We start from the raw sequence: 57671 nt of genomic DNA, 5'->3' as shown, positions 1-57671 counted from the left end.
GGTATGTGATTGGATTGTGTCATCTTAGGAATGATATCCGTAGTTTTAGAGTAGATCGAATTGAAAGTCTAACGCTGACTGAAAATAAGTTTAACCAGCCAGAAAATTTTTCAGCAAGTGACTTTTTTATAAAAAGTCTTCTTCCAACTATAGAAGATAAGGAAAGTATTATTTCTTTGGTTATTAATGGGGATAAAAGTGTATTAGCTGATATTTGCCAACATTGGTTTTTAGGACATTATTTACAAGAACGAACTTCAAATCAAGCAGTTTTTCTTCTTGAAAAAGATATGATACATAAATATGTACCTTATTTACTTTTACCGTACAATAAATCTATTAAAGTTATCGAGCCAATAAGTCTTAAAAATAGACTTATTGAAGTTCTGTCGGAATTAATAAAATTTCATCAAGTATGATAACTTCCCTGACGTTAACTGTCAGGGAAGTTATATTATAATAGCTATATAAATTGTGATTGGAGTGTTATTGGATGCAAACAAAAAAAGCTTTTCTATATGTATTTAATACAATGTCAGACTGGGAATATGGATATTTAATTGCTGAACTAAACTCAGGAAGATATTTTAAAAAAGATTTAGCACCTTTAAAAGTAATTACAGTAGGAGCTAATAAAGAAATGATTACTACTATGGGAGGACTGAGCATAAAACCAGATATTTCCCTTGATGAATGTACTTTTGAGAGTAAAGATCTTTTAATTTTACCAGGAGGGACTACTTGGAGTGAAGAAATTCATCAACCTATCTTGGAAAGAATCGACCAAGCTTTAAAGCTTGGCACTATTGTTGCTGCAATTTGTGGTGCAACTGATGCCCTCGCGAATATGGGATACTTGGATACTAGAAAACATACAAGTAATAACTTAGAATATACTAAAATGGTATGCCCTAACTATAAAGGAGAAAAGTTCTATGAGTTGGAATCTGCAGTATCTGATGAGAATTTAGTTACTGCGTCAGGAATAGCTCCTCTGGAATTTGCAATGGAGGTACTGAAAAAAATAGATGTATTTACACCAGATGCATTACATTCATGGTATAACCTAAATAAGACTCATAAACCTGAATACTTCTTCCAGTTAATGAATTCAATAAATAAATGAATGAAATAACTAAAAAGCTCAATTTCTCTATTTTGACTTGCAGAGAAGTTGGGCTTTTTAATGCGGAATTCCCTTATCGTTGTAAATCCGCATTTCTCTGACGCTCCCCCTATGTAAGCTTCTACGGTAATCCTACTCCAATTTCAATAAACCAATGCTATACTGTCCGTTTATAGGTACATTTCATTAAGTAGAAAGTAATAAATCTATTGAGGTTTAATAATTTTGATACTCATAATTTGACATGCACAAAACCAAAAATTGCATGTTACATTATTAGGCGCAACAATATAAATAATACCATTTGTTCATTTCATAAATAATGTTAATAAAAAAGGTGAAAGGATTTTTAAAGCTAAAAATAGAAATCTATATAAGAGAATATTTCGATGGTAGGGATATTATGAAAATCGGTAAGTTTGGAGAAGTAAATAACATAAGTATTGATACAATTAGACATTATATGGATCTCAGTCTCATTATTCCTGAAAAAAAGGGAGGGCACTATTTTTTTGATGAGTATTGTCAAACAGATTTAGAACTCATTTTACATTACAAAGATTTAGGATTTAGTTTGAATGAAATTAAAGAACTATTTTTTTATAAAAATTTAGCGAAATCTATGAATTACGAAAAAGATACCTTTTACCAATCTTTATTTAAACTGAAATTTGACAAGATGGAACAGGAAATAGAACTTTTGAAGAAGAAACGGGACAAATTAAAGGGAGTGTTACATGATTTATTATTAACAAACGAAACTTCTAATTCAATTATAGGGATAGATTTAAGTGTACTACATTTACTTACATGTTCTAAGTGTAGCGAAAAATTAATTCTTCAAGATGGAATTATTACTATCAATCAAATTACTGAGGGGAAGTTAATTTGTGATTGTGGTGAAGAATATATTATTACTTCAGGAATTATAACTGCGGGTAAATTATTTAAAGCAAATGAGCTGACGTCACTTGATGATACTATTTCGGATTATATTCATGAAACGGATACTGCTTTTTTAGAAAATATACAGAAGGGAGGAGAATGGGCGAAAAAGAAACTAATGCAGCTAGATTTAAATAATAAGATACTACTTGATTTAGGATCCGGCCTCGGATTCTTTTTACGGAATAGTTATGAAGAACTACCAGAAGATTGTTTATATATTGCTGTTGATCGAGATTTGAATAAACTTTTATTTTTAAAAGATGTAATTGAAAAAAGAAATCCTAAAAGAAACATTTTATTTATCTGTGCTGATTTTTTAAATATCCCTATTCAAAAAGATTCTGTTGATATTGTAATTGATCAGTCTGGTACAAGTAATTATAGTTTTGAACATGAGGCTTTTTTATTACACGAATTAAATTCGCTTTTTAAACACGATTGTTATTTATTAAGCTCATTTATTTTATTTAATAAATTCAGTATAAATAGCCAAATTACAACTAGATTTCGAGAGAATTTTAAACTTTCAAAAGTAATGAAAGAAATTCATAATCTAAGGTTTCAATCCATTGATGAACGAACGTCAAATTATTTGGAACGGGGCGGAAAATATGAGGATTTCTTTGTTCAAGGAGAAGAAATTTATACATATTCATTTTTCGGAAAAAGATGGGGTTAACCCCATCTTTTATTTATTTTCCCTTCAAACTTTTCAAATCGTACATATTGCGATTGGGTTGACCCGAGAACTTACAATGTACGTAACACAAAATTAGGCAGGGGGAAAAGTTATGGCCAGTTTACGATTACATATGGAAAATAAAAAAAGAAACCAAGAGCTAAGAAATATTTGTTTATATTCAATTGCAAAAACAGTATCACTATTCGGTAGCTCTATTTATAGTTTCGCATTAGGATTATATGTTTTGCAAATAACTGGATCTGCTTTAAATTTCGCGATTACGCTCATATTAGGGACAATTCCAATGATTGTTATGAATCCATTTGCCGGTGTAATTGCTGATAAGGTTGATAAAAAGAAACTCGTCGTTTGTATGGACGTACTAAGCGGATGCGTATTAATAACTGTTTATATATTAAGCAGCGATTATGGTTTAAACTTATTCATCGTTTATACTACTACCTTTCTTATGACAGTACTTACAACATTTTTTGGAATAGGGTTAGAGGCTGCAAAACCAAATATCGTCTCTAAAAAGAGACTAATGAGTCTTAACTCTATAAGTAAAATTATCGACTCTATATCTTTAATTCTAGGACCTATGTTAGGCGGCATTGTTTTTGCAGTCTTTGATATGAAAACTTTTATAATTATTAACGGTATTTCATTTATCCTTTCGGCTATATCCATATTGTTTATAAACTTTAAATTGTGTGAGCAATACATAAATGAGGAATGTTCAATTAGAGAAATTAAATTTATTAAAGATATAAAGGAGGGATACTCTTACTTAATGGAGCGGGAAAGCTTAAAAAATACGTTTTGTATTTTAATTTCACTTAATTTCTTCTTAGGGTTTGCTGTAACTGTTCCATTGCCATACATTATTAATACAGTTCTCAATCTTAGCTCTAAACAATTTGGTATGATTCAAGGGACTTTTCCAGTAGGGATGATAATTGGTGCAATGGTAGTAAAAAAGATAACTGATCGTTTTTCTTACTCCTATCTTTTGAAAAAGCTAAGTTCTATGTTGTCAGTTATTATGATTATTTCAGGGATTCCAGTTTTATTCAAAAGCTTCGAAGTGAATGATTTTGTATTCGTTATTACGTATTGCGTTATTATGTTCTTTTTAGGGCTAATGATAGCATTAATTGATATCCCTTTAATTTATTTTATGCAAAGAGAGATTCCAGATGAATATAGGGGCAGAGTGCTTAGTATTGGATTAAGCATAGGTAAAATGATGCAGCCGATAGCACTGGCATTATCAGGTCTATTATTAAATCATATTCCAGCCTACACGCTTCCAATTGGAGGAGGGATCGTATTTCTTATTTTGAATCAGGCTTACTCAAATAAATTGAATTTAGAAATTCATTCAAAAGGGTATAGTGTTGAACGTAATTAAATAATATCGAAAAAGCGCAGGATGATAATCCTGCGCTTGTCTATCGTAATTCAGCTGTTTTTCTAATAACAATCTTATCAATATCATCTTCTTCATCACCAATAAATAACCCGCGTTCTTTTAAATACGCTTCAAAATATAAATCTGCTTCTGCACGTTCATCATATGGTTTTACAGATAGAACGAAACCTAATTTGTTTTGTTCCTCTAGATGAGAAGTGGAAATGTATGCCGGTACATTGTGGCGTAAAAAGAGTTCTTTAACCGGAATAATCATATCTTTCATTAATTTCGTTAACATACCCATTTCAAACTCGAAATTAAAGCGATCTATACTACATAAATCGGCGAATACTACACCGATAAAACCTGTATTAAATACTTCTTGATATTCTACGTCTTCGTCATGATTACCGTAAAAATTCTTTTCGATTAAATAATTTACAAAATAAGCAACACCGTCACTTTGTTCAAATGGTTTCGTTGAAAGAACAAAGCCGATTTTCTTTTGTTTATGTATATATACACATGACATATATGCTGAAATATTATGTTCTTTAAATAAAGAACTTGTTGCTCCAGAGAGACCATCTAATACGTGATGAACAATTTGAAGTTTTTTACGAGCGAAATAATAGGATTTCTTTTGTAACTCCAATGTATCAATAAAGACAGAGCCGATAAAGCCTGTATTTGAAATAATAGGTGTTTGCTTTTTTCTTCCTCTGCGCTTTGCTTGAGCCATTGTAAAAATCATCCCTTCATGTACAAGTAAGTTTAAAAAAGAACGTTTGTTCGTATATTTATATTTTACTATTAAAACGCTCTAAAGTAAAGGGTTTTTGAAGAAAAAAACAACAAAAAAGACACCTGCAAAAGGTGCCTTAAACGCTGTAGGGAAGAGGGTTCATCCATACAATTTATATTATGACACAGAAACAATCTCTTCTGTATCTTCTACATCTAAATGACAGTCCATAGTACGAACATCTTGATCTTCATGACTTCCGAAATAAATAGTAATTTTCATATGTATCGCTCCTTTATTCTAGGAATACCTAAAATAATTACTAGTAATGTTAATATTTATTATATACCACTTTTTTCATTCCGACAACGTTATATCGTTTTTTATTCTTTTAGGGCGCAAAGAGTAATGTAAAGAGATATTTTTATAGAAATAGGTACATTTCTTATATGTTATATTTAATACTGAAGTATTCGATTACAAATATTATGAAAGGAGAAAAATGAATGAATTTTAAACAGTTACTAATAGATAATTTTACATATAAAACTTCATATATTGCACGGCAGGCACAGGGAATGAATGTAAAAGAAACGAAGGATTACATTGCTGTCGACTGTGGTTTACCTGCAGATACATTTAATATCATTACTTTACTAAACAATAATGTAACGGAAGATATCGAGAAATTATATAAGGAGGTAGCATACTATAATCAAAAGAAATATCCAATGAGTGTTTGGTTTTGGGACGAGAAGCTAGAGGATACTATAAAGAATGAATTAATAAAGCTTGGATTAAAAGAAACAGAACAAAATATCGCGATGGTAGCAAACTTACATACAATACATCCAACAACAAACTTGCCAGAAGGTTTTACGATACAAAAAGCATCTTCATCAGAACAAATTAAAAAGTTTGGAGAAGCGTTAGCTAGTCTATTTGGTACATCAGAGGAAGGTATATATGTACAAGCATTCTACAATCAAACTACTTCTTTCCATTTATGGAATAGTGAAAATATGAAACTGTACTTAGGGTTTTATAATGATGAAGTCGTATCGGTTGGTTCATTAGTGTGTACAAAAGATAGTATTGGTATTTATGATATAGCAACGAAAGAAGAAATGAGAGGAAAAAGATTTGGTTCTACTATGTTTCATTACTTGCTGAAAGAAGCAAAGGAATTAAACGTTGCTCAATGCGTATTACAAGCTTCACCTGATGGGATTAATATTTATAAAAAGGCTGGTTTTCAATCTGTTGGACAAATGACTGTATTTGAAAATCGACATTTATTTGAATAAATTATCCAAGCCAAATTGCTTTCATGTAGGAGTTAATACATCATTATGAAAAAGATATATATCGTTACAATACTTTGCATCTTTATAGTAATAGGTACTTTTGTTTTTCATAAAGTAAATGAACGTAAGTACACGAAAGCTATTAATCAATCAACTCATATAAAAAACATTGCACATAGAGGAGCTTCTGCGTATGCACCAGAACATACAATAGCAGCTTATACATTAGGACAACAATTAAAAGGAGATTATATAGAAATAGATCTCCAAATGACAAAAGACGGATATTTAGTAGCTATGCATGATGAAACATTAAATCGTACTACAAATGGTACAGGACTAGTCAAGGAACATACATTAGAAGAAATAAAGCAACTAAATGCAGGCTCTACTTACAATAAAAAGTATCCAAATTTAGCAAAGAAAGAATATGAAAATGCTAAAGTTCCAACACTCGAAGAAGTAATTGAAGTGTTTGGGCATGACGCGAACTATTATATTGAAACAAAATCACCTGATGAATATCCAGAAATGGAAGAAAAGTTATTAGAAATTATTAATCACTATGAAATACAGGATAAAGTTATTATTCAATCATTTAGTGAAGAAAGTCTGCAAAAAATTCATAATTTAAATGTTAATATACCCCTGGTGCAATTATTATCCTATAAGAAGGCAGTTCAATTAACTGAATTAGAGATAAAAAAGTATAAAACATATTGCATTGGTCTTGGAATGAACTATAAATATATTGATTCAGCTTACGTAAAGAAAATAAAGAAACAAGGATTAGAAGTTCATCCATTTACTGTAGATAATGAAGCAGACATGAAAAAGTTACTATTATGGGGAGTTGACGGGATGTTTACGAATTATCCGGATCGTTTACATTCATTATTAAAGTTTTAATTAAAAGAAACTGTTTTTAACGTAATAGTTTATATAGGTTTTCGAGTAATATATAATTAAATTAATCTAGTTAAACTAAAAAGGAGTGTAAGTAGGATGAATATATTAGCTGTTGTCCCACGCCTCTATGTTTCAGACTTACAAACTCATCTAGAATTTTACAAAATACTATTAAAGCAAGAAAAACCACACGAATTTCAAATGAACGGAACGCCTGTGATTAGATTTACAAATTTACTTTTAATTGAAGAATTAAAAGAAACAATTAAGAATCATGTTGCTGCAACGATTGTAATTGATGATCTCAACGAAGTAAAAGAACTAATCTTAAACTATAACGGCGTAATGATTACTGAACCAATACAAGTACCCACAGGTATGAAAATGATAATTCGTCATCCAGATGGTAATATCATTGAATACATAGAGCCGACATTGAAATGAAATATGAAAAAGACGTGAAGAAGAATCCAATAAGCATATTGGATTCTTTTTTTGCTAGTTTTACGAACCGAACGCGAAAGAATACGACATTGGGTATTATTTTTCATAAGTTTAGTCAGAAAGTAACGAAAATGTAATGAATTTTAACTACGCTTTTTATATTTTTTTGATACACTGGCTACGAGAGGAATACCGATCAATGTAGGTAAAAACCAAAACCATATAGGTGGTAGTAAATTAATTAAGGGGATATGAATACCGACGTTTACTAAAAGTGCGGTTACCGCACCTATATAAGAACCTAACATACCTCTAATATGGTGGTGGATCCAATTTTTCCAGCGTTTTTTTCGTGCAAGGTAGCCATAAATGGCAAAAGCATAAGAGAAAATTGCTACATAAAATAAATATGCGATTTTATCCCAGTTTATAATGGATAATATAATTGCAGTAAGGCTAATGACAACATAGGATGCATGATATATTTCGCCCCATTCCGTATGTTTCCCTTTCTTCTTTTGAGCAACCATCGCCACAATACCGGTAATTAAACATATTGTTCCAAATAAAATGTGGATGGTTAAAAGAACATTGAAAATGCTCATAATAATTCCTCCTTTTTTATTTTTATAGTATTGCAGTATAGGAGAAAAGTTGAAACATATCTTTTATTCGTCTTAATATATTGAAATAAAGGTACTCTTAGAACAAATTTTCTTGAATTTAGTGAGTCACGTATTACGTGAAATGAAGGAGAGACTTCCATGTTTACATCTATTACATATTTACAATCAGGGAATGACAAGCAACAAAAGGTTTATGATGTTTTGAATAAACTAAACATCATGGAGGATTTAGCTTTGTATAGTCCCGTTCTTTGCGGGACTATACCTATAAGAATTGATACGCTTCAATCTGACTTAGATATAGTAATGGAAGTACATAACTTTGATGTTTTTGAACAAGAAATGAGATCTTTATATGGTTCTTATGAAGGATTCAAAATAAAAAAGAAAAAAATTAAAAATATCGAATCAATAAAGATGAATTTTAAATTTGAAGGTTTTGATTTTGAATTATTTGCCCAACCTAAGCCAGTGCGTAATCAAAATGCGTATAGACATATGATAGTAGAACACATGTTATTAATGCAGCATCCACATATAAGAGAAGAAATTATTCGCTTAAAAGAGAACGGTTTAAAAACAGAACCTGCTTTTGCTCAAGTATTAAATATTGACGGAGATCCTTATGACGAACTTATTTTATTGGGACAGGAAATGAGATTGTGGTAATGTATAGTGATAATAAATTTATTGAATTTTGATTAAAAAAGATAAGAGCCTTACTACATTCTATATGCAGCAAGGCTCTTTAAAGTTGTTTCAAATTATATCCATCTGCTTATGTAATGCTTAAAAAATGAATAATAAAGTTGTTTACTTCTTATTAAACTAACGCCCCCGTTAGTTTAAGTGTAACTCTTCACAATTATTTGATATTATATAGATAAATAGAAATATAAATCAGAATTTAGTTTATAGTTATAAAAATAAGTTATTTATACCCTTATAATTCTTCAGAAAGGAGAGTGTATGAAAAAGACTCTTGTTTTTGTATTAACGATATTTATATTATTCTCAGGATTCGCAACACAAAGTTATGCGTTGTCAGATTCGAAATCTGTGGCAATACAAGCATTGCTAGATGATGCCTGTCGTACGTCAGGTGTGCCTGGAATGTCACTCTCAATACTTGCTGATGGTGAAGTGTTCTACTTTTCTTCTGGGTATGCAGATCTTGAAAAGGGACTGTCTGCAAGTGAAAATACACTCTATGAGTTGGCCTCGGTGAGTAAAGCTTTTACTGGTATGGGGATTTTGCTATTGGAAGAGCAAGGGCTGCTATCAATGACTGACCCTATCCAAAAATATTTACCTTGGTTTACGTTAAAGTATCAAGGTAAACCTGTTGATATGCAAAACCTTACACTAAATAACTTTCTTCACCATACCAGCGGCCTAACAAATATTAGACATACTCAAAATATTCCACAAGGTAATACGCCTGATATGTTGCAAAAGACTGTGGAAACACTGGTAGATGCAGAATTGGCGTTCTCTCCCGGTGAACAATATAACTATGGAACCGTTAATTATGACGTATTGGGTTTGGTTATTGAGATTGTATCACGACAAAGCTATGAAGACTTTATGAAGGAACAGGTATTTCTACCCTTAGGTCTTCACCAGACGTATGTTTATAAAGAAGATGCTCAAGCCACTGGACAGTTAGCACAGGGCTACCGTTCTTCCTTTTTTATAACAACTCCATTTAACGCTCCGGATTATGCTGGGAATAAACCTGCCGGCTATATCATTTCTAATACAAAAGATATGGCGCGTTGGATGGGCATACAGATGGGTATCGTGCAGGACATACCCGAAATATTTCACAGGGCCATCGAAAAATCCCATAGGGGTGATATGTCTGTTTCGGCTGTCAATGATATGTATTATGCGGCAGGTTGGTCGGTAAACGCCGAACAAACGTTTATAGAACACACTGGGGGTAATCCAAATTTTAGTACCGAAGTAGCCATACTGCCAAATGAAAGAACAGCCATCTGCTTACTGAGCAACGGCGCAAATACCAATATAAACCTGGTACTAAAAGTTAAAAATATATTAAACGGCAATCTAGCTCAGTCATATGAGATAAGCGGCACACAGCTTTTGGACATCATTTTGTCGTCTACCACAATTATTCTTTGTCTATTAGCCGTTTTGTTATTTTTCTTAGGATTAAGAAAAAGGAAAACGAATGAGCAGCAGCCGATGACAAAAAAGAGAACAATCGTAACAATTATTTTCCTAATCGCTACGATTGCCCAGTGTATAATGTTTTTTGCCTTCGATTGGTCAACGATACTTATTTGGCAAACATATAGTGTTCTTACAGCTTTAATTTCGTCAACATTATTAACAGCAAGCATTACTTGGTTTGTATATACTCACCGATTAGATGCCTCGGTCCGAAAATAAGTATAATATTAAGTAAATAAATCCTAATTTATCGATATTCTTAATTTAAAAAACAGAAGACACTTCTCCTAGTTAAAACCACTTGCTATTTCTTCCACTAACCTGCCTCGTTAGTAGAAGAAGGATTTTTAAACAACTATATTATTTTTTAAATGACTTTATTGTAAATTAAACAACTTTATTATCTCTGTACAGGTAAATAAGATATACAAAAACTCCTCCATAGAAAAAGAGGAGTTTTTGTTATGCCATTAGCTTACGAATTAATTCACTTAACAATTTAATCCCGTTAGTGATTTGTTCAGGGGAAGCATATCCATACGATAAACGTATGTACTGATCTGATTCTTCTTCATAAATACGTCCTGGGTTTAAAAGAACTCCTTTTGATAGTGCCTCTGAAAATAATTTCTTCATCGGAATGCTAGGTACTACCTTTAGCCATATAAAAAATCCACCACTAGGAATATCCCACGTTGCAACATCTGCACAATACTCATTTAAAGCCCGTATCATGATTTGTCTTCGTTCTTTTAGTTGAATTCTTACGTTTGCAACATGTTCCTCATAAAAACCTTTATTTATCCATTCAGCAGCAACTCTTTGAGATAATGAACTCGATCCATAGTCTGTTTGCATTTTTATATCTGACAATCTATCAATAACTGGTTGCGGTCCAATAATCCATCCAATTCTAAGTCCTGGGCTAAGTGTTTTAGATAGGCTACTAATATATAATACATGTCCATGTTTATCTATCGACTTTAAAGGGACTGGAGGTGGTTCATCAATCCATAACTCGCGGTAAATATCATCTTCAATAATAGGTAACTGTTCCTTTTCACATATTTTTATTATTTCTTTTCTTCGCTCTTTAGACATTAATATCCCTGTTGGGTTTTGAAAACTAGGGATAGAATATAAAATGTTTTTCTTTTTACTATATTTAATGTGTTTTGATAATTCGTTAGGTAAAACACCGTGATGATCCATAGCTATACCAGATAAATTTATATTTGCTGATTGAAATACATGAAGCGAATATAAGTAAGAAGGTTGTTCAAGTAAAACGATGGACTCTCTATGTAAAAGACCAATTGATATTAATTGCAATGCTTGTAATGCACCCGAGACGATTAATATGGAACTCGGTGACGTATGTATTCCGAATGATTTTACGTATTTACTTATTGCTTCACGTAACGGATAAAACCCTTTTTGTTCCTCATATCCAAAATAATCTAATTCCTCACTTACTTTTTTCATAATGGACTGCATCGTTTCTAACGGAAAAAGATGAGGAGCAAGTTCGCCTTTACTAAGATGGATAAGTTTGTTATTTGCTTCTGCCTCATTTATTTCTCGTACCATTAACTTGCTTGGTTTATGAATACCGGCCTTTACATATTCACTCCAATCAGGTGGTGGATTCGTTGCTAATAATGACCATGTATTATTCGTTACAATTGTTCCTGCTCCAATTTTCCCTTGAATCAATCCATCAGCCATAAGTTCATCTAGTGCAGTTATTACAGTGCTACGATTTACTTGAAATGATTTTGCTAACTGCCTTTGACTAGGGATCTTACTTCCAATTGGCCATTCTCCATTTTCAATTTTTTCTTTCATATAGTCTACTATCTGCCGATATTTAGGCAGTTTTTTATTAATTGTCATAAAAAAACTCCCTCGTTTACTTTAAAAATGCTAAGTGGTTGGTTTTTACGATAAGTAACTGGTTGAAGACATTGTATCAACTATTAAATATGATGAAAAGAAATAATTGGTAATTATAAAGTGGTTGGTTTTAAGGGGGAGAGAAACATGAATTATAAAAAATGGGATTTTCCGATTATTTGTGCTCATGCTTTTACGATTTTAATATGGGGGACTGCTTTTCCGGCAATTCGTATGGGGCTCGAATCTTATACACCTGAGCATCTTACTTTACTACGTTTATTAATTGCTTCATTTATACTTCTTTTGTTTTCCTTTATATATAAGTTACGGCTACCGGATTTAAAGGATATCCCAGCAATTTTTATATTTGGTGCTTTAGGATTTACTTTTTATCACATCGCATTAAACTACGGCGAAAAAACAGTAAATGCTGGGTCTGCAAGCTTAATTGTTTCCGTCACACCTATAGTAACGGCAATTCTTGCTTCTATTTTTTTGAACGAAAAAATGAAATTAAACGGTTGGATCGGTGGGGGAATTAGTTTTTTAGGAATTGCTCTCATATCATTTAGCCAAGGAGATGCTATTCAATTAAATAGTGGGGGGGGGTTTATACTATTAGCAGCGATTTCAGAAAGCTTATATTTTGTTTTCCAAACTTCTTACTTAAAAAAGTACGGCTTCTTACCATTTACGATATATACAATTCTATCTAGTACGGTATGTATGCTTATTTTCTTCCCGGGAATGTATATAGAAATACTAGCAGCTCCTCTTGAAGTGAATATGAGTGTTATATATTTAGGTTTATTTCCAACAGTACTCCCATATATCGCATTGGCTTATATCATATCTCATTCTGGTGCTTCTGAAGCAACAAGTTCTCTATATTTAACGCCAATAACTGCATGTTTCGTTGCTTGGATATGGTTAGGAGAAGTACCGACTTTTGTTTCAATAATTGGTGGGGGGATTACTATACTTGGAATTTTGATTGTTCATATACCAGTATTAAGAAAAGAAAAACATAGGAATTTAGCAAATGATCAATCCGTATAATGTAATTCAATCATAATTTTATGATACTTTTTTATATAGTTTCTTTCTTATGTTGATAAATATAATATTTTGTATTTCAGTTAAATATTGTATGTTACATTTTATGTAGTAAGCATTTTAAAAGGAGCTGACAACATAATGGATGGAAAAAGAAAAATTTTCACATGTATTTCTATTATAGGAATCGGACTAGCTAGTTTTTCTAATTCTAGTCTCGCAGCAATTGTAACGGACAATTCAGTACAAAATTCTATTCCCGTAGTTAGTCAACAAGTAGCTGCTGCAAAGGAAATGAAACCCTTTCCCCAGCAAGTTAATTATGCAGGTGTTATAAAACCGAATCATGTTACACAGGAAAGTTTAAATGCTTCTGTAAGAAGTTACTACGATAATTGGAAAAAGAAATATTTGAAAAATGATTTATCTTCTTTACCTGGTGGTTATTACGTAAACGGAGAGATTACGGGCGATGCGGATGGATTTAAGCCACTTGGAACTTCAGAAGGTCAAGGGTATGGGATGATAATTACAGTATTAATGGCTGGTTATGATTCGAATGCTCAAAAAATCTATGACGGTTTATTTAAAACAGCAAGAACTTTTAAAAGCTCTCAAAATCCTAATTTAATGGGATGGGTTGTCGCAGATAGTAAAAAAGCACAAGGTCATTTTGATTCTGCTACTGATGGGGATTTAGATATTGCCTATTCTCTTCTTCTTGCTCATAAGCAGTGGGGATCTAATGGAACAGTTAATTATTTGAAAGAAGCACAAGACATGATTACAAAAGGTATTAAAGCTAGTAATGTTACAAATAATAACCGACTAAATTTAGGAGATTGGGATTCTAAAAGTTCACTTGATACGAGACCATCTGATTGGATGATGTCACATCTTAGAGCATTTTATGAATTTACAGGTGATAAAACTTGGCTTACTGTTATTCATAATTTGTACGATGTTTATACGCAATTTAGTAATAAATACTCTCCCAATACAGGACTTATTTCAGATTTCGTTGTAAAAAACCCACCACAACCCGCACCTAAAGACTTCTTAGATGAGTCAGAATATACAAATGCATATTATTACAATGCTAGTCGAGTACCTTTAAGAATTGTAATGGACTATGCGATGTACGGTGAGAAGCGAAGTAAAGTCATTTCTGATAAAGTATCTTCATGGATTCAAAATAAGACGAATGGAACTCCTTCTAAAATTGTGGATGGTTATCAATTAAACGGATCCAATATTGGTAGTTATCCAACTGCTGTATTTGTGTCACCGTTTATTGCTGCAAGTATAACAGATAGTAATAATCAAAAGTGGGTAAATAGCGGTTGGGATTGGATGAAGAATAAGAGAGAAAGCTATTTTAGTGATAGTTATAATTTATTAACTATGTTATTTATTACAGGAAATTGGTGGAAACCTGTACCTGATAATAAAAAGACACAAAATCAAATAAATGATGCAATTTATGATGGATACGATAATTAATTAAATTTGAGAATGGTTAATTAAAAAGGAATTAGCATACGCTAGTTCCTTTTTACTATCTTGTAAAACATTATCCATTCTAAAATTCGCATAGATATACTTGTTTTTTTCATATACATAGTTATTGATGATTCTATGTTTTTGTGAAGGGAGGGTATTTCTTGGAAAAAGTATTATTTTTCGGAGACCCAGGTATTGATGACTCATTTGCTATTATGTATGGTTTACTGCATCCCGAAATTGAAATTGTCGGTATTGTAACCGGATACGGAAATGTTGAGCATATACATGCTGCACATAATGCAGCGTATATTTTACAGTTAGCAAATAGACAAGACATTCCTGTCATTAGTGGTGCAACAAAACCACTTACAGAAGAAATCACTACGTACTACCCTGAAATTCACGGAGCAGAAGGATTAGGTCCCATCCATGTTCCAGAAAAAGTATTATCTATTCCAATATACAATTTTGGCAGTATTGCTGCGATTCTTATAAAGTACGGAAAAGATTTAACGATTGTTGATGTAGGAAGATCTACCTCGTTAGCAATTGCTTTTAATTTATGGAATGATTTAATGCTAAATGTAAAAGGAATCTATTTCATGGGTGGTGTTTTTTTAGAAGTAGGAAACGTTACGCCATTAGCAGAGGCAAACGTGTATGGCGATCCTATAGCAAGTAAAATTGTTTTCCATCAAGCAAAGAATTTATTAATATTCCCTTTAAATGTAACAAACAAAGCTGTGTTAACACCAAATGTATTTAACTATATTCAAGCTAATACAAAGAATCCATTTCATATGATAATGAAACCAATGTATGATTACTATCTATCCGCATACAAAAAACTTAATCCATCTATCGAAGGACCTTTGCTACATGATGTGGTTGCAATAAGTGGATTAGTAAATCCAAGTTTTTTTGAATTTGTGCATCGTACAGTAAATGTAGATACATACGGAGATACGAAAGGACAAACATTTGCTGATTTTCGCCCTAGCTCTATATCTGAAGGAGCCCATATAGCATTAGAAATAGATGAACAAAAATTCATTCAAGATTTTATAAAAACCATGTTATAAGTTGGTGTCGACAAAGGGAATTGTTTCACTACGTTGAATATAAACATACATCCTCTATATAAGGGAGCTTACAATATTGAATGTCCAGTTAAAGGTTGTTACGAGAGAAAATTGGGAAGAAGCATTAAAGCTACAAGTTAAAGAAAATCAGTTGAAATTTGTTCCATCCGTAGCAGTTTCACTTGCTAAAGTATATATAAAACCAGATGGTGACAATGTAGAGTACATGCCATTTGTGATATATGATGGCGACCATATGGTTGGTTTTATTATGCATGCTGTTGTAAGAGAGACATCGGATATGTATTGGATTAACGGATTTATTATTGATCAATCACAGCAAGGTAACGGTTATGGAAAAGCGGCATTACAAGAAAGTATATACTTAATAAAAAATACGTTTAAGGCATGTAAAGAAATTAGATTAACAGTACATAAAGATAATATCTCTGCTAAGAAACTATATGAACGTTATGGTTTTCAATCATTGGGACATGATTATGATGGTGAGCAAGTATATCGCTTATTCGTTTAATTATTATGTAATAAAGGTTTGAAATGAATTATGCAATTTACTGAAGTGAAAATTGAAGTATTTATCCCTGAAGAATACATTGAAATGTTGAGGAATGAGTTAAATAAAATTGGTGCTTGTAAAACGGGAGCATATGATCATTGTTTGTCCTATAGTTCTGTGAAAGGATACTGGAGACCATTAAAAGACGCATCGCCTTTTAACGGGGAAATTGGTCAGATTTGTAAAGGGCAAGAATGTAAAATTGAAATAAAGTGCAAACGGGATCTTGTAAAGGATGCCCTTGAAGTCATTAACGAAATTCATCCGTATGAAACACCTATGATTTATATTATCCCAATATTAAATGACTATTTTAATCAAATATAAAGTAAATGAATGGGAGGAATAGCAATTGAAAAATAAATTTCATCATATTGTACGAGCTGTTATGATTAAGGATGAAAAATTGTTAGTAGCTGAATATATTGGCCATCATTATTTTTTACCAGGTGGTCATGTTGAAGTTGGCGAATCAGCTGAGAATGCATTAATAAGAGAACTACAAGAAGAACTCGGAGTAAATTGTAGTATAAAACAATTTTTAGGAGTCATAGAAAACCAATGGCAAGATAAAGAAGTTCTTCACCATGAAATCAATCATATTTTTGAGATAGATTCACAAGAGTTACATATTGATTTCATACCAAAATCTAAAGAATCTCATTTAGCGTTTCACTGGATTGATTATAATCAAGATGCTTTACATACTTATAAAATCATGCCAGTACCTTCAGTTAAAGAGTTACTAGAAAGAAAATTAAGTGATGAACTACTAAACTGTTGGATTAGCAATTTTTAAACGCCTCTATCAATAGTAAATCCGTCCGCCAAAAGGAAAATAAGAAAATAGGCTAAAAAACAAGGTACATCACCTAGTGTAAGTTCATATTTTGTTGATGTACGCATTTAGTCTATAGTCTTGTTTCTACTTTATTTACAAAAATTTATTAACTTTAATATTTGGACGGAATTTACATTAATAAATGGAGGGTTTCATAATGAATCAGTTTCAACAAGAACTACAATCATTAAACCTTAATGATTTTCAAACTGGTAATGTTGTTTATTGGGATCAACAACAAAATCAATATCCGTATTATTACATCCAAGGCGATGTACGTCGTTGCGGTGGATGCGGTGGTTGTGGCGGACGCTGCGGTGGTTGTGGCGGCAGATGTGGTGGATGCGTAGGTTGTGCAGGATGTTTCGGTTGCTTTAATTGCTGGAACTGGTGGATCATTTAGGTATAGAAGATCAAAACTATTTTACATGAAAGAAAGGTGTGAAAATTATTTTGCACTTTTCTTTCATGCTGTAATTTTGTATTAGTGTTAAGGGGGATTCATTTGTATACATATGATAAGTTGATTTCTTGGGTAGAGAATATAAAAGAAAAAAATCATAGTTCTGCAGCAGCACTTTGTATTATAAAAGATAATAAAATCGTACTAGAGCATTATAGTGGTTATCACACAAATACATCTACAAACAAGAGAGTAACAGCATCTTCACAATTTAACGTTGCTTCTGCTAGAAAAAGTTATTTAGGATTAATGATAGCGTATGCGCTTTACGAGGGGAAAATAAATTCTATTGATGATGAAGCGATAAAATATTTTAAAGACTTTGATCCTGTATTGCTTGGTAAAACGACGATAAGACATTTAGTAACACATTCGCACGGATTAGAAGAAACGAATGACGGGACAATTTTTCGTGAATTTGAACCGGGGCAAGGATGGGCGTATAGAGATATTAATGTAAGGATGATGACACGTCTTATTTATCAGCTATATAACAAAAGTTTTCCTGAATTGTTAAAAGAGCGTGTGTTTAAACATGCTAATTTTCAAGAAACAGGTTGGAGAGTTCAGCAAGATGAAAATTTAGTTGAAGTCGTTAATGATCCAAATGAAGATGCAATTAGCGCAATTGGTACAGTAGATGACGGTACGGAAAAAAATCTGTTTGTTTCAGCTAGAGAATTTGCTTATTGGGGAAATCTTCATTTAAATCAAGGTGTATTAAACGGGAAACAAATTGTTCCAAAAGAAGTGATAGAAATTGCGACAAGTTTACAGAGTCCAACATTTACAAACAATGAACTACCACAAAACGGGTTATTTTGGTTCGTTCAAAATGAATCTGCACAGTTGAGCGAACTTGGTGAACGAGTACCAAAAGGATCATATCAAATATTAGGAATTACGGGACCAACTATATTAGTAATACCTGAATATAATGTAGTTGTTGCAAAAATGTATAATAAAAGATATAACTACGGCGGTGATAATTATTTATATTATTTACGTGAATTCAGCAATTTAGTCGTGGATACATTTCGTAACGGTAATAGGGCATAATTACTCCTATAATGAAAAGGAGTGAGAGAAAGTGAAAGATAAAATGAATAAAAACAAAAAGCAAAACATTAAAGATGTAAATACAGAGCAAAATGCAATTTATAGCGATCCGAAAGATGCAGCTAATATGCAAACGGTACCGCAGCCGAAGGATTTTGATGAAATTGAATATTAATTTTTCGTTTATCCGACCATATGATGAATCAAAAATACATCTTAAGTCCCATCACATGATTGAAAACTTTTGGTACTCTATATACATAAGCATTTGAAAATGTCTTATCTTAACAAAGCTTTCTTTAAGTAAATCTAATATAACCTGCAGAAAGACACTTCATTATGGAGTGTCTTTTTGTGTACATGAATTCAATTTCCATTTTTCATGCAGTATCTTGCTTTTTATGATGGTTATACTAACTGTGAAAATTCATGTCACGATAAAAGAAGGGGACAGTTAGTATGAAACAAACCTCTATAAATCCGTTACTAATTGTTCTAGGTACAATCATTGTTCAAATTGGCCTTGGAACAATTTACACATGGAGTTTATTTAATCAGCCCCTTGTTAGTAAGTTTGGATGGAACCTTAATGCCGTTGCGATAACTTTCTCCATTACAAGCTTCTCTTTATCATTTTCAACATTATTTGCAGGAAAGTTACAGCAAAAATTAGGGCTTCGAAAACTCATCGCTACTGCAGGGATTGTGCTGGGACTCGGTTTAATACTTAGTTCACAAGTTTCTTCCTTACCATTACTTTATTTATTAGCTGGTGTAGTAGTTGGTTATGCAGATGGAACTGCTTATATCACATCATTATCTAATTTAATTAAATGGTTTCCAAATCGAAAAGGACTTATTTCTGGTATATCTGTTTCTGCATATGGAATGGGTAGCTTAATCTTTAGATATATAAACGGAAGTCTGATCGATAGCCTTGGTGTATCACAAGCATTTTTATATTGGGGTATCATCGTTTTACTTTTAGTATTAATCGGATCGTTCTTCTTACGTGAAGCAATAGTGAGTAACACTGTAACTGAGACGTTACACAATGATTATACGCCTCGTGAAATGATGCGAACGAAGCAAGTATATCTTTTGTTTTTTATGCTATTTACGTCGTGTATGGGTGGTCTATATTTAATCAGTATGGTAAAAGATATTGGAGAGCAGCTCGTTGGACTTAGCGCTGCAACTGCTGCTAATGCCGTCGCAATGATTGCAATTTTTAATACAGTAGGTAGAATCATTCTTGGAACGCTATCAGATAAAATTGGTCGAATGAAAATTGTCTCTGCAACGTTTGTTATTATTGGATTGTCAGTCTTTGCTTTAAGTTTCATTCCACTAAATTACGGGATTTATTTCGCTTGTGTAGCCAGCGTAGCCTTTTGCTTTGGTGGTAATATTACAATTTTCCCAGCCATTGTTGGGGATTACTTCGGTTTAAAAAACCATAGTACAAATTACGGGATTGTATACCAAGGGTTCGGATTTGGTGCGCTTGCAGGATCATTCATCGGGGCGCTTCTTGGAGGATTTGAACCAACCTTTATTATAATCGGCGTTCTTTCTGTTATTTCTTTCGTTATATCTATTTTAATTCGTCCACCAAAAGCAGAAAAGAAAAAAGAAACACAACATTTATATCGAAAAGTAGCTTAAGTTTAAAAAGAGTCCTCATAAAGGGCTCTTTTTATATTACACAACATTTAATTTGCCCTTTTTAGCCATTGTGTAGGAAGAATACACTTACTTAATTTAAAATGAAATGATTTGAGAAGCAATAAAGTGGTTTATTTATTACCGAATCAAGTAGCAGATAAGTAAAATATTCATATTGTTTTATAAAAGAATCAGAATGCTATTATAAAACTATAGTTAATCCGCTTTGTTATTAGGCAAACATTTCATTTATATACCAGTATTTTATTATAAAGGTAGTTGGCTTATTTTGGTTACAACCATGATTTCTTCTTTTATTGCATTTACTTCAACAAATATTGTTACATTAGTTATCTTTTTTTGCATGATAGCAATATGGTGTTTTATTAGCTACACATTGTTAAGAGCTCTTATTTTAGCTAAATTACTTGAGAGAAATTGTCATATTATCGTGCCAATCGTTCTAATTGGTTTAGGCATGTTCATTCTTTTTCGCAGTAATACAATAGAATTATTTTACTAATACGTTCAAACTAACGGAAGTTTTAATTAAAAAGAATCAAAAGCGATAAAAAGCCGTACTACAAATAAAATGTAGTACGGCTTTTTAAAATTGTAGTGAAATGAAACAGTGCACTACGACTATTAAGTTAGACAGGATATTACGATTATTAAATTGAATAGATACTTTAAAAGGAGCGTGATGATTAAAATGAAAATAGTAAAACAATGGGTCCAAGAAGATAGTGATTACATAAGAGAAAAAGTAATTGAATATAATCAAAAACATATTTCAGATGAAGAGAAAAAGCCTTCAGAAAAAATTAGTTTTATAGTGAAAAATGAAGATGATGAAATAGTAGGTGGAATAACTGCAATTACATTTTGGCATCACGTACATGTTGATTTCCTGTGGGTTTCTGAAGAATATAGACACGAAGGTTATGGAACCAAGTTAATAAAACTTATTGAAGAATTTGCAATTGAAAAAGAGTGTAGTCTAATCAATTTAGATACTTTTAGCTTTCAGGCACCTGCTTTTTATAAAAAACATGGATATAAAGTAATTGGAGTAAGCGAAGATCACCCTAAAGGGCATAATCGATACTATTTGGAAAAAAGGTTAGAAAATATATAGAATCCCAAAATGAATCAATCAAACCATAAAGAGCGTACGTTGAATAATTACTTTCAAAATACGCTCTTTTTTATTTAGAAATGAAGGGGTATCGATTATTACCTTTATTAAGGACAGATAAATGAAATGCTCAATTAACTTTTTTATATTTTAAAACGAATAAATGGTAGAATGTAACAAAGACAGAAAATTCCTATTATTAGAGGTGGACTTAGATGAAGAAAGTAAATGTTACATATGGACTTTTATACGATAAAACAAACGAAAAGATCTTAATGGTAAAAAACAAAGGAAAGAATGGTTCTTATTACACACTACCAGGTGGCGCGGTTAAATTAGGAGAAACGTTAGAAGAGGCATTAATTCGGGAAGTGAAAGAAGAAACCGGTCTACATATAACTGTAAATGGTATTTGTTACATTAGCGAAGCTTTTTTTGAAGAGAGAGGACATCATGCAATTTTCTTTAATTTTTTAGGCGAAATAATCGGCGGAGAGACATATATATCAAGACCAAAAGAAATCGAAGAGATTACTTGGATGGAACTTCATATAGCAGCACCGTATTTGCGTATACCAGAACATTTACTAGACATTTTACAAAAGAAAGAAACAGTACCTTACATTTTTAATGGAACAATCATTCATCAAGCAACATAAAAATATCATTTCATATGAGGCGGGGAAAAAATGGAGTTTATCGTTAATCATAAACATTTCACTCAAGCACTTTCAGAAGTAAGTAAAGCAATATCTACCAAAGCTATAATTCCTATACTATCCGGTATAAAAATAACTGCAAATCAATCTGGAATTACTTTAATCGCAAGTAATTCAAATATTTTTATCGAAAAATTCATCCCTAGTTCCATGGATGACGAACAAATTACGACTACCTTAAAAGCAGGAACAATTGTTGTACCTGCAAAATACTTCATTGAAATTATAAAGAAAATGCCAAGCGATATAGTAATAAAAAGTAAGAATGAGCAAATAATTACCATACAATCAGAAGAAATCACATTAAACTTAAATAGTTTTCCAGTGAATGAATTTCCTAACGTACCACAAATAGACGATCATGCAGAAATACAAATAGAAACAAAACAATTAATTGATGCTTTTAAACAAACAGTCTTTGCAGTAGCGAAAAATGAATCTAGGCCCGTTCTTACCGGAGTACATATCGAGTTAGACCACAACAAATTAATATGCGCTGCAACTGACTCTCATAGACTAGCTATACGTGAAACATTAATTTCTACTAATGTGAAAGCGAATTGTATTGTACCAAGTGCAACCATTAATGAACTTTTAAAATTAATGAACAGCAATTTAGAATTCGTTTCTATTTATCTATCAGAAAGCCACATTATTTTTACATTCGGCACAACTACATTATATTCAAGATTAATTGAAGGGAAATATCCTAATATATCTAGTTTAATTCCAAATAAATTTCAAACAGTCATTAACATAGATAGACAAAGAATGTTACAAGGGGTAGATCGATCAAGCTTATTAGCAAGCGAATGGGCAAATAACAATGTTAACTTAGAAATTGTAAACGAATCTACAATTAAAGTTTCTTCTAATGCTTCTCAGATTGGAAAAATATCTGAGACACAACAGATAGATGCGATTCACGGTGAAAAACAATTACATATATCTTTCGATGGACGATTTATGGTGGATGCTTTAAGGGCAATAAAAGAAGAAACGGTTACTTTAAGTTTCAGTGGTTCTATGAGACCGATATTAATTGAAGCAGGGGCACAATCTGCAGCAGTACATCTTATATCTCCAGTAAGAGCTTATTAAAAACGTAGGAAGGAATTACATTATGTACAAGCACACTTTATGTTTTATAAAAAGAAACGAAGAGATACTTATGTTAAATAGAGAATATGACCCTGTAAAAGGATTATGGAATGGGGTAGGAGGAAAGATAGAAAAGGGAGAAACACCTTTAGAAAATGCAATTCGTGAAATAAAAGAAGAGACTAATATAAAAGTTACACATGACCAAATTCAATTTAAAGGCATTATTAAATGGGAGGATTCTTCATATTCTGGCGGAATGTATGTTTATCTAGTAGAGCTATTTAATGAATTTACATATCACACTCCAAAAAAGTCTCAGAAGGAATTTTAGATTGGAAAGAGGTTTCTTGGATTCTTAGTGACTATAATTACGGCGTAGGAGAGATGATACCTAAATTTTTAGTTGAAGTGCTCTACAATGAATTCATATTAGAGCACAATTTTGTTTTATCTAATCATAAATTAATAGATTATAGGAATGAAAAATTGGCTAAACAGGAAAGTTCTATAAATAATATAATTCAATTGTAAAAAGCAGGAATTGTAATCTACAATACACAGCAAAATAATTATAACTCAAATAATTCGAAGAGTAGCTAAGGAGAAAATTCAAATGGGGATGAGTGTAATGAAGAAAATGAAATGCCCAGTGTACCAGAAAACTAAAAAGCAGATAAAAAATTTTAGACAGGAGATTCAATATGTGGAAAACAAATATTGTCAAAACTACTAGAGGCAATTTTGAGTATTTTATGAAGGGAGAAGGTCCGCCTTTATGCGTTACACATATGTATAGCGAGTATAACGATAATGGAAATACTTTTGCAAACCCATTTACTGACCATTATAGCGTATATTTAGTTAACTTAAAGGGGTGTGGCAATTCAGATTCGGCAAAAAATGATTCTGAATATAGTATGACCGAAACGATTAAAGATTTAGAAGCGATTCGAGAAGCTTTATATATTAATAAATGGGGGGTTGCTGGTCATTCGACAGGAGGGATGTTAGCTCTTGTATATGCGACTGAAGCACAAGAAAGTTTAACGAAAATAATTGTTGGTGGCGCAGCGGCGAGCAAGGAATATGCATCTCATAAAGATAGTATATACTGTAGTAAAAATGTAAAATTTAATAGAATCGTATCAATTATGAATGCATTAAATGATGATAGTACAGTAAAAGAAGAAAGAAAAGCATTAAGTAGAGAGTGGGCACTTATGTCTTTTTATTCTGAAGAAAAGCTTGAAGAGGCATTAAAACTGCCGAATAGCGGAAAGACAGTTGGCAATCGGCTAAATTATTTTAGACAAGTTGAATATAAAGATTATGATGTTCGTCAGAAACTTAAATTCGTAAAAATCCCAAGTTTTATATACTGTGGTAAGCATGATGCACAATGTCCCTACATATTTTCTCGTGAAATAGCAAATTTGATCCCGAACGCAACATTAACTAAATTTGAAGAAAGTAATCATAATCCATTCGTTGAAGAAATAGACAAGTTTAATCAGTTTGTCAACGATACATTATAATCAATAAGTAAAAAGCGAATCTTTTATATAAGACAGATTCGCTTTTTATTATAATTAGACTTTTTGCCACCAAGCATACCTAGGATATTCTGTAGATTTTAACGTAATAGATTCGCCAATTTGAGGTGTTGTAATTTTAACTCCTAAACGGTTAGCTTCTTTCGTAACACGTTCTATCGGGTCACTCCATTCGTGTAATGCTAATGTAAAAGCACCCCAATGAATCGGAAGAAGTAATTCTCCTTTTACATCAATATGAGCTTGTACTGTTTCTTCAGGCAACATATGAATAGCAGACCACCTTGGATCATATTGCCCGCATTCCATTAACGTAAGATCGAATGGACCGTATTTATTACCAATTTCCTTAAAGTGAGGCGCATAACCGCTATCACCACTAAAGAAAACTTTAGTTTCTTGACCAAGGATAGCCCATGAACACCATAACGAACAATCTCTATCTGTCATACCTCGTCCAGAGAAATGCCTTGCAGGGGCACATACTAACTTAATAGTATCAAGCATAATTTCATCCCACCAATTATGCTCACTAATTTTACTAGGTGAAACACCCCATTTAATAAGATATTGTGCAACTCCAGTTGGAACATAGAAATGCTTTACACGATCTTTTAATTGCATAATACTTTTATAATTTAAATGATCATAGTGATTATGAGAAATGATAATTGCATCAATTTCTTGCAGATCTTCACGTTCTAAAGAAAAAGAACCACTATAACGTTTACTATTAAACACTGGAAACGGGGAAGAGGCATCTCCAAACATCGGGTCTAATAACAATGTTTTACCTTCTATTTTTAAAAGAGAAGCAGAATGGCCAAACCATGTAATACTCTCTAAAGACTTATTATTTTTATCTGATAAAACAATAGGTAAATTCTTTATAGGACGCAACTTTGTTTTCATTTTAAAGTAATCAGTCATTAAACCTATAATATCTTTCGGTTTAAAACTTACATCAGTATGAATTTGATTTACATATTTCTTTTTCATTCGTTCTCCTTTTTACGTTTAACAATATACGTATGTTGTTATTGTAGCTATCTGTAGTTTAAACGAAATCATTTTACCTTTCACCTTAAATACAGTACATTTCATAAATTTGTCAAATTCATTATTTGTGTATATAAAATGTAAATCCTACAGCAGCAGATACAAGGAATATGAAGTAAATGTAAATTGTTTTAATTTAGTAAAGTTCTTCTTATAAGCAACAAAGAACATATGTTTTGTTATATGTTATAGAAGAAAATATGTCTCTTTCGAAAATATTAAAAGCGCTTTAGAAACTTCGGAATTAAGATTTAATGATGTAGTCAAATTAACATTTTTCCTAACAGACATTTCTCAAATGGCCATTGTTAGAGAGATTCGAGACCAATACATTGACACTAAAAATCCTCCAGCAAGTTCAGCTGTAGAAGTTAGAAAGTTAATTAACGATAACTTATTAATTGAAATCGAAGCAATTGCTGTAGAAAACTAATTTTAAAAACGTATTTGCAATCATATCAATACAATTCGTTTAAAATGAACACATTAAACGAATTGTATTTTTTATTATTTAAAATCCAATTTATATAGTGGATAAAGCGAATAACTACACAATCAGTCACACATTACTGATTCGGTGAAAAAGGGGACATAACAACCTATACTAATATTTAATAAGTTTATTATTTTCAGTAAGTTAACATAATATATATTATAGGTAGTTATAGAAACAAAGCAATATCAGGTATCAAAAACCAAGTAAACTATACTTAATGAGACGAAACGGAGATTTTTAGTGAGATTTACATAAATTCTTATCTAAACGGATTTCTACAGTTTTTACCGTTTGTTTTGCTATACAATCAATCACCGCAAATCTGAATCAATAATCGATTCAGATTAAACGAATTAAAATCACTTTTGATTAGCGTGAAATTTTTATACAGAAAAATCATTTCTAAACAAAACATAAATTAATAATTATATTTTATGTTTTACTGTATGAATTTATTGCTATTTACACACGTTTTACAACTTCACATTATTTATTGTTATTTCTGCTATTTACGCTTGACTTTTGTTATACCTATTGTTTTATATTCTAGTTAACATAACGTTTATTTTTAACATAAAAAATCTCCCTCACCTTCAGGAAGATTTTTTAACTTGCTAGTATTTCATTTATACATTTTTAATAACAATCCCAATTGTAAATAACATTGGAAAAATCTAGATTTAACAAGTCTTCTTTTTTTATAAAGAAATTTGCAACACCAGAATCTCCCCACATAATATTTAATGAATCATCTGTATCGATTTGCAGTAATAAGATGTCATGCTGTTGGTATTTTTCTTCCCATTCTCTCGGATCTGTCTGTGTGAAAAATGGATATCCACCAATTTTATGTCCTTGATCTTTACATAAATCATCATACAGTTCGCCTAATTCTGTGTTATTTTCTTCATCAACAATTTCTTCCCAATCAATATCCTCACTAAAAATCTTTTCAAATCGATAATCCCCTGACGTTACGGGTTGATAATCCAATTCAAACTTTAATTTCGCTGCTTCAGGTATAATAAAGTCCTCTAATTCTAAAGTGTTTAAATAACTAAAATCAGTAATAACCTGATTTAAGTCTTCTATAATTGTAGAATGATAAATAATTCGAAAGTCTTTTTGAGTTGTTGGCTGATCAAAATCTGCTCCGTAAAGCTCATCAGCAGCACTTACGAAAAACTGTAACATTCCCTCTTGAGGCATATATTCAACATGCGGCATTTCTTCAAAGTTTAGCTGAGCAAGTAACATCATAGGTTGTCCATTTGAATCTTTAGGGTGCTCTTGATCTATAGGTAAATACGGATATCCACCAAACTTACTCTCAAAAAGCGTTGTCTCTGCTAATGTTCCAGACACTTTAATATACGGTTTTACACTTTCTTCTAAAATAGTACGATACTGCTCTAGTTCTTTCGGAATTTGAAGTTGATACGTATTCTTCATTACATTTGCCTCCCTTTCATAATGAATTAAAAATGCCTTACTTAATTATATAGCAAGAGATAGCTTCATGAAAAATTGTTAAAAGTCCGTTTTCACCCTCGTTTTTTGCGCACTTGGTGGACAAAGTAAATTATGTTCTAAAACCTTTTTATTAATAGTTCGAATTAAATTCGCTGCTTCTGCAGTATTTGTATTTTCTTTTAGCCTTTCTTTTAAATCATCAATTTCTTTTGAAAGCTCAATCCACCTTGGTAAAACATGATTATTCTTTAACGTTCTATACAGTTGCTTTTCAGGATTGTACGAAAGGTCTTTATCTAGATTTAGAGGTTTCCCTTTACCAGGCATATTATCAAAAGACCCTTTCTTTTCTGCTTCTTTAATGATAGAACTAATATGATCCTCATACGTATAAGACCAAACTTTCTCATCTTTTACTAAAATCTCTTGCTTTTTTAGTTTCTTATCTAGTTCTTCTTGATTCATAGATTCTTTCTCCTTTTTATTTTATAGTGTGTTTTTTGTAAGTCTTAAAGCTTTCAACCCGTCAAACAACTTTTCTCGCCACCAAATACCGTCATGTCCGCCTTGGAACTCTTCATAAGTGTTTTGTGGTATCTATTTTCTTTTAAAGCTTTATATAGGCGTCTATTAGCCGTTAAAAGAGGTTCGTTTTCAAGTTCACCTACTGCTATGTAAGAATAGAGATGAGTCGCATTAGAATCTATTGATGAAATTTGATTTTCAATCCAAGGAATTTGATTTTCATAACCATCTTTTTTCCAATGTACGGATCCAGACATTGACAACACATTCCCGAAAATATGCGGATTTTGAAGTGCTGCATAAAAAGCTGCTAGGCCACCAAGACTGAAACCTGCAATTATTGTATGTTTCGCTTCTTTATGCGCACGATACTTAGCCTGAATCCACGGAAGTAATTCCTTCGTTAAAAATGCGTTCATTTTATCGTTATAAGTTAGCTCTTCTAATCGGTCAACAGGATCTATAGCAACAGCAATACAAGATGGGATTTCTTTTTCGTAAATTAAATAATTAAGTGTTTTTGTGATTGAAAGGTCATTAATGAATGAATTCCCATCAAATACAATGAGAAGTTCTTGAAGATGTGAAGTGTGAGAATAATCATGAGGCGTATAAATATGAATTTTGCGTGTGTTATTTAAAATCGTACTATGAAATGAATATGTTTCAATTTTTCCGGATGGATAATGGGTTGAAGGAAAACGACTGCTATACTTTACTTCCATCTCTATATTTAACAAAGACGCTTTATTGGTACCTTCTCCAAATGTATTTTTATTAAATTGGTCTAGTTGATACTGTTCACTACGCTTTATCCAATCATTTTCGAAAAAATCGTTTACTGAAAAATAGTAAGTTGAAATAAAATGTTCATTTGTCCTAAACGTTACATACCAAATATCTGTCTGTAACAGTCGTTTTAATTGATTTACAGACTGATCCCAACCGGGAAAACTGCCGAATACATAAACATTTTCAGTATTTTGATCGCCTAACCATATATACGTTATAAGCTTATGCTGACTTTCTAAAGGACATTGTTCTATTAGTGGCGTGTGATTTGACTTTATTTCATGCAAAAAAGTATACAAAACTTTCTCATTTCCATTCTTTAATTGATTTTTAAGCTTCTCTAACTTAGGACTGATTATTGTAGTCACCTCTCTTCCTCCTTTGTAGTATTCTATATGTAGTTTTTTCATTAGAATCCCTATATAGAAGTAGTCGTAAGATATGTGTTTAGAGAAGTTATTAATTAGAAAAATGATCAATTGCTCGAATAGAAAGTTCCAATGATTTTATTCTTCTTTCTAAAAGAGTTCTTTGAGGACTCCCGAGCTTTGACTTAACATAAATCTTTTCAATTGATGGAAGCAAACCAATTAGAACATTTCGAGCGTCTGCTAAATCCTCTTGCGTGTAATGATGGGTTTCTTGATTCCAAATACTTTCTAACATAGCTAAGCCGATACTAGCTGCTTTGAGTCGTTTTTTCACTAATGTAGTATTTGCACCTTTTTGAGTCATCTGAGAGAGTGCATTTTCAAGTTTACGGATTGTTGACTGTAAAGACTTTATTGATTCTACTTTTTCTACATTTGATACGTTTTCCATTTTAAACCTGTCCCTTCTTCATTTCTAAATTAGTTTTCCTGATATTTGATAATACCATTAAGAAACGAATTTTACTCGAAATATTTGAGTTGGACATGAATTGAAAGGAAAACAGCTAACAAACTTCAATCTCCTCCCTCGCACATATTCTATATGTACTTCTTTTTTCTCGTTAAAATACCTACATGGACAAGTTGTAAATATTGTATATTTTATGAACAAAAAACGTACAAGCAGCATGACTTGTACGTTTGAATTTTTATTCAGTAAGATAATAAAGCAATAGCTTCCGGGTCTTTTCATAATTCATGAAATCTCTATACAAAATGGGATACTTCATAATCTCTGTTTCTAGAAAACGATATTGTGGAAACCACTCAAAAAAAGATTTCTTTAACCACTTGATTTGCTGAAACGTAATGTTCTGTTCATTTTCATTTAGTACAGAATTTAAAGTTGCTGCTGTATGCATCCAATAATGATTAAAATCAGCGTTTATACAGTCATCTTCGGTAAATTTACTTTTTAAGGTTCGCTGCAATTTTGCTGTAGCACGGTAAGGAAACGGCTTGTGCAATGGACTATGCATGTTCTGCAATTCCTTAAAAATAATTTGTTTTCCTAACTTCAACTTTTCACCCCTTTATTTTTCTATCCAATTTAATAAGTTTTCATAATGACATTGAGCATCTGTATACCCAAGATTATATAAATTAACGAGTTTTTCTTTATTTCTCTCTATACCGCTTATAGGAAGTTGTACACTTGGTTGAATGACATAAAAGTTGTCTTTTTGTTTTATTTGATTCATATAAGATATCGTCTCATTATAAAAACGATAATGTTCTACTAAAGATTGTGCGATATTCGGATATTTCCTATATAAAATTTTTGCCAGCCCTGAAAATTTATTTCGCTGCTTCTCATATCCTTCTGGCTTTGTCATAATTACAACGTTCTTTTCATAACCATCAGTTTGAGCTTTTAAAACTGGTATAGGATCTATAATTCCTCCATCTAGTAATTTTCTATTATCATATTCTACAGCAGGCGCTATAAACGGCACTGAGCTAGATGCACGAATGATTTTTAAAATATCATTCCCGTGTTCTGCTTTATTATAATAAATAGCTTGTCCTGATTCGCAGTCAGTCGTTCCTATAACAAACTGTTCATTTGAGTTTAAGAAAGTTTGAAAATCAAACGGTACAATTTTATTCGGTACTTCATCAAATAGAAAATCCATTCCAAATAATTCACGTTTTCGAATCAAATTTCGATAAGATATATAACGATTGTCTGCTACTAGCTCTGTATTTACTTTTTTATTTCTCCCTTTTTGACGTGATAAATAAGTTGCTCCCATACAAGCTCCAGCGGATACGCCAACTACATATGGAAAAAATAAGTTTTTTTCCATAAAATATTCGAGTACGCCTGCAGTATATAAACCTTTCATTCCTCCACCTTCTAATACTAAACCGATATTCTTCATACTATATCCCTCTGCTTCTTTTTTCTTACTTACATATTAGCACAAGACTTTAAGACAAGGTGATATAAGTGCGTTACAACAATAACCAGAAACTACTAAAGTAATGTCATTATTTCTTAGTCAAGAGCGTGGTACAATATAAATAACACATTACACAAATAATGGAGGAGGAATTTCCTATGGGTTTATTCAGCGGTATTTTAGGAAATGCATCAAATACGAGTACAGAAAGTGTAGAACGTGATTTAGAGAAGATTATGTTAGACGATGAGAAAGTTGAACATGCTTATAAATTAATTCGCGATTTAATCGTATTCACAAATCGTCGTCTTATTTTAGTAGATAAACAAGGGATATCAGGTAAAAAAACTGAGTATCATTCTATCCCTTATAAAAGCATTACACAATTCAGCATTGAAACAGCTGGGCATTTTGATTTAGATGCAGAACTTAAAATTTGGGTATCTAGTTTGAGTACACCAATTACGAAAGAATTTAAAGGTGACGATAGTGTTTTAAGCATTCAAAAAGCGTTAGTAACATATACGACGAAATAACGTTTTTCTGTATGTTTATTCATCTATAAAATTACTAACCCGATTATTTTGGAAGAATATTCATCGTTTTTGTATATTTAATCTAGAATAACAGAAAAAGGTAAAGCGTATTTCAAATGCTTTACCTTTCTTTTTTGTAATAAATTAGTGTAGTTTTATCATTTAATTTCTTTCTTACTTCTGTTCTTTTATACCCCATTTTTTCGTACAGAAAACAATTTCTTTCTTCTTCTAAAATCGTAGCAAGTTCAAAACATTGTGCTTTTGGAAACATCACTTCAATTAAAATAAGTACCTTCTGAGCGATTCCTTTCCCTTGATAGATTGGATGAATAAACATCGGACTGATCCAAAATTTATAAAGTAGTTCTTTTTGGGATATACATATCGCCCCAACAAGTCTCGAATCTATTATAATTTTATAAAAATTACTGCTGGGATTATTTATTCTAAAAATAGTTTTTTCAATAGATTCATTTGCTGGGTTTGTTTCATAGTCTTTATATTTATTTAATAAAGGGCTAAATGAGTCTATTTGCATTTGAAATAAAACTGATGCATCACTTTCTGTCGCTTTCTCTAATGTAATCTTCACGTTACTACCAATTTAGTCGCTTTCTTAATGAAGTTATATGAGCCGTATGATGACGTCCGTGCCATGCGTATAGTCCAATTGCAACAGCAAGTTTTGTTTCACCAGTCTCTGGGTGGTTAAATGTCTTTTCTAAATCTTCAAGTTCTAAAGAATATAAAAGGTTAACCCATCTTTTATGTAATGATTCTAACATTACTAGTGAAACATCTACTGGTAATTTAGAATCAGGTAATTCTGCCCACTTTTCTTCTTTATATGGTTTAATCGTTGGATTCTTTTCTGTTAGTGCTAATTTAAAGCGTATGTAACTATTCATATGGCTATCAACAATGTGATGGACTACTTGACGAACTGTCCATCCACCAACGCGGTACGGTGTGTCTAACTGTTTCTGATCTAAATCTTTAATTGCCTTCGTTAGTTCATTAGGTAAATCTTCAATTTCTTGAATCCATGTATCAATCATTTCTTCCGTTATAGGACGTTTATATGTAAATTGCCCAATTGGATAACGTAAATCATTCATGAATAAGTCCCCCTTATTATAAGCGCGAAGTATTTCTCCAAATATAATGTACAAAATTCACATGTTCTCCATTTAATACTACAGATGTTGTATCTGCTTCGTTTTGATAAGAAGAAAATCCGCTTTTTTCTAGTACAATTTGTGATGCAAGATTATTAGTAGTTGTTTTAGCATGAACCTCATTAATTTCATTGTTTTTCGCTACGTCTAAAATTAATTTTACAGCTTCTGTTGCAACTCCTTTTTTAGTAAACTTTTCTCCGACCCGATAACCTAACGAACTGATTCGAGTTTCCGAATCTATATCTACTAAATTTATTCTTCCTACAATTTCACTTTCTTCGTTACGAATTAAATAAAAATAAGATTCTCCATCCGCCTGTTCTATTAACAAATCATCTAGTAGTTTTTGGAAATATTCAAAATCAAAATATTGCGAGCCACGATTAGGTACCATTGTTTCAAAAAAAGACTTATTCGTAAGTTCAAACGTAAATAAATCTTTAGCATCGTGTTTCTTTAATTGTTCTATGTATATTTTCATCTCGATTACCCCTTCTATATCTACTAACTGTTATATATTCTTTTTTAATCAACGATTTTCCTGCTATTTTTTTTGCTTCAGTAACACAGCAAATAGCACTTTTGGATGAAATAGGTGAAATGGGCTACGAATTAAATTCATCACCTTTACTAATCGAATATAAACGTCAGAATCAGTTGCAGATAGTTGATATATTTGTTTCGTATACCATAGCTGAAATTTTTGTTTTATCGTTAATTCTCTTTTTAGCTGTGGATGACGTGATATTTCCGTTGTTGTCATTTTCCACGGAGTTTGTATGATATAAGCGGTCTCTTTATAAAACTGCTGTGTAAATGCATGATCGAGCTTTTGTCTCCTTTGTAAAAGTAACTGCAATTGGTGAGCTTCCATAGCTGCAACTGAAACACCTTGCCCGAAAACAGGATCAAAACGACAATGTGCATCTCCAACGACTAATAATCCTTCTGGCATATTTGTGGTGAGATCAAATCTCCGACGTACTTGATAAGGAATTTTATACGTTTTGATATCTGAAATTGCCACAGCTTTGTTAAGAAAATCTGTAACATTAGGGATTGATAAGTTTTCAGCAAAATCATAAAATTCATCATCTGTTTGTGGTGCTTTCTCATTTGCATATCCGCTGAAAGTAACAAAATAACGATGATCCTCAATCGTTTGAATAAGAACACCATACGGATTGTCAGGGAAACTTGGAGACATTAGCATATTACAGCAGTCTAATTTCTCATTTTCTTTAAGTTTAAACATTCTCGTTACGTAAAATAAATCAATACGTACTTTCTCTTCTTGCACTTCAATTTCGTATTCTCGTAACCACGCTATGCTTTTTGAACCGAATCCACTTGCATCAACAATAATATCTGCATGAACTTCTTCTTGATTTTCTGTATTTAAACATTCCATTTTTACTCCGCACACTTTATTAAGCTTTTCATTTACTACTAACCCTTCAACCAATGTTTCATATTTAATAGTAATATTTGAAATTTGTTCAATGCGTTTTTGAATATGTGATTCGAGCATAGAACGACTTTGCTGAATCATATGTACTTCTCCTCTGAATGGCTGTTTCCATAAACCAAATTGATGCCATTTTAAATCACGAGTAAAGTTATGTACGACACTACCTGCTTCTATTAATTCATTCGTAATATTAGGAAACAATTCCTCAATGGCTTTTTCTCCACCTTTTAATAACACATGAGGATGATTACTTTGTGGGACTCTTTTTCTCGAGGACTTTCCATCCCATTTTTCACCGGCCTCTATAATGATTACTTCTTTAAAAGCAGTTGATAATGCTTTTGCTGCGAGCTTTCCTGCGATACTTCCGCCAATAACGATAGCCTTATTAAACATGTTTTCCCCCTTAATAAAAAGAAATCCTGCCTTATATGAATGAAACAGGATCTTAAACTCATTAACTTCTTTATCATTATAATTAAAACACATGAGTAAATTGTAACGTTAAAATTAAAATACCTAATCCCCAGACGTAATAAGCGAATACTTTTAAGGAGTGACGTTTTAAATACTGAATCATCCACGAAACAGCTATGTAACCGAAAAACGCAGCTGATAACGTTCCAACAATTAAAGATGTACTAGAAATAGATTCTGCTTTCCCTTGAAAAACATCTACAAATTGCAAAATGATTGCTCCGACAATGGCTGGTGTTGATAATAAAAAAGAAAAGTAAGCTGCGGTTTCGCGGTCTAACTTTCTCCATAATGCAGCGACGATTGTCATACCAGAACGAGAAATTGCAGGGAAAATAGCAACCGCTTGAAATGAACCGATGATAAATGCATCTTTATATGTAATGTCGTCCATTTTTTTACGACCATTCTTTTGTTTATCCGCCATGTAGAGAAAGAACCCTGTCACTAAAAACTCCCAACCAATCGTAATACCTGTTTTTGAAATATCCTCAAAAAAGTCTTTAAATAACAATCCAATTACAACCGCAGGTATCGTCCCGACAATAAGTAATAGCATTAGTTTTGAAAATGGATTTTTGATTAAATATATAAATTCTTTTTTGTAATAAATAAACACTGCAAGTAAAGTACCAATATGCAGCATCGTATCTAAAAACAATCCTGCTTTATCTAATTGAAACAAATGTCTTCCTAAATAAAGATGACCTGTACTACTTATCGGTAAAAACTCTGTTAAACCTTGTATAATCCCTAATATAAAAGCTTCTAACCAATTCATGATGGTCCCCTTTCTTGTTTGCTTGTACCAATATATGAAGGTTAAATTTTTGATATGAAAAAAACTATATTTCTCTATGAATTTACTTTCAATTTATGGATATATATGTAAAGAGGGTTGAGGAGGGTTATTATGTGGAAGCACACAAAATTCGGCAATGTATTACTTTGGCTAGGACCGATCCTTGTGTTTGTAGGATTATGTATGACAAATATTATTTCTGATATTCCTTTCTTTTTGGGAAAACATAAAACGATTGGAATTGTACTTATATGTATAGGAGTATGCTGCTTTATTGCTGCGAATCATTTAAAAAAAGGAGAAAAATATGAGGAATAAATTTAAATAAAAAAACAATCCCAGTATATGTACTAGGATTGTTTTTTTTATTACTTATTTATAGAATACTTTATCAACGTTATATTTTGCTTTGTATTCATTAATGATATATGTTTCATAAATTTCTCTTTCTGTTGGATCTTCTACGATACATGCATCAATGCGATATACTTCATCACGGTGATTTTTAATTGGTGAAACATTGTCTTCGAAATGCTTCTTAATACGTTGTCTAATTTTACGAGCTTTACCTACGAAAAGTAGTTCGTCATTAATATTGTAAAACATAAAAATGCCGCCTTTATCTCTAGGGAACAAGTGGAAATCGATAAAACCATTGATTGGCGTAATTCTTGGCTCGTCTCCTCTAATAACTTGTTTACGTTCAGTAATTGTAACATCAACTTCAGGGATACTAATTTTAATCAAGTTCATTCACGTCCTCTTTTATTATAAAGATAAATAATAGCATACATATGTAAGAAAAGCTACGTTCATAGGCATATTTCATTTTATAATTCAAATATTATAGGTGTATCATGTAAACTCTTCTTCCAAATCATATGATCACTTGATTCTCCCCAATAATCTTTTAGTACATAACTAGGCTCTCCAAACTTCTTCGTCCATATACTTTGCGCTTTTCTGTATCCACTATCTAAACAAAATTCTGTTATTCCTCTGCTAAGTAACGTAAGAAACATTGTATGCAGCAGTAATCTCCCGATACCCTTTCTTTGATACTCTGGGAGTATAAATACAGTTCCTATTTCATACAAATCCTTAAGTACACCGCTTGTACAACTAGTAATCAATGTACTTACTGGGCCAACTTCAATTGTTCCAATGATTTTATCGTTATTTGTATCAATCGCTAATAAAAAGTAACGTTTTTCTCCATTACTATCAAAATCTATTTTCAAATATTGCTTTTTCATGTTAATTTCATTTTCTATGTCATTCAATTGTTGTGATAATCCTTCGTCTTTATATGTATTCGTAATAACTATACGGAAAAACAAGTGAAGTTCCTCTAAATCATCCGAATTTGGTCTCCTAATTGCAACGTTATACATGTTTTAATTCTCCATTCTATACAATTGTTAAAACAATGCTTTATATACTCTATTCAACAATATGCTACAAAGCCCTGCATAGATCCAGCAGTATAGAAAGCTCAGTATAAATATAGATGAAATAATTTTTATATCCATAGTTGTATGAATAGTAGGACCAAGTACGGGAAAACGGAAAATATCGAGAACTATCATAATTCCTATAAGTAGACAAATCGCAGAAAAGGAAACAACCCAAATTCTCCTCTTGAATTGTATAAAGGAAAGCCCTAAGGCTATACCTAATAAACCTGTAGTAAAGGGAAAAACAATTAGTTCACTTGGCTCGATAATAAATAATAAGAGAATAGTAAGGATATAAGAAAGTACTCCCTCACGAATAGAGTAGCAAATAGCCAAAAAAATTGGTAATGTCGCAAAAGGACTAATGAATAACCCTATACCATGAATTAAATTCCCCGCTGCTTGAAACATGGTGGCTAAAGCACTCATTAAAGCTGTAATGACTAGCTTATTTGCTAGGGACAATTTTCTTTTATGAACAAAGTTCGCATCATTCTCTATCATAAGTTGACACCAATAACGTACAAACCGATTCATCAATATACCCCCTAAAGATATCTCATTCATCACTTTCTATATTATTCATACACTAGTTGTTTATGATTTGCTTTCTGCTTATTATCAATCACAATACAATAGACGTTTATAAAGAAGACCTTTAGGGGATAAACTATAAGTGTATATCTTTTTAAGGAATAATTTCAAATATGGTACCTTTGTTAAAATCAGTTACTTTCATAGAACCGTAAACTCCTAAATATAACCTAGTTTGATCCAAATTTGTTCCTAAACTCATATAATAAGCTGCTTGCGTACCAAAATCATAATTGGTTTCAATAACATGAAAGTCATTATGTTTATCTTCTGTATCGGCTTTAGTATATGCTAAAACACCTTTAACTGGCGGCCGAGATTCTTCTTTCTTAGCAAGATCAGTAAATACAACGCTACCATATAAATTTGGGATTGCAGTTCCCATATATGGCTGAACGCCTGTAAGTGAAGTTCCTCCAAACTTATCTGGTCTCGGGTCTTTATGAAAATAACTAATGAGCGGCTGCATACGCTTTACGGATAATTCTATTGTTTCATTATAATAAACCATTGTTCTCTCATCTAAAGTAGGATTATCAGCACAGTGCCGTATAAAAGAAGTAGGTAATTCTCCTTCCCATCCTCTCCAACCAAAATTAATAAATCCATCTTGATTAGAAGTGAATCTCATTACCTGCATTTTATTAAGTTCGGTAACCGGAATTGGTTTATACTGAACAAATGAAAAAATAGACTCTACAATATCCTGTCCGACATTACCTGCATATTTAATATATTGATTATAAAACCTTTGGAATGAAATGCCGGTTATATTACGGACGCCTTTCGCAATTAATGTAAGTGTTTCTTGTATAGATAGAGGAAGTTCATTAAAGCGTGTAACTACTGGAGGATTATTTATGAATGTATCTCTACTTACATCGATTTCAATTATTTTACCTGCTATTTCTAAATCATCTTGGCTTAAATTAAACGGATCATAACCCGACCCACCATCTCCATTTGTAAATACAAGTTTCCCCGTCTCTGGAGAAAAGTTTAAAGTATTTACTCCATTATGATTAAAAAATGGGCGTTTTATATGAAGTAATGTTCTACGTTTTTGAGGTTGCCCGTTTGATTGTAAAATCCATTCTTCAATTGTATCAATATGATCATATTGCGTATTTCTATTAACCCACTTTAAATTTAAAGTTTTCGGGTCACAAGGATTCGGTTTAAATTGTTCAGAAAGTGCACCGGGTCCTTGAGTTCCAGCTACTGAATAATGAAGATAAAATAAACCGTTTTGATAAAATTGTGGATGAAACGCAAGTCCGAGCAATCCACGTTCATCATAGCCGCTACTAGAGACACCTTCTTCAGATGTACCTAATTTAATAATACGTTGACGAATATTTAAAAATGTTTTTATGACTCCATCGCCTATGTAAAAAACCTCTCCTAATTGGGTTGCGATAAATAGTCTTTCAACTGATTCACCTGGAAGTATTGCTGTTTTTATGACAGTCGGTAAATTTATGTTACGAACAATGGGTCGTAAATGAACCTTAACTTTTGTCAATTAACTTTACACCCCTTTATATTCTTTTTAATAGAAGAGTATGATTAGAGTGATCTCATTAGTATCAAATAAGTAGCATTCCTTTTTATTACAATTTTGTATATAATGTAATTATAAATAAACTAGGGGGCTACTTATGACACTTTTACTACAAATCATCTTACCACTTATATTTGCGCTATATTTATTTACCCTCTATCGTAATACGACTATTGGAAAAGCTGCTTTTCTTTTAGCGGTCATTATTGGGATTTTTGGATTAGAGAACATTTTTCAGCATGCTAATCTAACAGATCATGCTATTTATCCATATTGGGGCAGTTTGAAGGCTGTTTTTATCGTTTTATCAGTCGTATTTCTATTTAAAAAAGGTGGTTTAACAGGAAAATATTGATTTGTAATGCTATACATATTTTATTGTTACACTGCTTTTGATTTATAAAAAAAGAAATGTTTATGTAAAAACACGAAGGGATGTGTTACATATGTCTATAAATATTATTTCTATAGTTTCTATAATAATATGGATTGTGTTGATTACAGAACTTATAAAATCTTCAAAAGAACAGAATGGACGAAAAATAGTAATGTTATTAACTACTGGTTCCGCATCAACACTTATTTTGACGGTTTCATTTATTCAAAATATCTCGTTTTGGAATTGATAGTGAAATAACTAATAAAAATATATATAAGATTAGGACCGTACATTTTAGAAATGTACGGTCCTTTTGTTTACTAGTGGTCCACTTATAAGTATGTGATCTTTTTACAATTCGAATTTCTTTTTAAGTTTCTTATATTTTCTATACGAACGTCTAACAATGTTTAACATAAAATACGGTATTTTAACAGGGAAAGGCAATTTATAAATGAAAGGCAAATAAAATGTAAAATATGCCTTTTCTAGGTCTCTCCACTTACTATCTTCTTTTGTTTTTAAGAAATCAGATACATCGACTACATATCCCCTTCCTTTTTCCATCATCACATTTTTTCCGTGAACATCACAAGGAGTTAATCCTTGTTTCCTTGCATACTCTAAAGCTTTATTTATATCAAGGATTACCTGCTTAGGAATTTTAATTCCCTTATGAATAGCATCGTATAAGGTAATTTCTTTTAAACGTTTCAATACTATGAAATTTTCTCCTTTATATATAAGCTTTGAATAAGAAGGATGATTTCCGATTCTGCGGTATACTTCTGACTCTTTTTCAATTCCTTCTCCTTCTCGCGCGTAAACTTTCACTACCCAATCTTTGTATTTGCTATGCATGAATACTGCAGCATAATTACCTTTCCCTAAACACTTCCAAAGTCTAGGAATATCTTTAACTACTACAGGCTCAAATTCGTCCTCACTTCTTATGATTACCTCTTTTAATAATTCATCCTTTATCAATCCCACAAAACAATTTACACTCATCATTTCCACTCCGGTTTTGCTAAAAGGGGCTTACCCACATTTTAACGAAAATATACACTAAGCGAATTTTAGCATAAAACGAGTCATCTTTCTTCTTCAAATAAAAAGATGGCTCGTTTTATTTGAACTGTTGAATACTTAATATGTATTCCGCTATTCAGAGCCAAAAACCATACAACAAAAAAATATTTCTAACTATTTTCATTTTTTCAGAGGCAACTGTATAGAGCTTTTCTTAGTGCAAGTTCTCTTGGTTCATTGACCATGCCAAATCCATGTTTGATTTTTAGTAGTGTTCAATTCTTGTTCCTCTACTATCGTTGTTAGCTAACACTTTTATTGATTTAATAGTCTTTTGTTTAATTCCCACAATGCTGTTTTATTGCTATCCCACTTCAAATACGTTACTGCTTCCTCAAAGCATAACCATTTATAATGTAAGTGTTCTTTAGATAATGAGATGTTTTTTGTAGGTACTTTAACTCCAAAAGAAAATTCTTTTATTACATAAACGTCATCTCCCCATAGGAATCCTCCAACTACATCCTCTACTGGTAGTGAAGACACGGAATCTAATTGTATATATGAACATTCTCTTGTAATACCGGCCTCTTCAAACGCTTCACGTTTTGCTGATTCAATAGGAATCTCACCGTCTTCTCCACCACCAGCTATGCCTTGCCAATAACCATAATCACTTCGTTTGAAAATCGCATATTGAATAGAGTCGTCAATTTTTATGTAAGGAAATATTAATACTTGATATGGTGCTCTCATTGCTTAACCTCCTCTCGAAAATAAGCTTTAAATACATATGAATAAAGAGCCGACATCATAATTCTACATTAATAATGCAGGTTTATGGTGTCAGCCCTCTATTTTTGAAGAATTTTATTTTTCATAAACTGTCTAATTCTTCACGAAGAAAAAAACGCTTATTTTCTATCAAATTTGCTTAGTGTATTTTTTTCATACCCGATGTTATTCAATTGCGCCTGCAACGTCATAATCGTTTAAATCTAATTCAATTGGTTGTCCTAGCGCTAATTTAGCGAGTTCTGATCCTAAATATGGACCAGCAGTTAAACCTGAAGCTCCTAATCCGTTTGCAACAAGAATACCGTCGAAGTTAGGAAGCGGTCCGATAACAGGTAAGAATCCTGGAGTAAACGGTCTAAATCCAACTCTCGTCTCAAGCATAGTAGCATCTTCTAAGCCAGGTGCAACTGTTAATGCTTTATGGAATACTTCATTTAAACCACCAGCCGTTACACGGTGATCGAAACCAGTATCATTCTCATGTGTTGCACCAATTACGACATGACCATTGTCAAATGTTAAAATGTATTGATCATTTGGTGGCATAACAACTGGCATATTTTCTGTTGCTGTATTTTCCATTCGCAAGTGAACAATTTGTCCTTTTTGGAACGTAACTAAGAAATTAATTCCTAAAGGGTTTAAGATTTCGTTCGCCCATGCACCTGCAGTTACAATAACCTTTTCTGCTAAAATAGTTTCATCGTTTACTATAACTCCCGTAATATGATTACCTTCACGGACTAATACTGCATCTCCTTTTATAAAAGTTGCACCATGTTTTTTCGCAGCGCTTATTAATGCATTACGTAATAATCTTCCATTTACTCTTGCAGCACCACTAATATGAACAGAACTAAATTCTTCTGATAATGCCGGGAATAATTTTTTTGTTTCTTCAGCTGATAAGCGAGTGATTTCACCAATCTCTGGGGCATCTTCACGACGTTTATACGCTCGTTCTTCCATTTGATCAAGTTTTTTCTCATCAGTATGTAAACTAATTGCACCTACACGGTTATAACCTGTGTCCGTTTCACCGTCATCTTCTAATTGCTGAATTAACGAAGAATAGTAACGTGCACCGCCTTTAACGATTTTATACCATGCTTTATTACGACGTTGCGAAAGCCATGGACAGACAATACCTGCTGCTGCATCTGTTGCTTGACCAACTTGTTGACGATCCACGATAATAACATTCGCGCCAGCCTTAGCAAGATGGTAAGCAGTAGACGCCCCTAAAATACCCGCTCCAACTACAATATACGATTTCATTTCAAACACCTTTTCTCTTTTGCTAATTATTTAAATATAAGAACATACTTTAGTATACTGAAAGGAATCCTTTTTTCAATGTGCCAAATACAATTAATTGTTGCATCATTGTGAATTGCCTAGTCTTACTTTTTCTTTTTACGAAATAATTCAATTGTTTTATATCCTTGCGAAAGAATTTCAATCATTTTCTCAAGACGTTTTTCACGTGTTTTTTCTTGTTTTACAGAAAACAAATTACGTGCCCAATCTTTTTTGTATCCAGGTGTTAAACTTTGATAAAACTTAAGTTCATTTGGGTGATTAGCTAATAAAGCTTCAACATCTTGAATTCGATCTGCATAATCAGCTACACATTGGCTCATTGCAGGCGTTTTTGTCGCTTTTTTCTTCTCACGCTTTAAACCTACAACAGTAAAAATATCATCCATACTTACCATTCGCGCAAATTTAATATCGCTTTCTCCCACATATCCATCTTCTCCAACGTTTAATGCTGGAAACATCTCATCACGGTGAATAAACGTACTGTAGCGAGAATTACCTTTTTTCGGATATGCGAAGAATACGTATCCTTTTTCAATTAATAATTCTTCATTACTAATAATATAATTCGTTTGTTTCACCATTTCATCCAGTGTTTCTACAAAAATAAAAATGGCATCGTGTTCTTTTGAAAATACAGTTTCTTTTCCTGTAAAAACTTCGTAATCACTTGGTTCATTAATAACAACCATATTCGTATACTTATTAAGTTTCAATTTATCGATAATTGACATGAAGATCTTCCTTTACATTCAAAATTCGTTGTTTATACTTTTTCATACTGTTCTAGTGTATTATATCTATTAAGAAAATCAAACTTTAATAATTGTTTTAAATTAAAATAACCGATTCTTCATAAGAACCGGCTAGCTATTTGTTTTATCATAACTCAATAGCAAATAAAGTATATAAAAGCTCTTTATATTGATCTTCTGTAATTTCACGTTTCGCTTTTTCACCATGAATCATTTCAGTTAAACTAGTATTTGTTAAAGAGACATGGCCAGAGTCCGTCAATTTGACTGCAATTGGGCCCTTATTGAAAATAGATTTCTCATCTTCTATTACTCTTTTTTGAACATCATTCACTACTACTTCATCAATTATACGATTATAAAAAGCATGACAAACTTTCCACTCACCATTCGTATCTTTTCTTTCTAGAACGTAATTCCCTTTACTCGTATCTTTTTGTCTCACTCGATACGTACCATTTTTAGAAGAAACAGACTCACCAGTAAAAGGTACAGGGACTAGAGGTACTAGTGAAGCAATACCTACATCAATTACGTATCGTACTTTATCATAATTTAGAATAATCGTTATATGTCCATTCTCAAGTGCCCATGCGTTTCTATCATTTTTATATACGGTACCTAATGCGAGTTGTACATCATAACCACAATCTTTTAAAAAGTAATAAAAAAGCGTATTTAATTCATAACAAAGCCCGCCGCGGGAACTAGTTAAAATTTTATTCTGTAAATTTTCCATAGTAATTATATTCGTATTACGGGCTATAACATCTAAATTCTCAAATGGTATAGTGTGTGCAAATGCAAAGAGAATTGTATTTAATTCCTCAAATTTAACTTCAGTACGCTTTGCAAGGTTCAATCTTGTAAACAGCTTATGTTGTAGATTTGTCATAGTCAGCACCCCTTAAAATATATAGATTAAAATAGTATATGCTGATTGTAAATTTGATGGGGTGCTGAAACAATGTGCATTTCGTTTAACTGTACCGGTACAAAAAGTCTAACCAATAAGATTACTTAAGATAAGAAGCTACGAATACAAATTTAATAGTTTGTCTATAGGTAAATTATTATGATTGCTTAAATCAACAAAATATTGAATTTGCCACAGTTGACTCTTTTTAGCTTGGTTGCTAACAGGGCTATCCCAGATTGGATAAATCCTCATAGCCATCTTGCCTTTTTGGTTTTCTGTTCTCAAGATTTTTTCCTTAAGAAGAATCTCTTTAGGGAAAATAAATTGTCCTAGTTTATTATCATCTATACAAGTGATAACTAATAAATCAGGAGCAGCGTCATAAGAAAACGCTTGATTTTGCATATTGTCATCTTTCTCCCAAAAAGAAACAAATTGACCAATTTTATTAGGAGTAATTTTTGATTTTCTAAAACGAATGGTTTTGTTATTTAAGTGAAATATACATCCTGCATATTCTGCGTTTTGCTTTTCTTCTTTTACATTCGTTATCATTAAATTATTAGGTTTGTAAACTATATTGTCTAAATTTCGCATCGTATCATTATAATTGTTCAAGAAAACTCCCCCTTTGTTCATTTCTTAGTTTAACACAAACATCAGTTCTTCTACATTGTATAGAATGTATATAATCATGAGTGACATGAAAAGGGAAGATATAATTATTACTTTAATTTACTTTTTACTTAAATAAAAAAGCCTCCATTTGGAGGTTTTTTTATGCAAACACTTCAGGATATGTTGTCGCTAAATACTCTTTCCAATAACCAGTGTCTCCATCCATATCATGTAGCCACCAATACATCATTAGCGTTTCTTATTCTTGTTTCTTGCCTTGTATAAATGCCTTATGGGGTAATCTTCTGTACAAAGCATCTATATTGAATAGATTTTTCCGCTGCATGTAATCATATTTAAAACCTTGTCACTTGTCCTTACTCTTCTTTTTATAATTCCCACTTTACTTTAAATAAAATGTGTTTAACTATTCGTGGGATGAAGAGTGTATTTTTGTAAATAATAAGTTTGTAAAGTATTAAATTGAGGAGGGTTTGTATGCAATATTCTAAAAAAGCTATAAAGTCTGCTTCTAATATGAAATCAGATTTTGCTACAACTGATGCGTAAAAAGTAAAACAAGAAATTCAAAATGATGTAAGAGCAGGACAAGGAGCAATGACTTCTCGAGAGGCGGGGGCAATGCGAGATTAAGAATACATTCCTTACTTGTATTTTTAGTTTGTTTATTTCTTAAACATTTACCAGTAATGAGTGTTTCTATAAAGTCACTGCCCTTAAGTAGAGCTTGAAGTGTTTCTTTGTTTTTACTTACAATGCGGTAAATAAAATCTTTCTTAATTATTTGTTTAGAATATAAAAATTCATTACTCCGCAATATTTTTACTTATTATAAAAAAATTGCGGAGTAATATAACTTAATAAACTATCAAAAGTGTCAATCTCAGAATACGGTTTTATTTCAGTCTTATTTGTGATTCTATGAGGATTAAACCATATCCCTTTTATATTTACATTTTGAGGACCAGCAATATCCTTTTCTAAGTCATCTCCAACAAATAATACATCTTCTGGTTGCACATTAAGCTTATTTAATGCTAGTTCAAATATACGTTTATCCGGTTTACTAAATCCTACTTCTTCAGAAATAATGATCGTATCAAAGTAATTGTTTAAATTCGTGTTAATTATTTTAGCTCTTTGCCTCTGACTTGAGCCATTTGTGATAATTCCAACTTTAAAGTACTTCTTTATATGATTTAAGAAATGAATAGTATTTTGGTCTATCGAAAAACATTTAGGGAATTTTTCATTCCAAAAATCTTCGATGTAATTGCGTGGTAATCTATACTTCGGCGGAAATTCATCAAACAATGATTCTAAAACTATCGTTTTATCACTCATGCCGTATTCCCTTTTATCATATTCTTTAAATTTCTGTAGCATATTGTTTTTTACTGTATCACTAACATCCTCATAACACTTTTCTAAAACAAATAAAAACAATGTATCTACTGCCTTATCCCTATTAAGTAACGTATCATCTAAATCAAACAGCATAGCTTTATAACCCATCAAATAAATTCACAACCTTTCTCACATGATTTAAATAATCCTTAGTTCGCACCTTAGGCCTTTACTAAATTAGCAAAAAAACTACAAAGTTTGTGGCGTACGCTCTAGAATTTCGCTTGCTTCTTTTATATTTAAATTCATCTCCCTTTCTCCCTTCTAGTAAAGTATCGAAAGTGTATTTTCAAACAGTTAAAAAAACTACATGTAATTTACATTATTATACATTAGTTTTTCGTAAATATTAATCGTTCAACTTTTTATATGATAAGTTTTTTCAAGCACACAAATATTCCTACATAAAAAAGGAATATCGGTAATAATCTTTTTTACGGAGAATACACAATCTTGAAAATGGAGTTAATACGTTAAACGTCTTATAAAGTTTCCTACTGTATCTCCACATAAACTACAGATAGTACGGCTATAATGACTACCAGAGGTGATATTATGAAAAACTATCATATCCTCGTGGTTGAGGACGATCAAGAAATTCAGGAATTAATTAAACAATTTTTAATGACACAACAGTATACAGTGGTAGTTGCTTCAGATGGACTAGAGGGTATGACACAATTTAATAAGCAATCATTTGATTTAGTTCTTCTAGATGTAATGATGCCCAATCTTAATGGATTTGAAGTTGCTAAAATGATTCGAAGTCAGTCAAACATACCAATTATTATACTAACTGCGTTAGAAGAAGAGGAAGATCAAATGAAAGGGTTCGATCTTGGGATTGATGATTATATAACAAAACCCTTTTCGTTTCATGTTTTGATTAGACGAGTCGAAGCAGTACTTAGAAGAAGTTATGATAACAATGTAAATAATCATTTGATATTTAAAGAAGTACGAATTGATGTTGATGCATATCGAGTATATGTAGATGATGTTGAAATTTTCTTAACGACAAAAGAGTTCGAAATTCTACAACTACTATTTCAAAATGAGAGAAAAGTACTGACAAGAGAAAATATCGTAGAGAAAGTTTGGGGATACGATTATTTTGGAGAAACACGAATAATTGATACACATATTAAAAATCTACGTAAAAAACTAGCTATCCCCTACATTAAAACAATAAAGGGTATTGGTTATAAAGTTGATGAATAAAATTTTAAAAATCATGAAGATGAAGCGAATTACTTATAAACTCTTTATGACTACATCTCTCATTTTGTTATCCTTTGCAGTGTTGATTTATTTAACTTTATACTTCTTTCTTCCTACGTTTTATGAGCAATACAAAACAGATCAACTTCAAACAGGGATAAAAGAAATAATTGATAAGTCCAAAGATCTTACATTTCAAGATGCGATACCACTTTTTGATGAATACGCAAAAAAAAATAACGCGATGCTTTCGCTTCAAAATAAAGAAGGAGTAATTATTTACTCGCCTTCATTTTCTTTTATTCAAAGTGGTACACAAACAACAGTAGTTACTAAAGCCACACGATTTGAGAATGCAGGTACCATTAGTAATTCATATAATGTTACGGAACCAATTCAATTCCAAGATGGTAGCTTAACACTTGTAGTGTTCGCAACATTTCAACCAATTGATGAAGCTTCGCAGGTATTAGTGCGTTTTCTCCCCTATATTAGTATCATTGTGCTCATAATTGGTATAGGGAGTGCTTATTTCTATTCCAGGTTTATTACAAAGCCACTTATTTATATTAATGAGGGTGCACAAAAGATGGCAAATTTGGATTTCTCCGAAAAAATTGAGGTTCGCTCTACAGATGAGTTAGGAGAGTTATCTAATAGTTTGAACGACATGTCTATTAACTTACAACAAGCTATGTTCGATTTAAAAAAAGCAAATGAACAACTAAAAAATGATATTGAAAAAGAAAGAGAAATAGAAACAAAACGCAGAGAGTTTTTTGCGATTGTAGCACATGAATTAAAGTCCCCTCTTACTGTAATGAAAGGGTACTTAGAAGGGATGATATACAATATTGGCCCTTATCAAAATCGTGATCAATATTTAAAGAAAAATCATCAAATTATTGAAAGTATGCAACAATTAGTTCGTGAAATTTTAAGTATGTCAAAGTTAGAACAACACACTTTTAAACTAAAAATAGAAGAAGTTAATCTTTCAAAGTTATTAGGTACAATCACAAAAGATCTCGAATTTTTCGCTTCTCAAAAAAGCATCCAAATAATAAAAGAAATTGACTCTGACTTTTCTGTTTATACAGATCGTGTTCTATTTGAAAAAGCATGTAAAAATGTTATCCATAATGCAGTTATGTATTCACCACATGATGAAAAAGTCTATATCAAGTTAAATAATGATTCTAAACATGGTCAAATCAAAATGCAAATTATAAATACAGGTGTCAATATTAAAGATGAAGATATACAACAAATTTTCAAACCATTTTATCGAATTGAAAAATCAAGGAATCGAAATACTGGGGGAAGTGGTTTGGGACTATATATTGTTAAACAAATTCTTGAAACGCTAAATATAAAGTATACTATAAAAAATATGGAACATAGTGTGCAATTTTGCATGAACATTCCTTTATCTAAAAAACAAACAAACAAACTCCCCTCTTAGTAGGGCGAGTTTGTTTGTTTTTGTAGCAAGTATAATCTTATTAGGAATCAATTAGGGGGACTTTTCGTTTTTTAAGCTTTTTATTTCTACCATCCAACTTTAAAATGAAATCAGTAGTTGTTATTCCTTATTCTATCCGAGACGAGGTTGTTATATATGCGCTATCCAATTGAAATTCCCATTACAAGAAAAACTCACTCTAAATCCATATTAAATTAAGTGGAGTTCAAAAAAATGGAGTTTGCGATGCTTAAAAACAAAGTTAATAGATATGTTAAAAAGCTTAATCATAAATGGAACAAATGTGTTACTAAGATTATCTATTACGTATAAAAAAGGTGTTCTTGGTAGTCCTCTCATTTTGTACAAGAGGAGTGCTATCCAGTGCATTTGTTAATTGTATAGGTATGTAAAAACCTATACAAAATCCATATATTCTTGAAAGAAATTGAAAATATATGATAGTTTCAAAGAAGTTTTTTCACATTGCACATTATAAAAAGATACTACCTGTAGTATTACTTTCATGTGTAACGCTTATAGGCTGTTCTAATAGTAATATTCAATCCGAACCATCAAAACAAACCAAAAAAGAAAATACAGAATGGTCTTTCACGTTCGAATCTCTTATTTAGAGTTAATATTTTATGTTTCCTTTCACTTTCAACCATTCTAATGCTCAATCATATTACGCTTATTTTTAGATTTTCCATTTGTAGCTATATTAATCGAGACATTTAAATCTAATTCTTTATTTTGAAGAAATACCCCTCCCTCTTTTTTGTGTTTTTTCCATAATTTATTATTTTGACGATATAAAGAATGTGATAACTGATACGTGTCAATCCCTCTTTCGATTCCTTTTCGGTACGTTGTTTTAATTTCTTTTTCAACTTGGGCCTCTGCAATTTTTTTAATATCATTTACAGGCATAGAGTGTATTAATTGAAAAATATCAGCATCGAAATGGATGTTCATAAGTATGCGTAACTTTCCATTTTTCACAAAATGTTTTGTATCTATCTTCGGGTTTTTTAATACTATATGTCCAATAATTTTCTGATTAAATTTTAAAAGTAATGGAGCTCGTTTCGTATTTCCATCCGTCCAGCGAATCCCAGCAATATCATGGCTGTTTAAATGATTTATATAGAATTTATCACTTATAAAACCATAACCACTAAATTTTAACATTGGAAATGATGTATGCCCTTTTTTCCAATATGCTTTAGTCGTAGCTAAGAAAGGAATACGAGTTGTCATCCCAGGTTCATAATAATTTCTTTGAAATTTATATAAAGGTAAAGGATCTATTATTGTATATTGCTTGGTTATCTCTTTTGGTAAATTAATGATTGTATATAATTGAGAAATATTTAAAATATTATTGTTTGCTAATATATTTTCTAAAGGTTCCTTAGTTCCAAATATCCACATAGTATCTCGAAATTGAAAAAAACGAGAGAAAAAATCATTAAATTGATTTATGTCACCATGTTTTAAAAATCGCTCTGTTACAACAATTGTTTTGAGATGCTCCCATGAGATTTCTTGTTGAGCCCCCTTATAAAAATCAAATGCTGCCTCATCTAAAATGGAGCCTTTTCCCTTTCCAATATAGGCCTGGCTATAATTACGGGTAGTGCTCCCTTCTTGTTTAGCTATGTTAGAGAAATTAATAAATTGCGGACGGATGATATAATTATTATCTTTAAAATCGATACCTAGACTATTTATATATAGAACGTGATGCAACTCTCTTTGATCCCAACACCCTGTTAGAAACGTACACATCATAAAAAGAAATACAACTATTCTTTTATTTTTCTTCATCTGTACTCTCTCTTTTCCTTGTATTATCTTGCGTATGCAATTCTTCAGGTCTTTTTTTCATATACGTGAAAGGAATTCTAAATGTGGCTGCTAGCATACTTTTAAATACAGGGGGTGAATATGGTGTAAAGAATGGGACTCCAAAAGATCGTAAATTCACTACATGTATTGCCATCACAAGAACACAGAAGATAAATCCTACTATACCTAATAAAGAAGACACTACAAATACTATATATCGCAATATACTTATTATTCCTGTTACCGACTGATTAGTTAAAGCAAATGTCGAAACAACCGAGATTGCTATTATAATGACCATAGATGCTGAAACAATTCCAGCACTAATAGCGGCTTGTCCAATAATCAATCCCCCTACCACAGATAATGTTTGACCAAATACCGCAGGAACACGCAATCCTGCTTGCCTCAAAACTTCAAATAAGGTCATCATTATTAGCCCTTCTAAAGGAGCAGGAAAAGGAATCCCTTCTCTTGATAAGCTTAATGTAGCTAACAACGTATAGGGAATCTGATCAGGATGATATGTAATTAATGCTATCCAAATTCCTGGAAGAAATATAGAAATTGCTATCCCCAAAAGACTTACAAGCCGTACAAAGCTACCGAATATATAGAAAAAATCTTGATCTTCAGATGTATTCACAAAAAAAGGAAACGTAACTGGAGCAATAGTGGCTGTCGGTGACCCTTCGACTAATAAAATAAAACGCCCATACAACAAACAATTCACAGCATAATCAGGACGTCCTGTATATTCAACTAAAGGAAATACACTAAATTGATTGTTTGTAATTAATTCTTCAATCTGTGCACTTGAAACAATCCCATCTATTTTAATTTGTCTTAATTTTAATCGAACTTGATTAATGATATCTTGGGATGCAATATCTTTTAAATACAAGAGGGCTACTTTAGTTTGTGTTCTTTCTCCAATAATAAATTCTTCATAACTAAGAGAACTTGTTTTTAGCCTTTTTCTAATTAATCCTATATTTGTGTTTAACTCTTCAACAAATCCATCACGTCCACCACGAATGGTCATCTCTGTATTTGTTTGCTCAACTGATCTTGTAGGTATTTGGGCAATATCAACTATATACCCTTGTTTATATTCTTCAAAAATAATGAGGAGGTTACCTTCAAATATAATCTTAGATATAGTTTCATTCGAATTTACTATATCTAATTTTTTTACTGATAACTGAGGAATTAATGTTGAAAGGTTAAATTCTTCTATAGAATTAATTAAAAGCTTTTTGCAAACTTGAGATGATGTGGCTTGTTTTAATTTTGTATTATCAATTAAGTTTTGACAATACATAAATAATACTGAACTCGTATTTTCTTCCTCATCCAATTTATGCTTTATTATTTTTACATCATTGCATCCTTCAAACCACTCTAGTATTACCTTCTCGTTTAATTCTACTCGTTTGTTCATCTACGTTGTCTCCTTCAAACTCAGCAACCTCATATAAATTATATACTCATACTCTTTCAAGAGCTTTTTTTAAATTTAACAACCCATACAAACACCATTAGTAATATAGAAAACAAAAATAGTCCTAATGTTGAAACTGGCAAAACAATTTGAGATACAAACCTATAGAAACTAGAGTCACTGATGGGTAGTATACTTATTACTAAAATACATGAAAGTATTGCAAACATAACCCGATTTCTTGTTTTCCGATTTGTAATTGATAACAAATCTGGAATGAGAAAAACAACAAGCGATAGACGAATAAAGATCCCTACAAGCCACTGATACACGGAGAGAAAGTCTAAATTTTCAATGTACCTTCCTATTGACACAAGTCTCCATTCTTCAAATGCTGGATATCGTTGGTTTGCTGCTGCGAAAGGACCAAATTCTATAATAGCTGCCATAACTGGGCCTATTGTGATACCAATAATAACAATACCTAAAGCAATCAATTGATATAATTTTACTTTTGAACAAATATGATGCTGTAAAAAAAGAATAAAAATTAATTCTAGAAATCCTGCTGCAGGATAAACCATTCCCCTAAATATTGGGTTCATTCCATTTTCCATCATTGGCTGAAGTAAAGAATAATCTTTATGTGGAACATTTGCAAACATTACAAAAAAACCAAGTAAAAATACAATTGGTAACAAAACACCTGTTGTAAGTGCAATAGATTGAATTCCTTTTGTAGCATTATAGAGACAAATCAACGAAAAAAGTATTCCTAATACAAAGTGAGGTGTTTCTGGTAAATAAAAAGAGAAAAAGGTTAAGGTTTCTTTTAGTGCAACGACACCAATCGTTATTAAATAAAGTGCAACTATGAATATGATTGGATATACACTGAATTTCCCGAAATTATTTTTTAGCCACAAAAACAAATGTTCATTTTTTATGTTTTTATATATGATGAATATTATTGAAATCCAAAGCAAGTATAGGATGCTTACTAATATGATAGAGATCCACGAATCTCTACCTGATGTATCTAATAACATAGGAATCATAATGACATGATTAATTATCCCAATACTACCAATGAGTATCATAGAAACTTGAAATAAAGTAATTGTTTGCTTATTCATACTTACCACCATATTTAGTAATGAAGAAATATTACATAGTATAACTGATACATTACTTCTTTATTCCAAATGGTTAGCACTTAGAGACATGGACAATTAAACTTTTTTTCACATTAGATGTAAGCTAGCTCCTTCTATTCTATACATAATTTTTTTAGGCAGGTATACTATAAACACAATAGTTCTAGAAAGGTGATGATGTTATGTATGAACAACAAAATAATAGAGATAGAGATCAAAAAATGATGTTTTCTATGCAAGGAGTTCCCACAAATAAAATTAACATGAATCAATTACCTAAATGGATTAGAATCTTCGGCTATTGTGCATTTGGCTGGATGATAGTATTTAGTTTAATTATGATAATAGGTTTAATTCTTCAATAACTATGCAGATAAACAGTTAAACGGGACAGTAATTAGATCATAGATCTAATTACTGTCCCGTTTTTTATATGTAATTCTTCAATAATATAGGTAACTGATCATAACAAAAAGAACCTGTAGAATATCCTACAAGTTCTTTTTCAAATTTAGTTAAAAGGAAACAACAAAATATCTTAACATTCAATACAGGGAGACCATTTTGATTATGGCTTGATTTTATTATATATCAAATATAAGCTTTTGAAATGAGTGATATTTGAAAATTATGTGAATTAAAAAACTAAGATGTTTGTATTAGATTTGGTTTACGACCAACTTCTTCTTACTTAAATACACTGCACGATCTGATTTTTTAGCAACTTCCTGTGAATGCGTTACAACAATAATACATTTATTCTCTTTATGTGCAAGTTCTTGAAACAGTTCTATAATATCCATTGCCGTTTCTTCGTCGAGGTTTCCTGTCGGTTCATCTGCAATCAGTAAATCAACATTACAAGATAACGCTCGAGCAATTGCTACACGCTGTTGTTGTCCACCGCTTAGTTGCAATACGTTTCGTTTTGCTTCAGTTTCTGTGAGTCCTACCCTCTCTAATAATTCTAATGCTCTTGCTGTTTTATTTTTCACTTTAACACCTGTAATTTCCATTGCTGTTAAGACATTTTGAAGAGCAGTCATATAGGTAATCAAATTATAAGATTGGAAAATTACAGATACATTTTGATTACGGTATCGATCCAAACCAATTTTTCGAATATCTTTGCCATTATACAGTACGTAACCATTTTTAGGGACATCCAGTCCACAACCTAAGCTTAGAGTTGTGGTTTTTCCAGATCCGGATGGTCCTAAAATTGTGTAGAAATGACCTTTTTGAAAAGAAAAGTTAACATTGTCTAGTATCGCTACATTTTTTCCATTACTTTCATAATAATAATCCAAGTTTTTAAATTGTAAAATCGTTTCCATATCGCGCCTCCTTATTCATCTTTTAAAAGAATTTGTTTTGGATTTAAACGTAGAATAGATAATGCCGGAAGAAGCGTTGCAATTATAGCAATAGCTAGTCCAATTCCACCCATTTTCCCTACATCTTCTCCTGTTACACTTACATCAATTTTATCAATTGGATTTTCTTTTTGATTTTGTAGAGTACCACCAGGCCCAGCCATCATTACAGTACCATGTTGCAAGGTATCTGTTTCTTCGCTCGCAGTAGCAATTTCACTCGAAAGTAAATTATTCCCTATAAATTGAGAAACTTTGGCTCCTGTTGTTATGGATAATCCAAATGCTAAAATAGCGATACATACTACTTCTACTACGAACTGCGCCATCAGTTTCCACTTTTTCTCTCCAATAGATAACAAAATTCCCATTTCCTTACGACGCCCTTTAATTGATAGCATAATGATTAACTCTAATATAATCGCACCTGCAATCGATACAATATAAATAATCATTTGAGAAGTAGAAGAGATATTTTCGATAGGACCAATCATTTGTTTGTACAATGAATCATGTGCATCTAATTTAAAATAATTAAAATCAATATTAGATTTTTTTGCTTCTTTTTTAAATGCATCAATGTATTGTGGGTCATTCAAGAAATACACGACTTGAACACTATTTATACCTTGATCTACTTCTAATTTTTTCATAGTTGAATGCGGCATATATAGTTTATTAGCTGGATCCATTATAGGAGGGGCCTGTTGACCCATTGCTTGCTCATTCGTTTCGTAAATACCGATAATTTCAATCTCGAGGGTTTCCTTCTTATCCCCTGATTGCACTTTTACTTTGTCTCCTACTTTCAAATTGTTTAATTCCGCTAATCGTTTTTCCATTAAAGCTACATTCTGATCTTTCATCTGTTCTGTAATTGGTTTTCCATCTATGATTTTACTTTTTCCATTTTTAAAGCTTTCTTGTAATGCTGTCTTGCGAACTCCCTCAATCGTAAAAGATGCATTCATATCTATTTCTGTACCTGAGCTTGAACCGCCTCGTACAGCTGCCATTCCCACTTTACCTTTCCCTTCTTCTTCATCTGAGGCTCCTACTAGTTTAAGTCCATCAGAAATTCCGAAAGTGTTAGTTATGTAATTATAGTCTTTTACATATTTTGACTTCGCTAATTGATCTGTTTCTTTTATATTGAGCTGCGGCGGTTTTGGCATTTCTCCAGTTTCTCTAGCTTTTTGACCTAATTTGTCAAAATCAAGACCTAAAGTAACATCTGCACCTAGTTTTTTTCTTGCAGCATCAGCTGCTTTTTTTGATGCATTTTGGATTGTGAACCCTGAAAGAACCAAATTTGTAACAATTAGAAAAACTGCCATCAAAATTAATGATGTTCCTATTCTTTTTTTCATACTGAGAATTGCACGTTTTATAAAATTCATTTTTTCTTACCTCCTTGATAACTTGTATTCTATATATGTTATCTAGAGTCTATATGGAGCTAATCGGTAGTTTATCTAGAGATATAAGGAGTTTATGTGTAGTTATTAATTGGCCACCGAAAAAACAATCCAAAAGCGTAAACGGTTTTGAATATCGGTAAGAAGTTTGTCCATTTAAGGGACTTATAGAAAAAGAAAAGGAGGTTAAGTTTAATTTAATGTATGTAACATGAAAAATATATTTATTGTGCAATTTCTACACGATAAACATAGAAATCACGTCATTTTAAAAGGTTAAAAAAAATAAGCTATTTTGAATGGTTGGATAGAGTTGAAGAAACTTATATTTAACTATGGGGTCCCGATACATCATTATCAATCTAATATTTTGCAATATTGATAAAACGAAAAAGACGTTATCCTTTCTGTAGAATTTTAGGAAAGGATAACGTCTTTTTTATACTTGTATACTCAAAGTTCCTTTGATTTGTTTTTGGATGGTAAAACACGTTTCTCTACTCTTTCATATTGAGTAAGTAATTGCCTAATAAAAGATAATTTCGGTACTAACCAATACAAAATTATCGCTGAAATACACCCTATTAAAGCCCCTATTGCAACATCAAAAGGATAATGAACCCCTACCCAAATACGAGAGATCGCTAC

60 protein-coding genes and 6 pseudogenes (2 of these 66 running past the window's edge) are annotated in these 57671 nt (G+C 31.8%); 34 read left to right on the top strand and 32 right to left on the bottom strand.

Features of this window, described 5'->3' with window-relative positions; all coding sequences use genetic code 11:
* The 4 genes and pseudogenes from ACTFRS_RS05045 to ACTFRS_RS05030 form a co-directional block, all read left to right on the top strand.
* A pseudogene (locus tag ACTFRS_RS05045) lies at window positions 1–419 on the top strand (helix-turn-helix transcriptional regulator); it begins 543 nt to the left of the window's first position.
* A 74-nt stretch (window positions 420–493) separates the two neighbouring features.
* Window positions 494–1126, top strand: coding sequence for a type 1 glutamine amidotransferase family protein (locus ACTFRS_RS05040; protein ID WP_139865721.1), 633 nt, complete (start codon window positions 494–496; stop codon window positions 1124–1126).
* 403 nt (window positions 1127–1529) lie between these two features.
* Entirely contained in the window at window positions 1530–2753 is a 1224-nt protein-coding gene (locus ACTFRS_RS05035) for a methyltransferase domain-containing protein (RefSeq protein WP_440024073.1), read from the top strand.
* Window positions 2754–2865: 112 nt separating this feature from the next.
* Window positions 2866–4170, top strand: coding sequence for an MFS transporter (locus tag ACTFRS_RS05030; RefSeq protein ID WP_440024075.1), 1305 nt, complete (start codon window positions 2866–2868; stop codon window positions 4168–4170).
* A 40-nt stretch (window positions 4171–4210) separates the two neighbouring features.
* Here ACTFRS_RS05030 and ACTFRS_RS05025 read toward each other — a convergent pair whose 3' ends face one another.
* On the bottom strand, window positions 4211–4927 hold the full coding sequence (locus tag ACTFRS_RS05025) for a hypothetical protein (RefSeq protein ID WP_440024076.1): 717 nt from the start codon (window positions 4925–4927) through the stop codon (window positions 4211–4213).
* Between the two features lie 497 nt (window positions 4928–5424).
* Between ACTFRS_RS05025 and ACTFRS_RS05020 the strand changes: the two genes are divergently transcribed.
* The 3 genes from ACTFRS_RS05020 to ACTFRS_RS05010 all read left to right on the top strand — a co-directional run bounded on the left by ACTFRS_RS05020 (window position 5425) and on the right by ACTFRS_RS05010 (window position 7578).
* Window positions 5425–6225, top strand: coding sequence for a GNAT family N-acetyltransferase (locus tag ACTFRS_RS05020; RefSeq protein ID WP_440024078.1), 801 nt, complete (start codon window positions 5425–5427; stop codon window positions 6223–6225).
* 45 nt (window positions 6226–6270) lie between these two features.
* Window positions 6271–7134 (top strand): glycerophosphodiester phosphodiesterase, encoded by an 864-nt coding sequence (locus tag ACTFRS_RS05015; protein ID WP_000725558.1) that lies wholly within the window; start codon window positions 6271–6273, stop codon window positions 7132–7134.
* 96 nt (window positions 7135–7230) lie between these two features.
* Complete coding sequence (locus ACTFRS_RS05010; protein WP_242268548.1) at window positions 7231–7578, top strand: VOC family protein; 348 nt, start codon at window positions 7231–7233, stop codon at window positions 7576–7578.
* Window positions 7579–7721: 143 nt separating this feature from the next.
* On the opposite strand, the gene ACTFRS_RS05005 is transcribed toward ACTFRS_RS05010, so the two are convergent.
* Complete coding sequence (locus tag ACTFRS_RS05005) at window positions 7722–8183, bottom strand: DUF2306 domain-containing protein (RefSeq protein WP_440024080.1); 462 nt, start codon at window positions 8181–8183, stop codon at window positions 7722–7724.
* Between the two features lie 159 nt (window positions 8184–8342).
* Between ACTFRS_RS05005 and ACTFRS_RS05000 the strand changes: the two genes are divergently transcribed.
* Together ACTFRS_RS05000 and ACTFRS_RS04995 are read left to right on the top strand one after the other, a co-directional pair.
* Complete coding sequence (locus ACTFRS_RS05000; RefSeq protein ID WP_242293569.1) at window positions 8343–8873, top strand: DUF4269 domain-containing protein; 531 nt, start codon at window positions 8343–8345, stop codon at window positions 8871–8873.
* A gap of 300 nt (window positions 8874–9173) precedes the next feature.
* Window positions 9174–10622, top strand: a complete 1449-nt coding sequence (locus ACTFRS_RS04995) for a serine hydrolase domain-containing protein (protein ID WP_074615618.1) — start codon at window positions 9174–9176, stop codon at window positions 10620–10622.
* A 243-nt stretch (window positions 10623–10865) separates the two neighbouring features.
* Here ACTFRS_RS04995 and norG read toward each other — a convergent pair whose 3' ends face one another.
* Window positions 10866–12299, bottom strand: a complete 1434-nt coding sequence (gene norG, locus ACTFRS_RS04990; RefSeq protein WP_440024083.1) for an efflux pump transcription regulator NorG — start codon at window positions 12297–12299, stop codon at window positions 10866–10868.
* Between the two features lie 147 nt (window positions 12300–12446).
* On the opposite strand from norG, the gene ACTFRS_RS04985 reads away from it, so the two are divergent.
* The 16 genes and pseudogenes from ACTFRS_RS04985 (at window position 12447) to ACTFRS_RS04910 (ending at window position 25050) form a co-directional block, all read left to right on the top strand.
* Complete coding sequence (locus tag ACTFRS_RS04985; protein ID WP_440024085.1) at window positions 12447–13361, top strand: DMT family transporter; 915 nt, start codon at window positions 12447–12449, stop codon at window positions 13359–13361.
* 138 nt (window positions 13362–13499) lie between these two features.
* On the top strand, window positions 13500–14861 hold the full coding sequence (locus ACTFRS_RS04980; protein WP_139865728.1) for a glycosyl hydrolase family 8: 1362 nt from the start codon (window positions 13500–13502) through the stop codon (window positions 14859–14861).
* A 161-nt stretch (window positions 14862–15022) separates the two neighbouring features.
* The gene (locus tag ACTFRS_RS04975; protein ID WP_139865729.1) at window positions 15023–15946 is read left to right on the top strand and encodes a nucleoside hydrolase; all 924 of its coding nucleotides are present in this window, start codon (window positions 15023–15025) and stop codon (window positions 15944–15946) included.
* Between the two features lie 76 nt (window positions 15947–16022).
* Window positions 16023–16481, top strand: a complete 459-nt coding sequence (locus ACTFRS_RS04970) for a GNAT family N-acetyltransferase (protein WP_062822568.1) — start codon at window positions 16023–16025, stop codon at window positions 16479–16481.
* 30 nt (window positions 16482–16511) lie between these two features.
* Window positions 16512–16850, top strand: a complete 339-nt coding sequence (cutA, locus tag ACTFRS_RS04965) for a divalent cation tolerance protein CutA (protein WP_440024089.1) — start codon at window positions 16512–16514, stop codon at window positions 16848–16850.
* Window positions 16851–16875: 25 nt separating this feature from the next.
* Window positions 16876–17322, top strand: a complete 447-nt coding sequence (locus ACTFRS_RS04960; protein ID WP_016717612.1) for an NUDIX domain-containing protein — start codon at window positions 16876–16878, stop codon at window positions 17320–17322.
* Window positions 17323–17521: 199 nt separating this feature from the next.
* Window positions 17522–17767 (top strand): heterocycloanthracin/sonorensin family bacteriocin, encoded by a 246-nt coding sequence (locus ACTFRS_RS04955; RefSeq protein WP_001071372.1) that lies wholly within the window; start codon window positions 17522–17524, stop codon window positions 17765–17767.
* 102 nt (window positions 17768–17869) lie between these two features.
* Window positions 17870–18886, top strand: coding sequence for a serine hydrolase domain-containing protein (locus ACTFRS_RS04950; protein WP_242293564.1), 1017 nt, complete (start codon window positions 17870–17872; stop codon window positions 18884–18886).
* A 31-nt stretch (window positions 18887–18917) separates the two neighbouring features.
* The gene (locus ACTFRS_RS04945; RefSeq protein WP_000653369.1) at window positions 18918–19061 is read left to right on the top strand and encodes a hypothetical protein; all 144 of its coding nucleotides are present in this window, start codon (window positions 18918–18920) and stop codon (window positions 19059–19061) included.
* A 284-nt stretch (window positions 19062–19345) separates the two neighbouring features.
* Complete coding sequence (locus tag ACTFRS_RS04940) at window positions 19346–20554, top strand: L-lactate MFS transporter (RefSeq protein WP_139865733.1); 1209 nt, start codon at window positions 19346–19348, stop codon at window positions 20552–20554.
* A gap of 301 nt (window positions 20555–20855) precedes the next feature.
* A complete protein-coding gene (locus ACTFRS_RS04935) occupies window positions 20856–21077 on the top strand; it encodes a cadmium resistance transporter (protein ID WP_277932984.1) in 222 nt (73 codons plus the stop codon).
* A 189-nt stretch (window positions 21078–21266) separates the two neighbouring features.
* Complete coding sequence (locus tag ACTFRS_RS04930) at window positions 21267–21692, top strand: GNAT family N-acetyltransferase (RefSeq protein ID WP_431084632.1); 426 nt, start codon at window positions 21267–21269, stop codon at window positions 21690–21692.
* A gap of 215 nt (window positions 21693–21907) precedes the next feature.
* Window positions 21908–22351 (top strand): NUDIX hydrolase, encoded by a 444-nt coding sequence (locus ACTFRS_RS04925; protein ID WP_440024093.1) that lies wholly within the window; start codon window positions 21908–21910, stop codon window positions 22349–22351.
* Between the two features lie 30 nt (window positions 22352–22381).
* Window positions 22382–23512 (top strand): DNA polymerase III subunit beta, encoded by a 1131-nt coding sequence (gene dnaN / locus ACTFRS_RS04920; RefSeq protein WP_440024095.1) that lies wholly within the window; start codon window positions 22382–22384, stop codon window positions 23510–23512.
* Between the two features lie 22 nt (window positions 23513–23534).
* A pseudogene (locus ACTFRS_RS04915) lies at window positions 23535–24046 on the top strand (NUDIX hydrolase).
* Between the two features lie 170 nt (window positions 24047–24216).
* The gene (locus ACTFRS_RS04910) at window positions 24217–25050 is read left to right on the top strand and encodes an alpha/beta fold hydrolase (protein ID WP_440024097.1); all 834 of its coding nucleotides are present in this window, start codon (window positions 24217–24219) and stop codon (window positions 25048–25050) included.
* A 54-nt stretch (window positions 25051–25104) separates the two neighbouring features.
* Here the strand turns inward: ACTFRS_RS04910 and ACTFRS_RS04905 are convergent, their stop codons facing one another.
* On the bottom strand, window positions 25105–26067 hold the full coding sequence (locus ACTFRS_RS04905) for an MBL fold metallo-hydrolase (protein ID WP_440024099.1): 963 nt from the start codon (window positions 26065–26067) through the stop codon (window positions 25105–25107).
* A gap of 268 nt (window positions 26068–26335) precedes the next feature.
* Here ACTFRS_RS04905 and ACTFRS_RS04900 point away from each other — a divergent pair.
* Window positions 26336–26560, top strand: a pseudogene (locus ACTFRS_RS04900) (RidA family protein); the annotation flags it as partial.
* Between the two features lie 699 nt (window positions 26561–27259).
* On the opposite strand, the gene ACTFRS_RS04895 reads toward ACTFRS_RS04900, so the two are convergent.
* The 6 genes and pseudogenes from ACTFRS_RS04895 to ACTFRS_RS04870 all read right to left on the bottom strand — a co-directional run bounded on the left by ACTFRS_RS04895 (window position 27260) and on the right by ACTFRS_RS04870 (window position 31730).
* The gene (locus ACTFRS_RS04895) at window positions 27260–28075 is read right to left on the bottom strand and encodes a YwqG family protein (RefSeq protein ID WP_431084635.1); all 816 of its coding nucleotides are present in this window, start codon (window positions 28073–28075) and stop codon (window positions 27260–27262) included.
* Between the two features lie 78 nt (window positions 28076–28153).
* Window positions 28154–28561 carry a J-domain-containing protein gene (locus ACTFRS_RS04890; RefSeq protein WP_087997295.1) on the bottom strand — a complete coding sequence of 136 codons (408 nt, stop codon included), beginning with the start codon at window positions 28559–28561 and terminating at the stop codon, window positions 28154–28156.
* Window positions 28562–28582: 21 nt separating this feature from the next.
* Window positions 28583–29781: pseudogene (locus tag ACTFRS_RS04885) on the bottom strand (alpha/beta hydrolase-fold protein).
* A gap of 91 nt (window positions 29782–29872) precedes the next feature.
* Window positions 29873–30235, bottom strand: a complete 363-nt coding sequence (locus tag ACTFRS_RS04880; protein ID WP_440024101.1) for a hypothetical protein — start codon at window positions 30233–30235, stop codon at window positions 29873–29875.
* Between the two features lie 259 nt (window positions 30236–30494).
* Entirely contained in the window at window positions 30495–30866 is a 372-nt protein-coding gene (locus ACTFRS_RS04875; RefSeq protein WP_098921158.1) for a YxiJ-like family protein, read from the bottom strand.
* A gap of 12 nt (window positions 30867–30878) precedes the next feature.
* Window positions 30879–31730 (bottom strand): patatin-like phospholipase family protein, encoded by an 852-nt coding sequence (locus tag ACTFRS_RS04870; protein ID WP_139865745.1) that lies wholly within the window; start codon window positions 31728–31730, stop codon window positions 30879–30881.
* Window positions 31731–31909: 179 nt separating this feature from the next.
* On the opposite strand from ACTFRS_RS04870, the gene ACTFRS_RS04865 reads away from it, so the two are divergent.
* Complete coding sequence (locus ACTFRS_RS04865; protein WP_000522480.1) at window positions 31910–32287, top strand: PH domain-containing protein; 378 nt, start codon at window positions 31910–31912, stop codon at window positions 32285–32287.
* 121 nt (window positions 32288–32408) lie between these two features.
* Here ACTFRS_RS04865 and ACTFRS_RS04860 read toward each other — a convergent pair.
* The 5 genes and pseudogenes from ACTFRS_RS04860 to ACTFRS_RS04840 all read right to left on the bottom strand — a co-directional run.
* Window positions 32409–32882, bottom strand: a pseudogene (locus ACTFRS_RS04860) (GNAT family N-acetyltransferase); the annotation flags it as partial.
* A 4-nt stretch (window positions 32883–32886) separates the two neighbouring features.
* Complete coding sequence (locus ACTFRS_RS04855; RefSeq protein ID WP_139865747.1) at window positions 32887–33408, bottom strand: YfiT family bacillithiol transferase; 522 nt, start codon at window positions 33406–33408, stop codon at window positions 32887–32889.
* Window positions 33409–33424: 16 nt separating this feature from the next.
* Window positions 33425–33952 (bottom strand): GNAT family N-acetyltransferase, encoded by a 528-nt coding sequence (locus ACTFRS_RS04850; RefSeq protein ID WP_139865748.1) that lies wholly within the window; start codon window positions 33950–33952, stop codon window positions 33425–33427.
* A 63-nt stretch (window positions 33953–34015) separates the two neighbouring features.
* A complete protein-coding gene (locus ACTFRS_RS04845; protein ID WP_440024104.1) occupies window positions 34016–35338 on the bottom strand; it encodes an FAD-dependent oxidoreductase in 1323 nt (440 codons plus the stop codon).
* 82 nt (window positions 35339–35420) lie between these two features.
* A complete protein-coding gene (locus ACTFRS_RS04840) occupies window positions 35421–36200 on the bottom strand; it encodes an undecaprenyl-diphosphate phosphatase (protein ID WP_139865750.1) in 780 nt (259 codons plus the stop codon).
* Between the two features lie 132 nt (window positions 36201–36332).
* On the opposite strand from ACTFRS_RS04840, the gene ACTFRS_RS04835 reads away from it, so the two are divergent.
* On the top strand, window positions 36333–36539 hold the full coding sequence (locus tag ACTFRS_RS04835) for a hypothetical protein (protein ID WP_139865751.1): 207 nt from the start codon (window positions 36333–36335) through the stop codon (window positions 36537–36539).
* 54 nt (window positions 36540–36593) lie between these two features.
* Here ACTFRS_RS04835 and ACTFRS_RS04830 read toward each other — a convergent pair whose 3' ends face one another.
* The 4 genes from ACTFRS_RS04830 to ACTFRS_RS04815 all read right to left on the bottom strand — a co-directional run bounded on the left by ACTFRS_RS04830 (window position 36594) and on the right by ACTFRS_RS04815 (window position 39797).
* On the bottom strand, window positions 36594–36974 hold the full coding sequence (locus ACTFRS_RS04830; RefSeq protein WP_001048949.1) for a nucleotide excision repair endonuclease: 381 nt from the start codon (window positions 36972–36974) through the stop codon (window positions 36594–36596).
* Window positions 36975–37051: 77 nt separating this feature from the next.
* Window positions 37052–37615 carry a GNAT family N-acetyltransferase gene (locus ACTFRS_RS04825; protein WP_139865752.1) on the bottom strand — a complete coding sequence of 188 codons (564 nt, stop codon included), beginning with the start codon at window positions 37613–37615 and terminating at the stop codon, window positions 37052–37054.
* 27 nt (window positions 37616–37642) lie between these two features.
* Window positions 37643–38215: a hypothetical protein gene (locus tag ACTFRS_RS04820; protein WP_139865753.1), complete on the bottom strand. Its 573-nt coding sequence runs from the start codon at window positions 38213–38215 to the stop codon at window positions 37643–37645.
* 151 nt (window positions 38216–38366) lie between these two features.
* Window positions 38367–39797, bottom strand: a complete 1431-nt coding sequence (locus tag ACTFRS_RS04815; protein ID WP_139865754.1) for a PQQ-dependent sugar dehydrogenase — start codon at window positions 39795–39797, stop codon at window positions 38367–38369.
* 136 nt (window positions 39798–39933) lie between these two features.
* On the opposite strand from ACTFRS_RS04815, the gene ACTFRS_RS04810 reads away from it, so the two are divergent.
* Window positions 39934–40191, top strand: coding sequence for a hypothetical protein (locus ACTFRS_RS04810; protein WP_242293553.1), 258 nt, complete (start codon window positions 39934–39936; stop codon window positions 40189–40191).
* A 91-nt stretch (window positions 40192–40282) separates the two neighbouring features.
* A complete protein-coding gene (locus tag ACTFRS_RS04805) occupies window positions 40283–40462 on the top strand; it encodes a hypothetical protein (protein ID WP_242293552.1) in 180 nt (59 codons plus the stop codon).
* Between the two features lie 104 nt (window positions 40463–40566).
* On the opposite strand, the gene ACTFRS_RS04800 is transcribed toward ACTFRS_RS04805, so the two are convergent.
* The 7 genes from ACTFRS_RS04800 to ACTFRS_RS04770 all read right to left on the bottom strand — a co-directional run bounded on the left by ACTFRS_RS04800 (window position 40567) and on the right by ACTFRS_RS04770 (window position 47196).
* Window positions 40567–41229 carry a serine/threonine protein kinase gene (locus ACTFRS_RS04800; RefSeq protein WP_173601659.1) on the bottom strand — a complete coding sequence of 221 codons (663 nt, stop codon included), beginning with the start codon at window positions 41227–41229 and terminating at the stop codon, window positions 40567–40569.
* A gap of 333 nt (window positions 41230–41562) precedes the next feature.
* Window positions 41563–42003, bottom strand: a complete 441-nt coding sequence (locus ACTFRS_RS04795; protein ID WP_139865756.1) for an NUDIX hydrolase — start codon at window positions 42001–42003, stop codon at window positions 41563–41565.
* A gap of 204 nt (window positions 42004–42207) precedes the next feature.
* The gene (locus ACTFRS_RS04790; protein ID WP_139865757.1) at window positions 42208–43323 is read right to left on the bottom strand and encodes an NAD(P)/FAD-dependent oxidoreductase; all 1116 of its coding nucleotides are present in this window, start codon (window positions 43321–43323) and stop codon (window positions 42208–42210) included.
* Between the two features lie 125 nt (window positions 43324–43448).
* On the bottom strand, window positions 43449–44102 hold the full coding sequence (locus ACTFRS_RS04785; RefSeq protein WP_242293551.1) for a YdeI/OmpD-associated family protein: 654 nt from the start codon (window positions 44100–44102) through the stop codon (window positions 43449–43451).
* Window positions 44103–44250: 148 nt separating this feature from the next.
* Window positions 44251–45018 (bottom strand): arylamine N-acetyltransferase family protein, encoded by a 768-nt coding sequence (locus ACTFRS_RS04780; protein WP_139865759.1) that lies wholly within the window; start codon window positions 45016–45018, stop codon window positions 44251–44253.
* A 138-nt stretch (window positions 45019–45156) separates the two neighbouring features.
* Window positions 45157–45681: a MepB family protein gene (locus ACTFRS_RS04775; RefSeq protein ID WP_139865760.1), complete on the bottom strand. Its 525-nt coding sequence runs from the start codon at window positions 45679–45681 to the stop codon at window positions 45157–45159.
* 822 nt (window positions 45682–46503) lie between these two features.
* Window positions 46504–47196 carry an HAD family hydrolase gene (locus ACTFRS_RS04770; protein WP_242293596.1) on the bottom strand — a complete coding sequence of 231 codons (693 nt, stop codon included), beginning with the start codon at window positions 47194–47196 and terminating at the stop codon, window positions 46504–46506.
* A gap of 447 nt (window positions 47197–47643) precedes the next feature.
* Between ACTFRS_RS04770 and ACTFRS_RS04765 the strand changes: the two genes are divergently transcribed.
* The 3 genes and pseudogenes from ACTFRS_RS04765 to ACTFRS_RS04755 form a co-directional block, all read left to right on the top strand.
* Window positions 47644–48309 (top strand): response regulator transcription factor, encoded by a 666-nt coding sequence (locus tag ACTFRS_RS04765; RefSeq protein WP_242293550.1) that lies wholly within the window; start codon window positions 47644–47646, stop codon window positions 48307–48309.
* Window positions 48302–49774 carry a sensor histidine kinase gene (locus ACTFRS_RS04760; protein WP_139865762.1) on the top strand — a complete coding sequence of 491 codons (1473 nt, stop codon included), beginning with the start codon at window positions 48302–48304 and terminating at the stop codon, window positions 49772–49774. The genes ACTFRS_RS04765 and ACTFRS_RS04760 overlap by 8 nt, the downstream gene beginning before the upstream one ends.
* Window positions 49775–50232: 458 nt before the next feature.
* Window positions 50233–50376, top strand: a pseudogene (locus tag ACTFRS_RS04755) (class A beta-lactamase); the annotation flags it as partial.
* Between the two features lie 70 nt (window positions 50377–50446).
* Here ACTFRS_RS04755 and ACTFRS_RS04750 read toward each other — a convergent pair.
* From ACTFRS_RS04750 to ACTFRS_RS04740, 3 genes are read right to left on the bottom strand one after another with little or no spacing between them, the layout of a single operon-like run.
* Window positions 50447–51607: a Ger(x)C family spore germination protein gene (locus ACTFRS_RS04750; RefSeq protein WP_139865763.1), complete on the bottom strand. Its 1161-nt coding sequence runs from the start codon at window positions 51605–51607 to the stop codon at window positions 50447–50449.
* Entirely contained in the window at window positions 51594–53072 is a 1479-nt protein-coding gene (locus ACTFRS_RS04745; RefSeq protein ID WP_242293548.1) for a spore germination protein, read from the bottom strand. The genes ACTFRS_RS04750 and ACTFRS_RS04745 overlap by 14 nt, the downstream gene beginning before the upstream one ends.
* Before the next feature lie 56 nt (window positions 53073–53128).
* The gene (locus ACTFRS_RS04740; protein ID WP_139865765.1) at window positions 53129–54208 is read right to left on the bottom strand and encodes an endospore germination permease; all 1080 of its coding nucleotides are present in this window, start codon (window positions 54206–54208) and stop codon (window positions 53129–53131) included.
* A 203-nt stretch (window positions 54209–54411) separates the two neighbouring features.
* Here ACTFRS_RS04740 and ACTFRS_RS04735 point away from each other — a divergent pair, with 203 nt between their 5' ends.
* Window positions 54412–54594, top strand: coding sequence for a hypothetical protein (locus tag ACTFRS_RS04735; protein WP_071716333.1), 183 nt, complete (start codon window positions 54412–54414; stop codon window positions 54592–54594).
* A gap of 294 nt (window positions 54595–54888) precedes the next feature.
* On the opposite strand, the gene ACTFRS_RS04730 is transcribed toward ACTFRS_RS04735, so the two are convergent.
* From ACTFRS_RS04730 to ACTFRS_RS04720, 3 genes are all read right to left on the bottom strand, one after another.
* Window positions 54889–55566, bottom strand: a complete 678-nt coding sequence (locus tag ACTFRS_RS04730) for an ABC transporter ATP-binding protein (protein ID WP_139865766.1) — start codon at window positions 55564–55566, stop codon at window positions 54889–54891.
* 11 nt (window positions 55567–55577) lie between these two features.
* A complete protein-coding gene (locus ACTFRS_RS04725) occupies window positions 55578–57005 on the bottom strand; it encodes an ABC transporter permease (RefSeq protein WP_242294849.1) in 1428 nt (475 codons plus the stop codon).
* 471 nt (window positions 57006–57476) lie between these two features.
* Window positions 57477–57671 carry the 3' portion of an undecaprenyl-diphosphatase gene (locus tag ACTFRS_RS04720; RefSeq protein WP_440024113.1) on the bottom strand. Its footprint extends 405 nt past the window's final position, so 195 of the gene's 600 nt are visible here — the last part of the coding sequence; its start codon lies off the right edge, out of view; the stop codon is at window positions 57477–57479.

It is taken from the genome of Bacillus cereus group sp. MYBK139-1, from assembly GCF_051916915.1.
Classification (GTDB): Bacteria; Bacillota; Bacilli; order Bacillales; family Bacillaceae_G; genus Bacillus_A; species Bacillus_A pacificus.
Note: the sequence above shows the minus strand (reverse complement) of the source record. Positions and strands in the feature narration are given on the sequence as shown.

What these genes read in the sequence shown, in the direction of transcription:
- ACTFRS_RS04865 (WP_000522480.1), top strand. Translation starts at nt 31,910, where the DNA reads ATGGGTTTATTCAGCGGTATTTTAGGAAATGCATCAAATACGAGTACA.
- ACTFRS_RS04770 (WP_242293596.1), bottom strand. Translation starts at nt 47,196, where the DNA reads ATGGGTTATAAAGCTATGCTGTTTGATTTAGATGATACGTTACTTAAT.
- ACTFRS_RS04725 (WP_242294849.1), bottom strand. Translation starts at nt 57,005, where the DNA reads ATGAATTTTATAAAACGTGCAATTCTCAGTATGAAAAAAAGAATAGGA.
- ACTFRS_RS04800 (WP_173601659.1), bottom strand. Translation starts at nt 41,229, where the DNA reads ATGATGAGTGTAAATTGTTTTGTGGGATTGATAAAGGATGAATTATTA.
- ACTFRS_RS04825 (WP_139865752.1), bottom strand. Translation starts at nt 37,615, where the DNA reads ATGTATAACGTTGCAATTAGGAGACCAAATTCGGATGATTTAGAGGAA.
- ACTFRS_RS04870 (WP_139865745.1), bottom strand. Translation starts at nt 31,730, where the DNA reads ATGAAGAATATCGGTTTAGTATTAGAAGGTGGAGGAATGAAAGGTTTA.
- ACTFRS_RS04980 (WP_139865728.1), top strand. Translation starts at nt 13,500, where the DNA reads ATGGATGGAAAAAGAAAAATTTTCACATGTATTTCTATTATAGGAATC.
- ACTFRS_RS04795 (WP_139865756.1), bottom strand. Translation starts at nt 42,003, where the DNA reads ATGAGAGCACCATATCAAGTATTAATATTTCCTTACATAAAAATTGAC.
- ACTFRS_RS04730 (WP_139865766.1), bottom strand. Translation starts at nt 55,566, where the DNA reads ATGGAAACGATTTTACAATTTAAAAACTTGGATTATTATTATGAAAGT.
- ACTFRS_RS04890 (WP_087997295.1), bottom strand. Translation starts at nt 28,561, where the DNA reads ATGAATCAAGAAGAACTAGATAAGAAACTAAAAAAGCAAGAGATTTTA.
- ACTFRS_RS04785 (WP_242293551.1), bottom strand. Translation starts at nt 44,102, where the DNA reads ATGTCAATTATCGATAAATTGAAACTTAATAAGTATACGAATATGGTT.
- ACTFRS_RS04760 (WP_139865762.1), top strand. Translation starts at nt 48,302, where the DNA reads ATGAATAAAATTTTAAAAATCATGAAGATGAAGCGAATTACTTATAAA.
- ACTFRS_RS04765 (WP_242293550.1), top strand. Translation starts at nt 47,644, where the DNA reads ATGAAAAACTATCATATCCTCGTGGTTGAGGACGATCAAGAAATTCAG.
- cutA (WP_440024089.1), top strand. Translation starts at nt 16,512, where the DNA reads ATGCAATTTACTGAAGTGAAAATTGAAGTATTTATCCCTGAAGAATAC.
- ACTFRS_RS04845 (WP_440024104.1), bottom strand. Translation starts at nt 35,338, where the DNA reads ATGTTTAATAAGGCTATCGTTATTGGCGGAAGTATCGCAGGAAAGCTC.
- ACTFRS_RS05025 (WP_440024076.1), bottom strand. Translation starts at nt 4,927, where the DNA reads ATGATTTTTACAATGGCTCAAGCAAAGCGCAGAGGAAGAAAAAAGCAA.
- ACTFRS_RS05005 (WP_440024080.1), bottom strand. Translation starts at nt 8,183, where the DNA reads ATGAGCATTTTCAATGTTCTTTTAACCATCCACATTTTATTTGGAACA.
- ACTFRS_RS04910 (WP_440024097.1), top strand. Translation starts at nt 24,217, where the DNA reads ATGTGGAAAACAAATATTGTCAAAACTACTAGAGGCAATTTTGAGTAT.
- ACTFRS_RS04995 (WP_074615618.1), top strand. Translation starts at nt 9,174, where the DNA reads ATGAAAAAGACTCTTGTTTTTGTATTAACGATATTTATATTATTCTCA.
- ACTFRS_RS05035 (WP_440024073.1), top strand. Translation starts at nt 1,530, where the DNA reads ATGAAAATCGGTAAGTTTGGAGAAGTAAATAACATAAGTATTGATACA.
- ACTFRS_RS04940 (WP_139865733.1), top strand. Translation starts at nt 19,346, where the DNA reads ATGAAACAAACCTCTATAAATCCGTTACTAATTGTTCTAGGTACAATC.
- ACTFRS_RS04925 (WP_440024093.1), top strand. Translation starts at nt 21,908, where the DNA reads ATGAAGAAAGTAAATGTTACATATGGACTTTTATACGATAAAACAAAC.
- ACTFRS_RS04820 (WP_139865753.1), bottom strand. Translation starts at nt 38,215, where the DNA reads ATGAATCGGTTTGTACGTTATTGGTGTCAACTTATGATAGAGAATGAT.
- ACTFRS_RS04930 (WP_431084632.1), top strand. Translation starts at nt 21,267, where the DNA reads ATGAAAATAGTAAAACAATGGGTCCAAGAAGATAGTGATTACATAAGA.
- ACTFRS_RS04905 (WP_440024099.1), bottom strand. Translation starts at nt 26,067, where the DNA reads ATGAAAAAGAAATATGTAAATCAAATTCATACTGATGTAAGTTTTAAA.
- ACTFRS_RS04750 (WP_139865763.1), bottom strand. Translation starts at nt 51,607, where the DNA reads ATGAAGAAAAATAAAAGAATAGTTGTATTTCTTTTTATGATGTGTACG.
- ACTFRS_RS04810 (WP_242293553.1), top strand. Translation starts at nt 39,934, where the DNA reads ATGACACTTTTACTACAAATCATCTTACCACTTATATTTGCGCTATAT.
- norG (WP_440024083.1), bottom strand. Translation starts at nt 12,299, where the DNA reads ATGACAATTAATAAAAAACTGCCTAAATATCGGCAGATAGTAGACTAT.
- ACTFRS_RS04855 (WP_139865747.1), bottom strand. Translation starts at nt 33,408, where the DNA reads ATGAATGATTTACGTTATCCAATTGGGCAATTTACATATAAACGTCCT.
- ACTFRS_RS05015 (WP_000725558.1), top strand. Translation starts at nt 6,271, where the DNA reads ATGAAAAAGATATATATCGTTACAATACTTTGCATCTTTATAGTAATA.
- ACTFRS_RS05010 (WP_242268548.1), top strand. Translation starts at nt 7,231, where the DNA reads ATGAATATATTAGCTGTTGTCCCACGCCTCTATGTTTCAGACTTACAA.
- ACTFRS_RS05030 (WP_440024075.1), top strand. Translation starts at nt 2,866, where the DNA reads ATGGCCAGTTTACGATTACATATGGAAAATAAAAAAAGAAACCAAGAG.
- ACTFRS_RS04740 (WP_139865765.1), bottom strand. Translation starts at nt 54,208, where the DNA reads ATGAATAAGCAAACAATTACTTTATTTCAAGTTTCTATGATACTCATT.
- ACTFRS_RS05000 (WP_242293569.1), top strand. Translation starts at nt 8,343, where the DNA reads ATGTTTACATCTATTACATATTTACAATCAGGGAATGACAAGCAACAA.
- ACTFRS_RS04775 (WP_139865760.1), bottom strand. Translation starts at nt 45,681, where the DNA reads ATGAACAAAGGGGGAGTTTTCTTGAACAATTATAATGATACGATGCGA.
- ACTFRS_RS04955 (WP_001071372.1), top strand. Translation starts at nt 17,522, where the DNA reads ATGAATCAGTTTCAACAAGAACTACAATCATTAAACCTTAATGATTTT.
- ACTFRS_RS04745 (WP_242293548.1), bottom strand. Translation starts at nt 53,072, where the DNA reads ATGAACAAACGAGTAGAATTAAACGAGAAGGTAATACTAGAGTGGTTT.
- ACTFRS_RS04835 (WP_139865751.1), top strand. Translation starts at nt 36,333, where the DNA reads ATGTGGAAGCACACAAAATTCGGCAATGTATTACTTTGGCTAGGACCG.
- ACTFRS_RS04780 (WP_139865759.1), bottom strand. Translation starts at nt 45,018, where the DNA reads ATGACAAATCTACAACATAAGCTGTTTACAAGATTGAACCTTGCAAAG.
- ACTFRS_RS04850 (WP_139865748.1), bottom strand. Translation starts at nt 33,952, where the DNA reads ATGAAAATATACATAGAACAATTAAAGAAACACGATGCTAAAGATTTA.
- ACTFRS_RS05040 (WP_139865721.1), top strand. Translation starts at nt 494, where the DNA reads ATGCAAACAAAAAAAGCTTTTCTATATGTATTTAATACAATGTCAGAC.
- ACTFRS_RS05020 (WP_440024078.1), top strand. Translation starts at nt 5,425, where the DNA reads ATGAATTTTAAACAGTTACTAATAGATAATTTTACATATAAAACTTCA.
- ACTFRS_RS04935 (WP_277932984.1), top strand. Translation starts at nt 20,856, where the DNA reads ATGATTTCTTCTTTTATTGCATTTACTTCAACAAATATTGTTACATTA.
- ACTFRS_RS04790 (WP_139865757.1), bottom strand. Translation starts at nt 43,323, where the DNA reads ATGAAATCGTATATTGTAGTTGGAGCGGGTATTTTAGGGGCGTCTACT.
- ACTFRS_RS04985 (WP_440024085.1), top strand. Translation starts at nt 12,447, where the DNA reads ATGAATTATAAAAAATGGGATTTTCCGATTATTTGTGCTCATGCTTTT.
- ACTFRS_RS04840 (WP_139865750.1), bottom strand. Translation starts at nt 36,200, where the DNA reads ATGAATTGGTTAGAAGCTTTTATATTAGGGATTATACAAGGTTTAACA.
- ACTFRS_RS04880 (WP_440024101.1), bottom strand. Translation starts at nt 30,235, where the DNA reads ATGGAAAACGTATCAAATGTAGAAAAAGTAGAATCAATAAAGTCTTTA.
- ACTFRS_RS04830 (WP_001048949.1), bottom strand. Translation starts at nt 36,974, where the DNA reads ATGAACTTGATTAAAATTAGTATCCCTGAAGTTGATGTTACAATTACT.
- ACTFRS_RS04735 (WP_071716333.1), top strand. Translation starts at nt 54,412, where the DNA reads ATGTATGAACAACAAAATAATAGAGATAGAGATCAAAAAATGATGTTT.
- ACTFRS_RS04895 (WP_431084635.1), bottom strand. Translation starts at nt 28,075, where the DNA reads ATGAAGAATACGTATCAACTTCAAATTCCGAAAGAACTAGAGCAGTAT.
- dnaN (WP_440024095.1), top strand. Translation starts at nt 22,382, where the DNA reads ATGGAGTTTATCGTTAATCATAAACATTTCACTCAAGCACTTTCAGAA.
- ACTFRS_RS04805 (WP_242293552.1), top strand. Translation starts at nt 40,283, where the DNA reads ATGTCTATAAATATTATTTCTATAGTTTCTATAATAATATGGATTGTG.